Annotated in this window: 69 protein-coding genes, 1 pseudogene and 2 other annotated features; of the genes and pseudogenes, 68 read left to right on the forward strand and 2 right to left on the reverse strand. The window is 37.5% G+C overall.

The genetic code is table 11. The features are described 5' to 3' along the window. Nucleotides 1-534: 534 nt before the first annotated feature. A pseudogene (locus ACH6CY_RS10405) lies at nt 535-747 on the forward strand (transposase); the annotation flags it as partial. A gap of 149 nt (nt 748-896) precedes the next feature. Here the strand turns inward: ACH6CY_RS10405 and ACH6CY_RS10410 are convergent. Together ACH6CY_RS10410 and ACH6CY_RS10415 are read right to left on the reverse strand one after the other, a co-directional pair. Beyond that, complete coding sequence (locus ACH6CY_RS10410) at nt 897-1,211, reverse strand: DMT family transporter (protein ID WP_374067272.1); 315 nt, start codon at nt 1,209-1,211, stop codon at nt 897-899. After that, nucleotides 1,211-1,552 carry a DMT family transporter gene (locus ACH6CY_RS10415; RefSeq protein ID WP_374067273.1) on the reverse strand — a complete coding sequence of 114 codons (342 nt, stop codon included), beginning with the start codon at nt 1,550-1,552 and terminating at the stop codon, nt 1,211-1,213. Before ACH6CY_RS10415 ends, ACH6CY_RS10410 begins: the two co-directional genes overlap by 1 nt. Before the next feature lie 726 nt (nt 1,553-2,278). Here ACH6CY_RS10415 and ACH6CY_RS10420 point away from each other — a divergent pair. From ACH6CY_RS10420 to ACH6CY_RS10750, 67 genes are all read left to right on the forward strand, one after another. After that, complete coding sequence (locus ACH6CY_RS10420; RefSeq protein ID WP_374067274.1) at nt 2,279-3,121, forward strand: DegV family protein; 843 nt, start codon at nt 2,279-2,281, stop codon at nt 3,119-3,121. A 145-nt stretch (nt 3,122-3,266) separates the two neighbouring features. Next, nucleotides 3,267-3,965, forward strand: coding sequence for an MgtC/SapB family protein (locus ACH6CY_RS10425; RefSeq protein ID WP_374067275.1), 699 nt, complete (start codon nt 3,267-3,269; stop codon nt 3,963-3,965). Nucleotides 3,966-4,072: 107 nt separating this feature from the next. Continuing rightward, nucleotides 4,073-4,534, forward strand: coding sequence for a CtsR family transcriptional regulator (locus tag ACH6CY_RS10430; RefSeq protein WP_374067276.1), 462 nt, complete (start codon nt 4,073-4,075; stop codon nt 4,532-4,534). 66 nt (nt 4,535-4,600) lie between these two features. After that, complete coding sequence (mcsA, locus tag ACH6CY_RS10435; protein ID WP_374067277.1) at nt 4,601-5,146, forward strand: protein-arginine kinase activator protein McsA; 546 nt, start codon at nt 4,601-4,603, stop codon at nt 5,144-5,146. Further along, on the forward strand, nt 5,146-6,213 hold the full coding sequence (gene mcsB, locus ACH6CY_RS10440) for a protein-arginine kinase McsB (protein ID WP_374067278.1): 1,068 nt from the start codon (nt 5,146-5,148) through the stop codon (nt 6,211-6,213). Before mcsA ends, mcsB begins: the two co-directional genes overlap by 1 nt. Nucleotides 6,214-6,230: 17 nt before the next feature. Further along, nucleotides 6,231-8,663, forward strand: coding sequence for an ATP-dependent protease ATP-binding subunit ClpC (gene clpC, locus ACH6CY_RS10445; protein ID WP_374067279.1), 2,433 nt, complete (start codon nt 6,231-6,233; stop codon nt 8,661-8,663). Nucleotides 8,664-8,844: 181 nt separating this feature from the next. Next, complete coding sequence (gene radA, locus ACH6CY_RS10450; RefSeq protein WP_374067280.1) at nt 8,845-10,212, forward strand: DNA repair protein RadA; 1,368 nt, start codon at nt 8,845-8,847, stop codon at nt 10,210-10,212. 177 nt (nt 10,213-10,389) lie between these two features. Then, nucleotides 10,390-11,499 (forward strand): PIN/TRAM domain-containing protein, encoded by a 1,110-nt coding sequence (locus ACH6CY_RS10455; protein ID WP_374067281.1) that lies wholly within the window; start codon nt 10,390-10,392, stop codon nt 11,497-11,499. Between the two features lie 253 nt (nt 11,500-11,752). Beyond that, nucleotides 11,753-13,216 carry a glutamate--tRNA ligase gene (gene gltX / locus ACH6CY_RS10460; RefSeq protein ID WP_374067282.1) on the forward strand — a complete coding sequence of 488 codons (1,464 nt, stop codon included), beginning with the start codon at nt 11,753-11,755 and terminating at the stop codon, nt 13,214-13,216. A gap of 19 nt (nt 13,217-13,235) precedes the next feature. Beyond that, nucleotides 13,236-13,458 (forward strand) — a binding site (T-box leader). Nucleotides 13,459-13,675: 217 nt separating this feature from the next. After that, on the forward strand, nt 13,676-14,344 hold the full coding sequence (cysE, locus tag ACH6CY_RS10465) for a serine O-acetyltransferase (protein WP_374067283.1): 669 nt from the start codon (nt 13,676-13,678) through the stop codon (nt 14,342-14,344). Beyond that, nucleotides 14,325-15,725, forward strand: coding sequence for a cysteine--tRNA ligase (gene cysS / locus ACH6CY_RS10470; protein WP_374067284.1), 1,401 nt, complete (start codon nt 14,325-14,327; stop codon nt 15,723-15,725). The genes cysE and cysS overlap by 20 nt, the downstream gene beginning before the upstream one ends. Nucleotides 15,726-15,727: 2 nt before the next feature. Next, complete coding sequence (locus tag ACH6CY_RS10475; protein ID WP_374067285.1) at nt 15,728-16,129, forward strand: Mini-ribonuclease 3; 402 nt, start codon at nt 15,728-15,730, stop codon at nt 16,127-16,129. Nucleotide 16,130: 1 nt separating this feature from the next. Continuing rightward, complete coding sequence (rlmB, locus tag ACH6CY_RS10480) at nt 16,131-16,877, forward strand: 23S rRNA (guanosine(2251)-2'-O)-methyltransferase RlmB (protein ID WP_374067286.1); 747 nt, start codon at nt 16,131-16,133, stop codon at nt 16,875-16,877. After that, nucleotides 16,877-17,386: an NYN domain-containing protein gene (locus ACH6CY_RS10485; protein WP_374067287.1), complete on the forward strand. Its 510-nt coding sequence runs from the start codon at nt 16,877-16,879 to the stop codon at nt 17,384-17,386. The genes rlmB and ACH6CY_RS10485 overlap by 1 nt, the downstream gene beginning before the upstream one ends. A 130-nt stretch (nt 17,387-17,516) precedes the next feature. Continuing rightward, nucleotides 17,517-18,128: an RNA polymerase sporulation sigma factor SigH gene (gene sigH / locus ACH6CY_RS10490; RefSeq protein WP_374067335.1), complete on the forward strand. Its 612-nt coding sequence runs from the start codon at nt 17,517-17,519 to the stop codon at nt 18,126-18,128. Between the two features lie 106 nt (nt 18,129-18,234). Continuing rightward, nucleotides 18,235-18,381 (forward strand): 50S ribosomal protein L33, encoded by a 147-nt coding sequence (gene rpmG / locus ACH6CY_RS10495; protein WP_374067288.1) that lies wholly within the window; start codon nt 18,235-18,237, stop codon nt 18,379-18,381. 42 nt (nt 18,382-18,423) lie between these two features. Further along, on the forward strand, nt 18,424-18,603 hold the full coding sequence (gene secE, locus ACH6CY_RS10500; RefSeq protein ID WP_374067289.1) for a preprotein translocase subunit SecE: 180 nt from the start codon (nt 18,424-18,426) through the stop codon (nt 18,601-18,603). A 124-nt stretch (nt 18,604-18,727) separates the two neighbouring features. Then, entirely contained in the window at nt 18,728-19,261 is a 534-nt protein-coding gene (nusG, locus tag ACH6CY_RS10505; protein WP_374067290.1) for a transcription termination/antitermination protein NusG, read from the forward strand. Between the two features lie 175 nt (nt 19,262-19,436). Further along, complete coding sequence (rplK, locus tag ACH6CY_RS10510) at nt 19,437-19,862, forward strand: 50S ribosomal protein L11 (RefSeq protein WP_374067291.1); 426 nt, start codon at nt 19,437-19,439, stop codon at nt 19,860-19,862. 196 nt (nt 19,863-20,058) lie between these two features. Next, nucleotides 20,059-20,754, forward strand: a complete 696-nt coding sequence (gene rplA, locus ACH6CY_RS10515; protein WP_374067292.1) for a 50S ribosomal protein L1 — start codon at nt 20,059-20,061, stop codon at nt 20,752-20,754. Between the two features lie 55 nt (nt 20,755-20,809). Beyond that, nucleotides 20,810-20,968 (forward strand) — a sequence feature (ribosomal protein L10 leader region). 47 nt (nt 20,969-21,015) lie between these two features. After that, on the forward strand, nt 21,016-21,516 hold the full coding sequence (gene rplJ, locus ACH6CY_RS10520; protein ID WP_374067293.1) for a 50S ribosomal protein L10: 501 nt from the start codon (nt 21,016-21,018) through the stop codon (nt 21,514-21,516). 69 nt (nt 21,517-21,585) lie between these two features. Next, nucleotides 21,586-21,951, forward strand: coding sequence for a 50S ribosomal protein L7/L12 (rplL, locus tag ACH6CY_RS10525; protein ID WP_374067294.1), 366 nt, complete (start codon nt 21,586-21,588; stop codon nt 21,949-21,951). Nucleotides 21,952-22,021: 70 nt separating this feature from the next. Continuing rightward, nucleotides 22,022-22,624, forward strand: coding sequence for a class I SAM-dependent methyltransferase (locus ACH6CY_RS10530; protein ID WP_374067295.1), 603 nt, complete (start codon nt 22,022-22,024; stop codon nt 22,622-22,624). Between the two features lie 435 nt (nt 22,625-23,059). Further along, the gene (gene rpoB, locus ACH6CY_RS10535) at nt 23,060-26,596 is read left to right on the forward strand and encodes a DNA-directed RNA polymerase subunit beta (protein WP_374067296.1); all 3,537 of its coding nucleotides are present in this window, start codon (nt 23,060-23,062) and stop codon (nt 26,594-26,596) included. 121 nt (nt 26,597-26,717) lie between these two features. Further along, nucleotides 26,718-30,329, forward strand: a complete 3,612-nt coding sequence (gene rpoC, locus ACH6CY_RS10540; RefSeq protein WP_374067297.1) for a DNA-directed RNA polymerase subunit beta' — start codon at nt 26,718-26,720, stop codon at nt 30,327-30,329. 159 nt (nt 30,330-30,488) lie between these two features. After that, nucleotides 30,489-30,740 carry a 50S ribosomal protein L7ae-like protein gene (locus ACH6CY_RS10545; protein ID WP_374067298.1) on the forward strand — a complete coding sequence of 84 codons (252 nt, stop codon included), beginning with the start codon at nt 30,489-30,491 and terminating at the stop codon, nt 30,738-30,740. 109 nt (nt 30,741-30,849) lie between these two features. After that, complete coding sequence (gene rpsL, locus ACH6CY_RS10550) at nt 30,850-31,266, forward strand: 30S ribosomal protein S12 (RefSeq protein WP_374067299.1); 417 nt, start codon at nt 30,850-30,852, stop codon at nt 31,264-31,266. Nucleotides 31,267-31,305: 39 nt separating this feature from the next. Next, a complete protein-coding gene (gene rpsG, locus ACH6CY_RS10555; protein WP_374067300.1) occupies nt 31,306-31,776 on the forward strand; it encodes a 30S ribosomal protein S7 in 471 nt (156 codons plus the stop codon). 267 nt (nt 31,777-32,043) lie between these two features. Then, a complete protein-coding gene (fusA, locus tag ACH6CY_RS10560) occupies nt 32,044-34,122 on the forward strand; it encodes an elongation factor G (protein ID WP_374067301.1) in 2,079 nt (692 codons plus the stop codon). A 129-nt stretch (nt 34,123-34,251) separates the two neighbouring features. Beyond that, the gene (gene tuf / locus ACH6CY_RS10565) at nt 34,252-35,442 is read left to right on the forward strand and encodes an elongation factor Tu (RefSeq protein WP_374067302.1); all 1,191 of its coding nucleotides are present in this window, start codon (nt 34,252-34,254) and stop codon (nt 35,440-35,442) included. A gap of 317 nt (nt 35,443-35,759) precedes the next feature. After that, nucleotides 35,760-36,068: a 30S ribosomal protein S10 gene (gene rpsJ, locus ACH6CY_RS10570; protein ID WP_374067336.1), complete on the forward strand. Its 309-nt coding sequence runs from the start codon at nt 35,760-35,762 to the stop codon at nt 36,066-36,068. 27 nt (nt 36,069-36,095) lie between these two features. Beyond that, nucleotides 36,096-36,725, forward strand: a complete 630-nt coding sequence (gene rplC / locus ACH6CY_RS10575) for a 50S ribosomal protein L3 (RefSeq protein ID WP_374067303.1) — start codon at nt 36,096-36,098, stop codon at nt 36,723-36,725. A 25-nt stretch (nt 36,726-36,750) separates the two neighbouring features. Then, nucleotides 36,751-37,374, forward strand: a complete 624-nt coding sequence (rplD, locus tag ACH6CY_RS10580) for a 50S ribosomal protein L4 (protein ID WP_374067304.1) — start codon at nt 36,751-36,753, stop codon at nt 37,372-37,374. Beyond that, complete coding sequence (gene rplW, locus ACH6CY_RS10585; RefSeq protein ID WP_374067305.1) at nt 37,374-37,664, forward strand: 50S ribosomal protein L23; 291 nt, start codon at nt 37,374-37,376, stop codon at nt 37,662-37,664. Before rplD ends, rplW begins: the two co-directional genes overlap by 1 nt. A gap of 31 nt (nt 37,665-37,695) precedes the next feature. After that, nucleotides 37,696-38,526 (forward strand): 50S ribosomal protein L2, encoded by an 831-nt coding sequence (gene rplB, locus ACH6CY_RS10590; protein ID WP_374067306.1) that lies wholly within the window; start codon nt 37,696-37,698, stop codon nt 38,524-38,526. Nucleotides 38,527-38,583: 57 nt separating this feature from the next. After that, entirely contained in the window at nt 38,584-38,862 is a 279-nt protein-coding gene (gene rpsS / locus ACH6CY_RS10595; protein ID WP_374067307.1) for a 30S ribosomal protein S19, read from the forward strand. Between the two features lie 21 nt (nt 38,863-38,883). After that, a complete protein-coding gene (gene rplV, locus ACH6CY_RS10600; RefSeq protein ID WP_374067308.1) occupies nt 38,884-39,225 on the forward strand; it encodes a 50S ribosomal protein L22 in 342 nt (113 codons plus the stop codon). Between the two features lie 3 nt (nt 39,226-39,228). After that, entirely contained in the window at nt 39,229-39,870 is a 642-nt protein-coding gene (gene rpsC, locus ACH6CY_RS10605) for a 30S ribosomal protein S3 (protein ID WP_374067309.1), read from the forward strand. Nucleotides 39,871-39,887: 17 nt separating this feature from the next. Next, the gene (gene rplP / locus ACH6CY_RS10610) at nt 39,888-40,322 is read left to right on the forward strand and encodes a 50S ribosomal protein L16 (RefSeq protein ID WP_374067310.1); all 435 of its coding nucleotides are present in this window, start codon (nt 39,888-39,890) and stop codon (nt 40,320-40,322) included. Continuing rightward, entirely contained in the window at nt 40,312-40,512 is a 201-nt protein-coding gene (rpmC, locus tag ACH6CY_RS10615) for a 50S ribosomal protein L29 (RefSeq protein WP_374067311.1), read from the forward strand. The genes rplP and rpmC overlap by 11 nt, the downstream gene beginning before the upstream one ends. 26 nt (nt 40,513-40,538) lie before the next feature. Next, a complete protein-coding gene (gene rpsQ / locus ACH6CY_RS10620) occupies nt 40,539-40,802 on the forward strand; it encodes a 30S ribosomal protein S17 (RefSeq protein WP_374067312.1) in 264 nt (87 codons plus the stop codon). 48 nt (nt 40,803-40,850) lie between these two features. Next, on the forward strand, nt 40,851-41,219 hold the full coding sequence (gene rplN / locus ACH6CY_RS10625; RefSeq protein WP_374067313.1) for a 50S ribosomal protein L14: 369 nt from the start codon (nt 40,851-40,853) through the stop codon (nt 41,217-41,219). A gap of 121 nt (nt 41,220-41,340) precedes the next feature. Next, nucleotides 41,341-41,652, forward strand: coding sequence for a 50S ribosomal protein L24 (gene rplX, locus ACH6CY_RS10630; RefSeq protein WP_374067314.1), 312 nt, complete (start codon nt 41,341-41,343; stop codon nt 41,650-41,652). Between the two features lie 27 nt (nt 41,653-41,679). Further along, nucleotides 41,680-42,219, forward strand: a complete 540-nt coding sequence (rplE, locus tag ACH6CY_RS10635) for a 50S ribosomal protein L5 (RefSeq protein WP_374067315.1) — start codon at nt 41,680-41,682, stop codon at nt 42,217-42,219. Between the two features lie 30 nt (nt 42,220-42,249). Continuing rightward, nucleotides 42,250-42,435: a 30S ribosomal protein S14 gene (gene rpsN, locus ACH6CY_RS10640; RefSeq protein WP_090776246.1), complete on the forward strand. Its 186-nt coding sequence runs from the start codon at nt 42,250-42,252 to the stop codon at nt 42,433-42,435. 29 nt (nt 42,436-42,464) lie between these two features. Continuing rightward, a complete protein-coding gene (gene rpsH / locus ACH6CY_RS10645; protein WP_374067316.1) occupies nt 42,465-42,863 on the forward strand; it encodes a 30S ribosomal protein S8 in 399 nt (132 codons plus the stop codon). A 33-nt stretch (nt 42,864-42,896) separates the two neighbouring features. Continuing rightward, entirely contained in the window at nt 42,897-43,433 is a 537-nt protein-coding gene (gene rplF / locus ACH6CY_RS10650; protein WP_374067317.1) for a 50S ribosomal protein L6, read from the forward strand. 50 nt (nt 43,434-43,483) lie between these two features. Continuing rightward, complete coding sequence (gene rplR / locus ACH6CY_RS10655; RefSeq protein ID WP_374067318.1) at nt 43,484-43,846, forward strand: 50S ribosomal protein L18; 363 nt, start codon at nt 43,484-43,486, stop codon at nt 43,844-43,846. A 21-nt stretch (nt 43,847-43,867) separates the two neighbouring features. Then, nucleotides 43,868-44,371, forward strand: a complete 504-nt coding sequence (rpsE, locus tag ACH6CY_RS10660) for a 30S ribosomal protein S5 (protein ID WP_182201173.1) — start codon at nt 43,868-43,870, stop codon at nt 44,369-44,371. A gap of 13 nt (nt 44,372-44,384) precedes the next feature. Next, nucleotides 44,385-44,567: a 50S ribosomal protein L30 gene (rpmD, locus tag ACH6CY_RS10665; protein ID WP_374067319.1), complete on the forward strand. Its 183-nt coding sequence runs from the start codon at nt 44,385-44,387 to the stop codon at nt 44,565-44,567. A 28-nt stretch (nt 44,568-44,595) separates the two neighbouring features. Then, complete coding sequence (rplO, locus tag ACH6CY_RS10670) at nt 44,596-45,033, forward strand: 50S ribosomal protein L15 (RefSeq protein WP_374067320.1); 438 nt, start codon at nt 44,596-44,598, stop codon at nt 45,031-45,033. Then, nucleotides 45,033-46,328, forward strand: a complete 1,296-nt coding sequence (secY, locus tag ACH6CY_RS10675; RefSeq protein WP_374067321.1) for a preprotein translocase subunit SecY — start codon at nt 45,033-45,035, stop codon at nt 46,326-46,328. The genes rplO and secY overlap by 1 nt, the downstream gene beginning before the upstream one ends. Nucleotides 46,329-46,378: 50 nt before the next feature. Beyond that, the gene (locus ACH6CY_RS10680; RefSeq protein ID WP_374067322.1) at nt 46,379-47,029 is read left to right on the forward strand and encodes an adenylate kinase; all 651 of its coding nucleotides are present in this window, start codon (nt 46,379-46,381) and stop codon (nt 47,027-47,029) included. A 460-nt stretch (nt 47,030-47,489) separates the two neighbouring features. Further along, nucleotides 47,490-47,825: an RNA-binding protein gene (locus ACH6CY_RS10685; protein WP_374067323.1), complete on the forward strand. Its 336-nt coding sequence runs from the start codon at nt 47,490-47,492 to the stop codon at nt 47,823-47,825. After that, nucleotides 47,803-48,021, forward strand: a complete 219-nt coding sequence (gene infA, locus ACH6CY_RS10690) for a translation initiation factor IF-1 (protein WP_182201167.1) — start codon at nt 47,803-47,805, stop codon at nt 48,019-48,021. The genes ACH6CY_RS10685 and infA overlap by 23 nt, the downstream gene beginning before the upstream one ends. 33 nt (nt 48,022-48,054) lie before the next feature. Next, nucleotides 48,055-48,168, forward strand: coding sequence for a 50S ribosomal protein L36 (gene rpmJ / locus ACH6CY_RS10695; RefSeq protein WP_058000145.1), 114 nt, complete (start codon nt 48,055-48,057; stop codon nt 48,166-48,168). Nucleotides 48,169-48,192: 24 nt separating this feature from the next. Further along, nucleotides 48,193-48,558, forward strand: coding sequence for a 30S ribosomal protein S13 (gene rpsM, locus ACH6CY_RS10700; RefSeq protein WP_374067324.1), 366 nt, complete (start codon nt 48,193-48,195; stop codon nt 48,556-48,558). A gap of 25 nt (nt 48,559-48,583) precedes the next feature. Further along, nucleotides 48,584-48,973 (forward strand): 30S ribosomal protein S11, encoded by a 390-nt coding sequence (rpsK, locus tag ACH6CY_RS10705; protein ID WP_374067325.1) that lies wholly within the window; start codon nt 48,584-48,586, stop codon nt 48,971-48,973. Between the two features lie 236 nt (nt 48,974-49,209). Beyond that, nucleotides 49,210-50,154: a DNA-directed RNA polymerase subunit alpha gene (locus tag ACH6CY_RS10710; RefSeq protein WP_374067326.1), complete on the forward strand. Its 945-nt coding sequence runs from the start codon at nt 49,210-49,212 to the stop codon at nt 50,152-50,154. A 46-nt stretch (nt 50,155-50,200) separates the two neighbouring features. Continuing rightward, on the forward strand, nt 50,201-50,554 hold the full coding sequence (gene rplQ, locus ACH6CY_RS10715; RefSeq protein ID WP_374067327.1) for a 50S ribosomal protein L17: 354 nt from the start codon (nt 50,201-50,203) through the stop codon (nt 50,552-50,554). A 349-nt stretch (nt 50,555-50,903) separates the two neighbouring features. Continuing rightward, entirely contained in the window at nt 50,904-51,743 is an 840-nt protein-coding gene (locus ACH6CY_RS10720; protein ID WP_374067328.1) for an energy-coupling factor ABC transporter ATP-binding protein, read from the forward strand. Further along, entirely contained in the window at nt 51,719-52,591 is an 873-nt protein-coding gene (locus tag ACH6CY_RS10725) for an energy-coupling factor ABC transporter ATP-binding protein (RefSeq protein ID WP_374067329.1), read from the forward strand. The genes ACH6CY_RS10720 and ACH6CY_RS10725 overlap by 25 nt, the downstream gene beginning before the upstream one ends. Beyond that, a complete protein-coding gene (locus ACH6CY_RS10730; protein WP_374067330.1) occupies nt 52,584-53,381 on the forward strand; it encodes an energy-coupling factor transporter transmembrane component T family protein in 798 nt (265 codons plus the stop codon). The genes ACH6CY_RS10725 and ACH6CY_RS10730 overlap by 8 nt, the downstream gene beginning before the upstream one ends. A gap of 15 nt (nt 53,382-53,396) precedes the next feature. Beyond that, nucleotides 53,397-54,137: a tRNA pseudouridine(38-40) synthase TruA gene (gene truA, locus ACH6CY_RS10735; protein WP_374067331.1), complete on the forward strand. Its 741-nt coding sequence runs from the start codon at nt 53,397-53,399 to the stop codon at nt 54,135-54,137. 226 nt (nt 54,138-54,363) lie between these two features. Next, on the forward strand, nt 54,364-54,801 hold the full coding sequence (gene rplM / locus ACH6CY_RS10740; RefSeq protein WP_374067332.1) for a 50S ribosomal protein L13: 438 nt from the start codon (nt 54,364-54,366) through the stop codon (nt 54,799-54,801). Nucleotides 54,802-54,822: 21 nt separating this feature from the next. Then, entirely contained in the window at nt 54,823-55,215 is a 393-nt protein-coding gene (gene rpsI / locus ACH6CY_RS10745; RefSeq protein WP_374067333.1) for a 30S ribosomal protein S9, read from the forward strand. A gap of 434 nt (nt 55,216-55,649) precedes the next feature. Continuing rightward, a complete protein-coding gene (locus ACH6CY_RS10750) occupies nt 55,650-55,814 on the forward strand; it encodes a hypothetical protein (protein WP_374067334.1) in 165 nt (54 codons plus the stop codon). The last annotated feature ends 886 nt before the right edge of the window (nt 55,815-56,700 follow it).

A 56,700-nucleotide genomic window follows, 5' to 3' on the forward strand; every position in this document is an offset into this window, starting at 1 on the left:
TAGTTAAGCTCTTCAGCGCCGATGGTAGTTGGGGCCTTGCCCCTGCAAGAGTAGGACGTCGCTAGGCAACCTAAAAAGAGGCTAGGACATAACTAGCCAAAAATAGCGAAAAAAGGTTCCGATCATCAAAGAACGATGATTGGAACCTTTTTTCGCTGGATTGTTTTCATATTCTGGACTCTATACTAAATGTGGTGGTTCCCCTTGATCTATGAAGACTGCAAATGTACATTTTTGATTTTGTTCTCTTAATGACTATGATTAATAAATTATTACAACTTGACATGGAGCCTCTGTGGGCATGATTATCTAGTGAAAAATTCAACTAATTCAAGGGATGGCTACCATGCCAAGGCTATCATACCCACCCTCCATGTAAAGTTGTAATAGGGAGAGGTAACAAAAATGTACATTATTAAACAATCATTTTTGCACATCATTAAACAGTCATTTATACTCAGGTGCATTGGATATTGAGGTGCCAAGAGATAGTGATGATTCTTTTGGCCGAGAATCCTATATCCAAATGTAAAGCAGATTTTTGATAAAATAAAGGCAAGAGATGTTGAAGCTGTTTTCTTTATATTCATGGACGGTGTCAGTGGTTTAGAAAAAGATGAACAAGCTATTTTACCGGATATCATCGCCCAGCGCTGTATCGTTCATTTGATATGTGATTCCATCAAATATGTACCTAGTAAAGAATATAAAGCATTTACCAAAGCTTTAAAGAAAGTCTATGGTGCGCGATTGATGTTTGGACAAGAAACTTCTAACACGTCGAACAACTTTAGGATTAAAGTTGGGTATTAAAGTACCTTGAGTAAATTAGAACTTACACACTTTATTTGACAAACCCTAACTATTGAACTTTTAAGGAGATAGTGTTTTATTCATTATGAAACCAGTTTAAGACCTATCGCCGCACTTAAAACCATTGCTATAAAAATCAATCTTTTAACATCTCTTGATTCTCCGAATAAAATCATTCCTAATATTGCTCCTCCAGATGCACCAATTCCCGTCCATATTGCATAAGCTGTTCCCATAGAAATAGTCTTCATGGCATAGGATAATAATATAAAGCTAGCTCCAAATCCAAAAAATAATAGAAGGAACGACTTCCAATTACGGTCTTTATGAAGCTTATTTATCATTGTAACACCAAACATCTCAAACACACCTGCTAATATTAAAGAAATCCATGCCATTAGGAGTTATCCCCTTCCTGAACATTGTCCTTAGTAACTAATTTTAAACCAATTATTCCTGTTAATAATAGTAAAATTAAAAGCATTTTACTGATTTTGAATGGCTCTCCAAAGAAAATTATTTCAGAAACAACAGTACCTGCTGTACCCAATCCTACAAAAACCGCATATACAGTTCCTACAGGAAGTTTTCGCCCTGCCATAATCATTAAATAGAAGCTGATGATAATCGATATAATTGTTCCTGTCCAAGTCCAAAAATCATTTGCATGCTTTAATCCAATCACCCAAAACACCTCAAATATAGCAGCGATAAATACATTAATCCAAGTGGTATTCATCTAAATGACACCTCCAATTTCTCTTTATAAAATCAAAAAAGCTTGGGTAAACTGTTTAACAGTAATCTCCCAGGCTTTCATCCTTCTATGAAACAGTAACGTAGCAAGTTTTTTCTCTTATTAGATTAACTTTAACATAATCAAATCTTAAAAAACATTCAATTATGCAGTTGGTGTATATTTTACATGCATTTTAAATTTATTCAATACCTACTGTATGAAAAAGTTATTTTGTAATGTGTTTCTACCACAGTTAAAACGAAAGATAAGGGTATTTCAACTGCTTTGATAAATGACATATGACATAATGAGGTTTATCATCGTTATATTATAGAAGTTGTGGATACAAATGAGGTTGCTTGTCGATTATATAAAAATTGCGGTTTTACAGCGATCAAGGAAAAGTTTTAATTATAGAATTTATATGTAACTGGTTACAACTAACACCATATAAGGTGGTTATTCACTAATCGCTCTCATTTGCAGCGTAATAGTTAGATAATAGCAATAGCGAATTGCGCACTAATTTCCGAATACCCTTAAAATTATTCGCTTTTTAATTTTAAGCGGAATATTTACTAAGATAACCAATGTAGTTTATTACACATGCTAAGGATAGATAAGTGAAAAACAAATATGTTAGCTCTTGTTTAACTGTTTTTTATAATGTTTTCATGGTATCTTAATTATAGTAAAAACAATACGACTACACTAAAGGAGATCAGGATGAAAAAAATAGCTTGGATAACAGATAGTACGTGCGGATTATCTCAAGAATTTATTAAACAGCATAATATCCATGTATTGCCGATGATAGTGAATATAAATAATATTTCTTATAAAGAAGACGTAGATATTACAAAAGAAGAAGTTTATGATTTACTCAAATTACATGGAGAAGGTGCTAAAACCAGTCAACCTAGTTTTGGTGAATTTGTTACCTTATACGAAAAATTAAAAAGAGAATATGACTGTGGTATTGCTATTCATGCATCTAGTGCTTTAACGGGAACATATCAAAGCTCTATAAGTGCGAGTGAAATGGCTGAGTTTCCGGTAGAAGTGATAGACTCCAAAATAGGTTCATATGCTTTAGGGAAAATGATAACAAATGGAGTTGAGCTGCAAGGACAGGGTAGATCCTATGATGAAATGGTCGGAATACTACGAACTTACCCATATCAAACCGAAATGTATTTGCTACCTGAGAGTTTAGAGCAATTAAAAAAGAGTGGACGGGTTAGTACAACGCAAGCAGCTTTTGCAAATTTACTCTCAATAAATTTGTTATTAACATTTGAAGATGGAAAAGTTATTGTTCACGAAAAAATACGAAGTAAAAAGAGGGCAACTCGTAAAATTTTTCAAATTGTAGAACGAGCAATTTTAGAACACAAAGTGAAAGAAATTTGTATTTTACATGCTGGTGTTAAAGAAAAAGCAGAAAGTTGGAAAAAAGAATTAGAAAAAATACACCAATCTATTCAATTTAAAGTTCAAACGCTAGTGCCAGTTGCAGGTGTGCATACGGGTTTTGGTACGATGTCTGTTTCGTGGCTGAAACCATAATAAATAAACGAAAATAGATCATCTATTAGGGTGATCTATTTTTTATAGAAAAAAGACGTTGTGAAGAGAACATTTCAGGGTAAAGGAAAGCATATATTTAAACATTGCAGTTAAAGGAGGGAACAGGCTTTTATAGCTAAAGAATATGGTTGGTATAGAGAACTGGTTTGATCCGGAATTTATAACGATGAGTACTAGAATAATTATTGCTTTACTATTATCAGGATTAATTGGTTTTGAACGTGAAGTAAATCAACATGCTGCAGGCTTTAGAACACATATATTAGTAGGAGTTAGTGCATGTTTAATGATGCTTTTATCCATCTATGGATTTACGACATATCTTTATGAATACGAGGATGCGGTTCGGTTTGATCCAGCCCGTATACCTTCCTATGTAATCAGTGGAATAGGTTTTTTAGGAGCAGGGACAATTATTGTAAATGGAATGACAGTTAAAGGATTAACAACAGCTGCATCGATATGGGCAGTGGCTGGCTTAGGATTAGTTGTTGGTGTAGGGATGTATAAAGAAGCTGTACTTACGACGATAATAATTTTATTAAGCTTAATATTTCTAAATAAATTTGAAAAGAAACTATCTAAAAATAGCTCATTTGCTTCTTTTCAAATTGTATTAGATGGTGACATGCAATTACGAGAATTGTTTTTTAAACTTGAAAAATTTCATACTGTTATCCGTAGATTAGAAATTGATCGTGATCAGGGAGATGATCAAGTTATATTGATTGAATTGGAAAAGGAGAAGGAATTAGACAAAATAGATTTTTATCAGGCTTTGTTATCCATTGACTTTGTGAAGCGAGTGAATGAAATCCAGTAAAATAAAGATAAATGTTGTGAATAATATTTGCATGAAAAAACAGGCATAGTATAATATAGATATAGTAAAAGTCAAAGTTAGTCAAAGTCAATTGAAGGAGGAGGCAAATGCGAAATATCTCTGATGTTATTGAGGCATATTTAAAACAAATTATACAAGGGAATCACCAAAAAATCGTTGAAATAAAACGAAGCGAAATAGCGAGTCAATTTGAATGCGTTCCTTCTCAAATTAATTATGTCATCAACACACGTTTTACAGTTGAACGGGGTTATCTCGTAGAAAGTAAACGTGGGGGTGGGGGATATATACGTATCACGCGAATCACAAATGATGATAAAGCTAAGCTAATCGATGAAATTATTGAAATGGTTCAGCCAAAAGTAACGCAGCAAGCATGTGTTGATATTTTAGATCGAATGTTGGAAGAAAACTTAATTACAAAGCGAGAAGAAAAAATAATGATCAGTGCATTAACCCGTGATACACTTGCATTTCCACTGCCGATTCGTGACGAAATTAGAGCCCGTATAATGGGCGCCATGCTAACAGTGTTAAAGTATGAATGAATTACTACAGTAGGAATTTATTAATGCATATTTCCAAATAAAATGTTGTTAAAGGGAGGCTGTCTGATGGAATGTGAAGAATGCCATGAACGCCCTGCAACTTTGCACTTAACAAAAGTAGTAAATGGCGAAAAAAATGAAATTCATGTTTGCGAACATTGCGCAAAAGAAAAAGGATATATAGATTATGATGAAGAAGCATACTCCATCCATAATCTATTAGCTGGATTGTTTAATTACGAAGCAACTGTTTCTAAAAGTAAGCCAGTTAACGATCAACATCAAAAAGGAATGTGTTGTCCGAAATGTGGCATGACGTATAGGCAATTCACTCAAATTGGAAAGTTTGGTTGTGCTTCATGCTATGAGACATTTGCAGATTACTTAAATCCAATATTTAGACGTGTCCATAGTGGAAATATTACCCATGATGGAAAGATTCCCAATCGACAAGGAAAGTATTTGAGAAAAAAGCAATTAATGCAAGAGTATAAATCTAAATTAAAAGACTTAATTGAGAATGAACAATTTGAAGAAGCAGCTGTTATGCGTGACAAAATTAAAGCGTTAGAGAAAAGTGCATCTAATAGTGATGAGGGTGGTGATGCGTAATGGGTTTGCAACCATTCATAAATGAAGCAATTAGCCCTTGGATGAAAGAAGAAGGACCAGATAATGATATTGTATTAAGCACAAGAATAAGGTTAGCAAGGAACTTTGAACAGTTTACTTTTCCTATCATTGCGAGGGAAGAAGAGCTAACCCCTGTCGTGAAGATAATACAAGCGCACTGTCATCACCAATCATTTGCAGACTATCAGAATTTAGAATATATCTCAATGGAAGAATTAAAGCCAATTCAAAAACGAGTATTAGTTGAAAAGCATTTAATTAGTCCAAATTTGGCGGAGAAATCTAAAAACAGTGGTGTGTTAATTTCTGATAATGAACAAGTTTCTGTGATGATCAATGAAGAAGATCATATTCGTATGCAACTGTATTTTCCTGGTTTGCAATTAGAAAAAGCATTAGAGAGTGCTTTTGCATTTGATGATTGGCTAGAAGAAAAAGTTGATTATGCATACGATGAACATAGAGGTTATTTGACAAGCTGTCCGACGAATGTAGGAACTGGTATGAGGGCTTCCGTCATGATGCACCTTCCTGCATTAACATTAACGCAAAAGCTGAGTAAGATGCTTCCGGCAATTAATCAATTAGGATTAGTAGTAAGAGGGATTTATGGAGAAGGAAGTGAAGCGGTCGGTAATATCTTTCAGATTTCCAATCAAGTAACTCTTGGTCGATCTGAAGCGGACATTATCGATAACCTCTTAAGTGTTGTGAAGAAATTAATTGAACAAGAACAATTTGCAAGACAGTTACTTGTTGAAAAATCTGAATTGCGGTTAGAAAATCGTATTTTTCGATCGTATGGCACGTTAAAATATAGTCGAATTATTGAGTCGACAGAGGCGGCAACCTGTCTATCTGATTTGCGGTTAGGGATCGATGTTGGTTATATTAATCATTTGTCTAAATCGATCTTAAATGAATTAATGATTTTAACTCAACCGGGTTTTTTACAACACTATGCGAAAGAGGCATTATCGGCAAATCAGAGAGACATTAGAAGAGCTTCAATAATAAGAGAACGTTTAAGACTAGAGAACGAATGAATTAGGAGGGATTTCCAATGATGTTTGGTCGATTTACAGAAAGAGCTCAGAAAGTATTGGCATTGTCGCAGGAGGAAGCGGTTCGCTTAGGACATAATAACATTGGAACAGAACATATATTGTTAGGATTAGTAAACGAAGGCGAAGGGATTGCGGCAAAAGCATTAACAAGTCTCGGATTAGAAACGGAGAAAATTCAAAAAGAAGTTGAAAATTTAATTGGTAAGGGACAGAAGGTCTCGCAAACGATTCATTATACACCAAGGGCAAAAAAAGTAATTGAACTATCAATGGATGAAGCTAGGAAACTAGGACATTCATATGTAGGAACAGAGCATATTTTGTTAGGGCTTATTCGGGAAGGCGAAGGTGTCGCAGCTCGAGTTTTAAACAATCTCAGTGTCAGTTTAAACAAAGCTCGCCAGCAAGTGTTACAATTGTTAGGAAGCAATGAGACAACAAGAAAAAGTCAAAGCAGAAATGGACAAGCGACAACAGCAAACACACCTACATTGGATTCATTAGCACGTGATTTAACTGCAATTGCTAAAGAGGGGAATGTGGATCCTGTTATTGGTCGTGAGAAAGAAATTGAGCGTGTCATTCAAGTGCTTAGCCGTCGCACGAAAAACAACCCTGTCTTAATTGGTGAACCTGGTGTAGGTAAAACGGCTGTGGCAGAAGGACTAGCTCAGCAAATTGTAAATAATGAGATTCCGGAAATGTTACGTGATAAACGAGTGATGACCTTGGATATGGGCACAGTCGTAGCAGGTACAAAATATCGTGGTGAATTTGAAGATCGCTTAAAGAAGGTGATGGAAGAAATTCGCCAAGCGGGAAATGTCATTCTGTTTATTGATGAATTACACACTTTAATAGGAGCAGGTGGTGCGGAAGGAGCAATTGACGCTTCCAATATTCTGAAGCCATCACTAGCCCGAGGTGAATTGCAATGTATAGGTGCAACAACTTTAGATGAATATCGCAAATATATTGAGAAAGATGCGGCGCTAGAACGTCGTTTTCAACCGATTCAAGTGGATGAGCCAACTCTCGAAGAGTCTATTTTGATTTTAAAAGGACTACGCGATCGTTATGAAGCACATCACCGTGTAACGATTACTGATGAAGCCATTGATGCATCAGCTCATTTATCCAATCGCTATATTACCGATCGTTTTCTCCCGGATAAAGCAATTGACTTAATTGATGAAGCTGCTTCACGCGTGCGATTACGTTCATATACTGCGCCGCCAAACCTTAAGGAATTAGAACAAAGCTTAGAAGAGGTAAGAAAAGAAAAAGATGCAGCTGTTCAAAGTCAAGAGTTTGAAAAGGCGGCGTCATTGCGTGATAATGAACAACGCTTGCGTAAAGAACTAGAAACTACAAAAGAAAAGTGGAAAGAAGAACAAGGGCAACAAAGTTCAGAAGTTACAGTGGAAGACATCGCGGCAATCGTTTCTACATGGACGGGTGTGCCAGTTTCTGCTTTGACAAAAGATGAAAGTGAGCGTTTATTAAATCTTGAATCTGTTTTACATGATCGTATAATTGGACAGGAGGAAGCGGTTGACGCAGTATCAAAAGCAATTCGCCGTGCAAGAGCAGGATTAAAAGATCCAAAACGTCCAATCGGTTCCTTTATTTTCCTAGGCCCTACTGGTGTAGGTAAAACAGAATTAGCAAGAGCTTTAGCAGAATCGATGTTTGGTGATGAGGATGCAATGATTCGAATCGATATGTCTGAATATATGGAAAAGCACACTACTTCTCGCTTGGTCGGATCCCCTCCAGGTTATGTTGGCTATGAAGAGGGTGGTCAGCTGACGGAGAAAGTAAGAAGAAAACCTTATTCCGTTGTTTTATTAGATGAAGTCGAAAAAGCGCATCCTGAAGTGTTTAATATTTTATTACAAGTATTAGAAGATGGACGATTAACAGATTCTAAAGGTCGGCTAGTTGATTTCCGAAATACTGTCCTTATTATGACCTCCAATGTCGGTGCAAGCGAACTACAACAAAATAAGTTTGTTGGCTTTACATTAGATGATGAAGTAGCTGATTACAAAGATATGAAGTCAAAAGTAACAGAAGAAATGAAAAAAGCATTTCGTCCAGAATTCTTAAATCGAATTGATGAAATTATTGTTTTCCATTCCTTGGAGAGAAAGCATATGAAAGATATTGTTACATTAATGGTGGAGCAATTACAAAAACGCTTAGTAGATCAGGAAATTGATTTTGAACTATCTGACGAAGCAATTGAAAAAATTGCAGAAGAAGGCTTTGATCCAGAATATGGGGCGAGACCATTAAGACGATCGATTCAAAAGAATGTAGAAGATTTATTATCTGAAGCGCTATTAAAAGAAGAAATTAAAAAAGGTCAAAAAATTAATGTTGGGCTAAATGATAAAGGTGAATTTGCAGTATTAAGTAAGTGAACGATAGAAGGTGTAAACCATTCATAAAAATCGGAAGGTAATCTCCTTCCGATTTTTATGTTTTACAGTATAATGCCAAGTTATTAAGTCTTTCATTCTTTTTACACAAATTATTAATCTATATGTAACTTTCTAACGAGTTATTTCGTATATAATAAGAAGTAGGAAAAGGTGGTTGTATATGGCTAAAACAAAAACAAAATTTGTCTGCCAAGAATGTGGATATGAAACACCAAAGTGGATGGGGAAGTGTCCGAGTTGTAATAATTGGAATACGTTAGTGGAAGAAGTTTTTACAAAATCATCGTTTAAGCATAGTGGGATTGGACAAGCAACTTTAACAAAACCAGAAAGTATTACAATGGTTGAATCAAAAGAAGAGGCGAGAGTTACGACCGACATGCCAGAATTAAATCGCGTATTAGGTGGTGGGGTTGTAGCTGGTTCCCTTGTATTAATTGGTGGTGATCCTGGTATCGGTAAGTCAACCCTTTTATTACAAGTGTCTGATCAATTGGCAAGAAAAGAGATACGAGTATTATATATTTCTGGGGAGGAGTCTACTAGGCAGACGAAGTTACGAGCCGATCGATTGAATATAACATCTGACAATCTTTATGTTTTATCAGAGACAAATCTACATCATATTTCTACTCAAATAGATCAATTAAATCCAAATTTTATTGTAATAGATTCCATTCAAACTATTTTCAAAGAGGAAGTAACAAGTGCTCCTGGAAGTGTATCACAAGTGAGAGAGTGCACAAGTGAATTAATGCGAATTGCTAAAACGAACCATATTCCGATTTTTATTGTTGGACATGTGACAAAAGAGGGTGCTATTGCAGGACCGAGGCTGCTTGAACATATGGTTGATGCAGTTTTATATTTTGAAGGAGAGCGTCATCACACCTTTCGAATCTTACGCAGTGTAAAGAATCGATTTGGTAGTACGCATGAGATGGGTATCTTTGAAATGAAGGAAGAAGGCTTAAGAGAAGTACTTAATCCATCAGAAATATTTTTGGAAGAACGTTCACAAGGTGTAGCTGGCTCTACCGTTGTTGCTTCAATGGAAGGGACAAGGCCTGTCTTAGTAGAAATTCAATCGTTAATTTCACCAACTAGCTTCGGTCAAGCTCGAAGAATGGCAACGGGAATTGACCACAATCGTGTACCGTTGTTGATGGCTGTGTTAGAAAAGCGGGTTGGGTTACTTATGCAAAATCAAGATGCATATGTTAAAGTTGCTGGCGGTGTAAAATTAGACGAACCAGCTATTGATTTAGCAGTTACGGTAAGTATTGCATCTAGCTTTAAAAATCAAGCATCTAAACCCGATGATGTTTTAATTGGAGAGGTAGGATTAACTGGGGAAATACGAAGAGTATCACGTATTGATCAGCGAGTGCAAGAAGCGGCTAAACTAGGGTTTAAACGAGCGATTATTCCTGCCAAAAATTTAGAAGGTTGGACAGTTCCCGATACAATAGAAGTCATAGGAGTAAATTCGGTACAAGAAGCATTACAGGTGACGTTAAATCATTAATTCGACAAAATAAAATATTATTCAACATTAATTGACTTTTATGTTTTAATATGTTAAAATTAAATGTTTTCTATTTGACTTTATATGTAAATTGTGTTAAGTTATAAAAAACTTTTGACGTTCAGTTGATTATTTTTATCATGAGCTGGAGATACTATGTGTTAGGAGGTGGCTGTGGTGCTTAAAAAAGTTGTGCAATTATTTATTATTATTGCCGGTGGTACCGCTGGATATTTATATATACCATATATAATTGAGTTAATGAGTTTTGCAAGAAACAGTTGGTTAGGTTCGGTGTATGTTGCGCCATATATAGGTTTAGTTTTGGGAGCTATCATATTATATTTATTAACTTTCTGGTTAGTTGATTATATCGTTCATTTTGTTAAATGGCTTGAAGATACACTATTAAAAGCCCCAGTAACAGATTTGTTTTTCGGTAGCTTAGGCTTAATTATTGGTTTAGTGATTGCTTACATTATTAATCAACCAATTCAAGATATTCAAATTGTTTTCGTATCACAAGTTGTTCCATTGTTTGTTATGATTTTATCAGGTTATTTAGGCTTTCAGGTTGGTTTCAAACGTAGAGATGAATTTCTAAGTGTGCTTGCTATTGCTAGAAAAGATAAGGACAGGAAGGTTGATCGAACCGAAACGAATGAACAATCAAAGTTTCCTAAATCGAAAATCTTAGATACTAGTGTGATTATCGATGGGCGTATTGCTGATATATGCCAAACAAGTTTCTTAGAAGGAACGGTGCTAATCCCTCAATTCGTATTAGAAGAATTACAACACATCGCTGATTCATCTGATGCGCTAAAGCGTAACAGAGGGAGGCGCGGCTTAGACATATTAAATCGAATGCAAAAGGATTTGCCGGTTGATGTGGAAATATATGATGGTGATTTTGAAGAAATTCAAGAAGTAGATAGTAAATTAGTTAAGTTAGCCAAAGTAATTGATGGTGTTGTAGTGACTAATGATTTCAATCTGAATAAAGTTTGTGAGTTTCAAAATGTTCCAGTATTGAATATTAATGATCTTGCTAATGCTGTTAAACCGGTCGTGATCCCTGGAGAAGAATTAACAGTGCAAGTGATTAAAGATGGAAAAGAACAGAATCAAGGCGTGGCTTACCTGGATGATGGAACAATGATCGTTGTGGAAGAAGGAAAAGATTACATTGGCAAGACCATTGAAGTGTTAATTACTAGTGTTTTGCAAACATCTGCTGGGCGAATGATATTTGCTAAACCAAAATTACTTGAAAAAGCGTTGTAAAAAGAGTATAACAGATAAAGAAGAAGTGATAACAAAGTTATCACTTCTTCTTATTGCTAGAAGTAAAAACTGCTAGTATAGGTTGTATAATGTAAGCAAGTGTTCCATTTTAGAAAATGGAATGGGTAAGATTTAAAGGGTGCGAGGTTATTTTAACTAGCGTTTGGTTAAAAAAAGTGAAAAAAGCGCATAATAGTGAAAAAAATGATAGAATATAGAGAAAGAGTGGATCGAAAGGAAAGGGGAACAAAAGATGACACATGCTGTACGTGTGCGATATGCACCAAGTCCAACTGGCCATTTACATATTGGAAATGCTAGAACAGCACTTTTTAATTATTTATATGCGAAACACTTAGGTGGTAAATTCATTATTCGTACGGAGGATACGGATGAAAAACGTAACGTAGAGGGCGGAGAAGAGAGTCAACTACGCTACTTAAAATGGTTAGGATTAGAATGGGATGAAGGTGCAGACATTGGTGGGGATTATGGTCCTTATCGTCAAATGGAACGTTTAGATATATATAAAAAGTACGTAGATGAATTATTAGAGCGAGGCTTAGCTTATAAATGTTATATGACGGAAGAAGAACTGGATGCAGAGCGTGAACAACAACGTGCTAATGGCCAAGTGCCAAAATATTCTGGAGCGCATCGTGATTTAACAGCTGAGCAAATGAAACAGTTTGAATTAGAGGGGCGCCAAGCTAGTATTCGTTTTCGTGTCCCAGAAGGAAAGACCTATACATTTAATGATATCGTAAGAGGGAATATTACTTTTGAATCGAGTGACTTTGGTGACTGGGTAATGATTAAGAAAAACGGTATTCCAACCTATAACTTTGCTGTTGCAATAGATGATCATCTTATGCGTATTTCTCATGTCTTACGTGGCGAGGAACATATCTCCAATACACCAAAGCAAATGATGATTTATGATGCATTTGGATGGGAACCACCTAAATATGGTCATATGACACTTATTTTAAATGAGGATCGCAAAAAATTAAGTAAGCGTGATGAACATATTTTACAGTTTATTGAGCAATACAAAAATCTTGGGTATTTACCTGAAGCGTTATTTAATTTTATTGCATTATTAGGATGGTCTCCAGTGGGTGAAGAAGAGATATTTACGCAACAACAATTTATTGAAATATTCGATCCAGAACGTTTATCTACATCTGCGGCAATTTTTGACCCGCAAAAGCTAAAATGGATGAATAACCAGTATATTAAGGCAGCAGATTTCGAACGTGTGACAACATTGACTTTACCTTACTTGATTGCGGAAGGAAAGCTACCAGAAGATATGGATCAGCAAACGAAAGACTGGGCGCTTGAATTAATTGCTTTATACAAAGAGCAACTGAGCTATGGACAAGAAATTGTTGGATTAACTTCTCTGTTTTTTCAAACAGGAATAACATATACGGATGATGCGAAGGAAGTGTTGCGTGGAGAACAGGTGCCGGAAGTGTTGCGCGTATTTAAAGACAAACTACAAGCACTTGATCAATTAAATCCGGCAGCAATTAAAGCTGAGATAAAAGCCACACAAAAAGAAACAAAACAAAAAGGGAAAAATCTATTTATGCCAATTCGTGTTGCAACTACTGGACAAGTACATGGACCAGAACTGCCTAATGCTATTGATTTGTTAGGTAAAGATGTTGTTATTACAAGACTGACAAATGTTTTGGAACAGATTTAAGGGTGTAAATTTTAAAAAATAAAGAATGAGGAAGAGGAAAAAGTATAAACAATTGTTACTTACTCAGAGAGGATCACCTAGGCTGGAAGTGATTCAAGTATGTGTTTAGAAATTGCGCCTCGGAGTCCTTTGTTGAATTATAGTAGACAGAGGCGGTACGCTAACCGTTATTATAGCCAAAAGTAGAGAGAATCAAGATGATTGTCTAAGCAGAGTGGGACCGCGCAAAAAGCGTCTCTGTGTTGTAAAACATAGAGACGCTTTTTTTATTATGGAAGATTATTTTTCTGTGTTGTGATACGTTCTATTGCCTCCTTGCCAGTGCTAAGTGTATTTTCATAGCTGGTCGAGTCAGAATTGGTGTTATTTGCATATACTGCACTTATAATAATAGTAATTTTCGAGTAATGAATGTATAAAGTGGCAAGTGTTTTTTATGTATTATATGGAGGTGAAGTAATGCGATTTTGGAAGCAATTAAAAGAAGATATGGATGCTGTTTTTAAACAAGATCCTGCAGCGCGAACGCGTGTAGAGGTTTTTCTAACCTATTCAGGCTTGCACGCTATATGGTCTCATCGCATTGCACATACGTTGTATCGAAAGAAGTTTTTTTTCATTGCTAGAGTTATTTCGCAAATAAGTCGTTTTTTAACGGGAATAGAAATTCATCCAGGGGCTCAAATTGGAAATCGTTTTTTCATTGACCACGGAATGGGTGTGGTGATTGGAGAAACGTGTGAAATAGGCGATGACGTAACTATATTTCAAGGTGTAACATTGGGAGGGACAGGAAAAGAAAAGGGGAAAAGACACCCTACTATACAAGATAATGTGTTAATTGCTACAGGGGCTAAAGTACTGGGGTCTATAACTGTTGGGAAGTGTGCAAAGATAGGTGCTGGATCGGTTGTGTTAAAGGATGTCCCTGATCATTCAACTGTTGTCGGTATCCCAGGGAGAGTGGTTGTTCAAAACGGTGAGCGAACAATCCAAGATTTAGACCACCATAAACTCCCGGACCCCGTGTCAGAAGTGATGAAAGAATTAACAGAAGAAATAGATGAATTAAGACATGAAATAGAGGCATTAAAAGGAGTGAAGCCAAATGACAATTCGACTATATAATACATTGACAAGAAAAAAAGAAGTATTTAAACCAATTGAAGCAGGGAAGGTTCGCATGTATGTTTGTGGGCCAACCGTTTATAATTATATTCATATTGGTAATGCTAGACCAGCAATTGTATTTGATACTATACGTCGATACTTAGAATACAAAGGTTATCATGTAGACTATGTGCTTAATTTTACTGATGTAGACGATAAGCTAATAAACGTTGCGCGTGATTTAGGAGAAGAAGTAGAGGAAGTTGCAGAACGTTTTATTGATGCATACAAATCTGATGTTAAGGCGTTAGGTGTGAAAGAAGCGACACACCACCCGAGAGTGACTGATTCAATGGATGAAATCATTCAATTTATTGACACGCTAATTACGAAAGGATTTGCCTATTCATCTGCTGGTGATGTTTATTTTAAAACGCGTACTTTTAATGAATATGGTAAGTTATCTCATCAATCTATTGATGATTTGCGTTCCGGTGCAAGGATACAAATAGGAGAGAAAAAACAAGATCCTTTAGATTTTACGCTGTGGAAAGCGGCAAAGCCAGGAGAAGTTGCTTGGGATTCTCCTTGGGGTAAAGGGAGACCCGGATGGCATATTGAATGTTCTGCTATGGCAAAGCAGTATTTAGGTAAAACAATTGATATTCATGCTGGTGGTCAAGACCTTGCTTTTCCACACCATGAAAACGAGATAGCTCAGTCGGAAGCATGTAATGATCAAAACTTTGCTAACTATTGGATGCATAACGGTTATATAACGATTGATAACGAAAAAATGTCAAAATCACTTGGTAACTTCATTCTCGCTCATGATTTAATTGAAAAATTTGATCCGCAGTTGATTCGTTTCTTTATTTTAAGTGTACATTACCGTAATCCAATTAATTTTAGTGAAGAATTGTTAGAAAATGCCAAAAACGGATTAAATCGCATTAAAAATACGTATCAAAATTTAATGCATCGAAAAAAGGCAAGTCTGAATTTAACCGAGGATACGAAAGAATGGTTAAATAAAATCAAACAATTTAAACAAACTTTTTTGACTGAAATGGATGATGATTTCAATACGGCAAATGCAATTGCAGTTATTTTTGATCTAACAAAGGAAGCGAACCTATATATTCAGCGAAAGCAAACATCAACAGAAGTGATTGAGGCATTTCAATTGCTTTTAACAAACTTATTGCAACTATTAGGGCTACAAATGGAAGGATCGCAAGAATTAGTTGATAAAGAGATAGATCAATTAATCGACCAACGTGAGCAAGCTAGAAAAGATAGAGATTTTCAACTTGCTGATCAAATTCGTGATCAATTAAAAGATAAAGGTATTATTTTAGAAGATACACCACAAGGGCCGAGATGGAAAAGAGGTTGATTATGGAGGAGCAAAAAGTAAAGCAAATGAAGAGTCTTGCGCTTGCTTATATGGGAGATGTGATATATGAGCTATATGTTCGCGAGCACTTAGTAAAATCGGGGTCGAAAAAACTAAATACGTTGCATCATGCTGCGGTGGAATTTGTCTCTGCTAAAGCGCAAGCTAAAGTTATACGCCATTGGTTGGAGCAAGCAATGTTAACAGAAGAAGAGCAGGCTGTGGTTCGGCGTGGACGGAACGCTAAATCTGGCTCTATTCCAAAAAACACAGACGTACAAACCTATCGATATAGTACAGCATTTGAAGCGCTGCTAGGTTTTCATTATTTGGCAGATAATGAAGAACGTTTGGAAGTATTAATTAACGAGGCGATTACGTTTGTTGAGAAGGGAGAAGATTAATTTGTCGGAAGAATGGATCATAGGGAAAAATCCAGTTATAGAAGCATTGAAATCTGGTCGTTCTATTAATAAATTGCTTATTTCTGAACAATTAAATAGAACAACTGCACAACATTTGGAACGATTAGCAAAACAACAAGGGACAGTGGTAACCCGTGTTCCTAAACAAAAGTTGGACAAGCAAATAGATGGCAACCATCAAGGTGTTGCAGCGGCAGTGGCGGCATATGAATATGCGTCAATAGATGATTTATTTAATCGAGCCGAACGGAAAGGGGAAGAACCTTTCTTTATCATTTTAGATGAAATTGAAGATCCGCATAACTTAGGTTCCATTCTACGAACTGCTGATGCAGTAGGGGCGCATGGAGTAATTATTCCAAAGCGTAGAGCAGTTGGCTTGACTGCCACAGTTGCAAAAACTTCAGCAGGAGCCATTGAATATATTCCGGTAGCAAGAGTGACCAATATTGCGCAAACCATTGATGAGCTAAAAGATCGCCACATGTGGGTTGTTGGTACGGAAGCCGAAAGTGAAAAAGATTATCGTTCACTGGATGGCTCCATAGCATTAGCGTTAGTAATTGGTAATGAAGGAAAGGGAATGAGTCGATTAGTGCGAAAAAAATGTGACTGGACAGTCCGTTTAGCAATGACCGGTAATGTATCATCTTTAAACGCTTCTGTTGCCGCAAGTATTCTAATGTATGAAATCTACAGAAAGCGCCATCCGCTTGGTGGTTTGTAATGGATATTCTGCTTGTTGATGGCTATAATATGATCGGAGATTGGCAAGAATTAAAAAAAATAAAAGATATTGATTTAGAACAAGCTCGAAATTTGTTGATTGAAAAAATGGCAGAATATCAAGCTTATAGAGGTTATCGTGTTATTATCGTTTTTGATGCATATGAAGTAAAGGGAGCGGAGACGAAGTATAACAATTATCAAGTGGAAGTGATTTATACGAAAGAACAGGAAACTGCTGATGAATGTATAGAACGCTTAATTAAAGAGTTGAAAAATGTAAAAACAAAGGTCTACGTCGCTACATCTGATTATGAAGAACAACGAACCATATTTGCTCAAGGAGCTTATCGGAAATCTGCAAGAGAGTTGTATTTAGAGATTGATAATATTCAACAAGAAATAGAAGATGACCTTAAATCATACAAATCAAGACAAATTTCTACTAAAATTCCTATAAAGCAAGATATATTACAGATTTTCGAGCAATGGAGAAGGGGACAAAAGTAGAAAAGGTGCTGTTGACGCAATTGAAGCGCTTCCTGTATAATATTTCTATATCTTCACTTTCAACAGCTAGGGGGAGACTAGGTTGAGTGTTACTTATGCGTATACAAGAAGTCAGGTGCTAGAGCTAGAAATGCTAGAAGATGATGAGCTCATCGTACTCGCTCATCATGAGAATAGTCATGCGTTGGATTTTTTGATTAGTAAATACCGTGGATTCGTACATGCTAAAGCTAAAACGTATTTTTTAATAGGGGCAGATCACGATGATATCGTGCAAGAAGGAATGATCGGATTATATAAAGCGATACGAGATTACAGACAGGACAAGCTGTCTTCCTTTAAAGTATTTGCAGAGCTATGTATTACTCGCCAAATTATTACTGCTATAAAAACGGCGACTAGACAAAAGCATATGCCATTAAACTCGTATGTATCCTTAGATAAACCTGTCTATGATGAAGAATCAGAACGAACTTTGTTAGATGTATTAGTGAACGCAACAGTAACGGATGATCCTCAAGAGCTACTTGTTAATCAAGAAAGGTATGGAATACTAGAAGGGAAATTGGCGGAAGTATTGAGTGAGTTGGAGCGGGAAGTACTTGCTTTATACTTAGACGGACAGACATATCAAGAGATTTCCGGTGAATTGAAGCGTCACGTCAAATCAATTGATAATGCCCTGCAACGTGTGAAAAGGAAGCTAGAACGATGCTTGAATCTTAACGAAATAGGTTCGTGAGTTAAATGTGAATAGCTAGATAGAGCGTTGACAGTCGTTGACAACCGTGATAAGTTATTAAGAGTATGAAACTAGAAACCCTTAACTGATATGAGGGGTGAAATAAATGCAAAAAAAGATAGTTTTGGCATGCGTTGCATGTCTTAGCAGAAATTATAATTCAAATAAAAATAGCGCAATTAGTGAACGCTTAGAAATAAATAAATTTTGCAAAAGATGTAATAAGCATACATTGCATCGCGAAACAAAGTAATTAACTTTTTTAAAATCGGTATAAGTTTGGGGGTTACCACCTATGAATCTTGTTGCATTTTTAAAAAATGTGTCTAGTGAAATGAAGAAAGTATCATGGCCTGGTGGGCAAGAATTATTTCGTTATACAATTACTGTTGTAGTTACAGTAGCTTTTGTTGCTATATTTTTTGCGTTAGTAGACTTAGGTATTACACAAATTCTTAATGTATTTTTTGAATAGATTGCTGCTTTATATGCTATAATGATAATAAATCAAACGTTTCTTAGATAAAAACCCGTATTAGCGGGTTTTTTAAATTGGAAAAAAACAAAAGGGGGGAAGGACACTAAAGTTGTCCTATGATATGGAAAAACAATGGTTTGTAGTCCATACGTATTCTGGATATGAAAATAAGGTGAAAACGAATTTAGAAAAAAGATTAGAATCAATGGGTATGGAGGATAAGATTTTCCGTGTGCTTGTTCCAGAAGATGAAGAAACAGAAATCAAAAATGGGAAAAGAAAAACAGCTAAGAAGAAAGTCTTTCCTGGGTATGTCCTAGCTGAAATGGTTATGACAGATGACTCATGGTACGTTGTCCGCAATACGCCAGGAGTAACGGGATTTGTAGGTTCGGCAGGATCAGGAACCAAACCAACACCGCTTTTAGAAGAAGAAGTAGAAGTGATTTTGAAGCGGATGGGAATGAACGATGCGGTAATGGAAGTTGATTTTGAAATTAAAGAAAGTGTTCGTGTAATTGATGGGCCGTTTAAAGATTTCACGGGTGCTATTGAACATATTGATCCAGATAGACAAAAAGTGAAAGTTCATGTAAATATGTTTGGACGCGAAACGCCGGTTGAACTGGATTTTACGCAAATTACGAAATTATAATTGATTTAACTAGAATTGCGAAATAGTTGTCAACATACACTTGCAATTTTTGTTGTCACGTGCTAAAATTTTAATGTTCTTTATACTTATAGTGTAAAGTTTTAATTTTGTATATGAAATGAGTGGGAGGGTATTGCCCCTATTACCACATCACGGACTTAAGGAGGTGTGTCTCGTGGCTAAAAAAGTAATTAAAGTTGTTAAACTTCAAATCCCAGCAGGGAAAGCAAATCCAGCACCACCAGTTGGGCCGGCTTTAGGTCAAGCAGGTGTTAATATCATGGGATTTTGTAAGGAATTTAATGCCCGTACGCAAGAGCAAACAGGTATGATTATACCGGTAGAAATTTCGGTTTTTGAAGACCGTTCCTTTACATTTATTACAAAAACTCCGCCAGCTGCGGTGTTGCTTAAGAAAGCGGCAGGAATTGAAAGTGCATCAGGCGAACCAAATCGTAATAAAGTTGCGACGTTAAAGCGTGATAAAGTAAAAGAAATTGCGGAAACAAAAATGCCTGATTTAAACGCTGCTGATGTAGAAGCTGCTATGCGTATGGTTGAAGGTACTGCGCGTAGTATGGGTATTGTTATTGAAGACTAATCCCGTATCGTAGACGGATGATGTAAAGGTTGCGGTGGTGGAAATCATAGCCATTTCGCAGCCTTTTTGTAAGATGGTAAGCGCCATCCATCAACTAGATACAAATCTATTTTCTGTTATCTTGATTAGATAGCAGCAGCCGCTTTTAAAAGTGGGAGGTATAACCGCTAAAACCACATTCAAGGAGGAAATGATAATGGCTAAGAAAACAAAGAAGCAACAAGAAGTTTCAAAGCTTGTTGACCGTACAAAAGCATATGATGTTAAAGAAGCTTTAGACTTAGTGAAGCAAACAGCTAAAGCGAACTTTGACGAGACAGTGGAAGCTGCTTTTCGTTTAGGAGTTGACCCTAAAAAAGCAGACCAACAAATTCGTGGGGCGATGGTATTGCCGCACGGTACCGGAAAGACACAAACTGTTTTAGTTTTTGCTAAAGGTGATAAAGCGAAAGAGGCAGAAGCAGCTGGAGCTGATTACGTAGGTGAACAAGATCTTATTACCAAAATTAATCAAGGTTGGTTTGACTTTGATGTAATTGTGGCAACTCCAGACATGATGGCTGAAGTTGGTAAATTAGGTCGTGTGCTTGGTCCAAAAGGCTTGATGCCAAACCCTAAGACAGGTACTGTTACATTTGAAGTAGAAAAAGCGGTAAAAGAAATTAAAGCTGGTAAAGTGGAATATCGTGTAGATCGTCAATCAAACATTCACGTTCCGATTGGGAAAGCTTCTTTTGAGCTAAATCAATTAGTCGAAAACTTCCAAGCACTAGCTGACACACTTATTAAAGCAAAACCGCAAGCTTCAAAAGGCATTTACATGAAAAATGCTTCTGTAACGTCTACGATGGGGCCTGGTGTAAAAGTAGACCCATCAACTTTTTCGAAATAAGTAATTGGCTATTGACTTCATTGTAGTCCTTGACTATAATGAACAGTGTTGAAAATAAATTAATTACATTGTACCGTAGACAGTAGGTGCCTAAAGGCTTAATAATTCCTACCGAGGTGTCTGAATAAAGATGATATTGCTTGGCAATGTATGTCTAACCATTCAAACAAACCTTCATGTCTACTTTTAGATATGAAGGTTTTTTAGGTGTAGATTAGCCGGGTGTTTCGGTATAGTGATTAGTCAATAGGAGGTGGAACAATGTCAACCATTATTGAACATAAAAAACAAGTTGTATCTGAAATTGCAAATAAGTTCCGCGATAGTAAAACAACTATACTTGTAGATTACCGTGGTCTTGATGTTGCTGAAGTTACAGAACTTCGTAGCCAACTACGTCAAGCGGGTGTAGATTTTAAAGTGTATAAAAATACAATGACTCGCCGTGCTACGGAGGAAGTTGAACTTACTGATTTAAACGACTCACTTGCAGGCCCAACTGCTATTGCATTTAGTAATGAGGATGTAATAGCTCCAGCGAAAATTTTAAATAATTTCGCTAAAGAGCATGAAGCGCTAGAAATTAAAGCTGGCGTAATCGAAGGGAACGTTGCAACGCTTGATCAAATTAAAGAGCTTGCAGACCTACCGAATTACGAAGGTCTACTTTCCATGCTTCTCAGCGTATTGCAGGCTCCGGTTCGCAATTTCGCATATGCAACAAAAGCAATTGCCGAGCAAAAGGAAGAGCAAGGTGCTTAACAGCATCGTAAGCTAGTAGAAAATTAAACGTTATAACAATTGAAAAAAGTATATTAGGAGGAAAACATAATGTCTAAAGAGCAAATTATCGAAGCGATTAAAGAAATGTCTGTTCTTGAATTAAATGATTTAGTAAAAGCAATTGAAGAAGAATTTGGTGTAACTGCAGCTGCACCTGTAGCAGTAGCTGGTGGCGCTGCTGGTGGCGAAGCTGCTGAAGAAAAAACTGAATTTGATGTTGTTCTAGAAAGTGCTGGAGCTTCTAAAATTAAAGTTGTTAAAGCGGTTCGTGAAATTACAGGTCTTGGACTTAAAGATGCAAAAGATCTTGTAGACAATGCTCCAAAAGCAATTAAAGAAGGCGCTTCTAAAGAAGAAGCAGAAGAAATGAAAGCTAAACTTGAAGAAGTTGGTGCTTCAGTAGAATTGAAGTAAAGTAACTAAACATAAAGCTCGTCTACTAGTAGGCGGGCTTTATGTTATATCGTATAAAGTAGGTGCTAATATGTCGGAGCAATACTTTGTAAACAAACCTCAATCTAAAAGCAACCCCAAAACGTGGTCATATAAGCTGCGTGGACAAACCTTTCAGTTCGTAAGTGATGTTGGTGTTTTTTCGAAGAATGAAGTTGATTTTGGCTCTAGAACATTAATTGATACTTTTCAACTACCTAGTGTACCAGGAGACATAATTGATCTTGGTTGTGGTTATGGGCCGATAGGACTCACTATTGCCAAAACATTCCCTGATAGACAAGTTATACTCAGTGATATTAACGAAAGGGCACTTGAATTAGCGAAAGGGAATGCTGAGAAAAACCAGATCAAAAACGTTTCTTTTTATCTTGGTGATCGATTAGAGGCTGTCCCCCGGCGAGATTATGCAGCAATCGTAATTAATCCGCCAATACGAGCTGGTAAACAAACGGTGTATCAAATGTTTGAAGATAGTTATGAAGCGTTGAGCGTTAATGGTGAGTTATGGATTGTCATTCAAAAAAAACAAGGTGCTCCTTCCGCGATAAAAAAATTGAATGAACAATTCCGAAGTGTGGAGATTGTGAAGAAAAACAAAGGTTACTTCATTATAAAGGCAAAAAAAGAATAACTAGTAAAAAACTTGACCAAGAGTCCTATTCGTGGTAGTATTAAAAAATGCCAATAGGCATGTTTGCTTGTCAAGTGACTTTTTTTACCGTATTGAAAAGGTATATTACTATAATATAAGGATAGAATGGTAAAACGTGGGCTTGAATAGGAGTAGCGATATGCTTAGGAGAAGATTAATTAATATGTACTACCATTTACAAAATAATGAATAAATGGTTTATTATAACTTGTGAGTTGCTTATGCATTCGCAAGTTTGTTCGGTATATATGCCGAACAATTTTTATTCTGATTAAATTATACCTTTTCCGCTGTATAAGTCAATACCAGTAAATACATTTTGTATCGGAAAGAGGTATACAAGCTTAATGCAAAAACATTTTAACATATTAAGCTTTCTATGTTTTTTTATTCTTGATTTGAGGGGTGAAGCAGTTGACAGGTCAACTAGTTCAGTATGGACGGCACCGCCAGCGCAGAAGTTACGCGCGTATTAGTGAAGTTTTAGAATTACCGAATCTTATTGAGATTCAAACCGCTTCCTATGATTGGTTTCTAAAGGAAGGTTTGCGAGAGATGTTTAAAGATATTTCTCCAATTGAAGATTTTGCGGGTAACCTATCGTTAGAATTTGTCGATTATAGTTTAGCAGAACCGAAATATCCCGTAGATGAATCAAAAGAAAGAGACGTTACCTATAACGCTCCACTTCGTGTGAAAGTTCGTTTATTAAACAATGAAACTGGAGAAGTGAAAGAACAGGAAGTGTTTATGGGAGACTTCCCGTTAATGACCGATACAGGTACATTTATTATTAACGGGGCTGAACGAGTGATTGTATCGCAGCTAGTTCGTTCACCAAGTGTTTATTACAGTGGGAAGATTGATAAAAATGGTAAACGTGGCTATACAGCTACGGTAATTCCTAATCGTGGAGCTTGGTTAGAATTTGAAACAGATGCAAAAGATGTTGTACATGTTCGTATTGATCGTACAAGAAAAATGCCTATCACTGTCCTATTACGTGCATTAGGTTTCGGTAGCGATCAAGATATCATTGATTTAATTGGTGAAAACGAATATTTGAAAAATACATTAGAAAAAGATAATACAGAAACAAGCGAGAAAGCTTTACTGGAGATATATGAGCGTTTACGTCCTGGTGAACCACCGACGGTTGAAAATGCAAAAAGCTTACTTGTATCTCGCTTTTTTGATCCGAAAAGATACGATTTAGCTAACGTTGGTCGTTACAAAATCAACAAAAAATTACACATAAAAAACCGTTTATTTAATCAAACATTGGCTGAAACATTGGTGGACCAAGAAACGGGTGAAGTAATAGCTGAAAAAGGCGCGAAAATAGATCGACGTTTGTTGGATAAGATATTACCTTATTTAGACGCTGAGACAGATTGTTTTGGCGAACAGTACTTACAACCAAACGAGGGTGTTCTTGAGGATGAGATTAAGGTTCAGACAATTAAAATAGTAGACCCGACTGATCCAGAAGGAGAAAGAACATTAAACGTGATAGGTAATGGTGCGGTTGACGATTCTATTAAAAATATTGCACCAGCCGATATCTTGGCTGCTATAAGTTATTTCTTTAATATATTACATCAAGTTGGCGATACAGATGATATCGATCACTTAGGAAACCGTCGTCTTCGTTCCGTTGGTGAGTTATTACAAAATCAATTTCGTATTGGCCTATCTAGAATGGAGCGCGTGGTGCGTGAACGTATGTCTATTCAAGATACATCAGCGATTACGCCACAACAACTGATTAACATTCGACCGGTCATTGCTTCCATTAAAGAATTTTTTGGTAGCTCACAGTTATCTCAGTTTATGGATCAGACGAATCCATTAGCAGAATTAACGCATAAACGTCGTTTATCTGCTTTAGGACCTGGTGGTTTAACACGTGAAAGAGCGGGCTTTGAAGTTCGTGACGTACACTACTCACACTATGGTCGTATGTGTCCGATTGAGACGCCTGAAGGGCCGAATATAGGCTTGATTAACTCATTATCTTCTTATGCGAAAGTAAATAAATTTGGGTTTATCGAAACGCCATATCGTCGAGTTGATCCAAACACTGGAAAGGTAACGGACCAGTATGATTATTTAACTGCAGATGAAGAGGATAACTATGTAGTCGCGCAAGCGAATGCTCGTTTGACCGAAGAAGGATCTTTTGCTGATGAAGAAGTTATTGTTCGTTTCCGTAGTGAAAACACGATTGTACCTCGGAATCGTATTGATTACATGGACGTTTCACCAAAGCAAGTGGTTTCGGCTGCGACAGCATGTATTCCGTTCTTGGAGAACGATGATTCAAACCGTGCATTGATGGGTGCGAACATGCAACGTCAAGCAGTGCCGCTTATGCAACCTCGCTCACCAATTGTAGGGACAGGGATGGAATATGTATCTGGTAAAGATTCCGGTGCTGCAGTTATTAATCGCTATGAAGGAATCGTAGAACGCGTAGAAGCGAAAGAAGTTCATGTGCGACGTGTTTCGGAAGTAGATGGTAAAGAAGTTCAAGGCGATTTAGATCGTTATCGTTTACAAAAATTTATTCGTTCAAACCAGGGCTCTTGCTATAACCAACGTCCGATTGTTCGTGTGGGAGACCGAGTTGCAAAAGGTGAAATATTAGCAGATGGTCCGTCTATGGAAGATGGTGAATTAGCATTAGGGCAAAACGTGCTAGTTGGTTTTATGACATGGGAAGGTTATAACTATGAAGATGCTATTATAATGAGTGAGCGTCTTGTAAAAGATGATGTGTATACATCGATTCATATTGAAGAATATGAATCAGAAGCTCGTGATACAAAACTTGGACCAGAAGAAATTACGAGAGATATTCCTAATGTTGGTGAAGACGCCTTGCGTGATCTTGATGAACGAGGAATTATCCGTGTTGGTGCTGAAGTGGAAGATGGCGATTTATTAGTAGGAAAAGTAACGCCTAAGGGAGTAACAGAACTCTCTGCGGAAGAACGATTATTACATGCTATCTTCGGGGAGAAAGCTCGTGAAGTACGTGATACATCGCTTCGTGTACCACATGGTGCGGGTGGAATTGTTCTTGATGTTAAAATCTTCAACCGAGAAGATGGAGACGAATTACCGCCTGGTGTGAACCAGCTTGTTCGTGTGTATATCGTTCAGAAACGTAAAATTCACGAGGGAGATAAAATGGCAGGAAGACACGGGAACAAAGGTGTTATATCGAAAATACTTCCGGAAGAAGATATGCCATTTTTACCGGATGGTACACCAATTGATATCATGTTAAATCCGTTAGGCGTTCCCTCTCGTATGAATATCGGTCAAGTACTAGAATTACATTTAGGTATGGCCGCTAGAAAGCTAGGTATTCATGTGGCTTCACCTGTTTTTGATGGAGCTAGTGAAGAAGACGTATGGGAAACCATTGAAGAAGCTGGTATGGCTAGAGATGCTAAAACAGTTCTTTATGATGGTCGAACTGGTGAACCATTTGACAACCGTGTATCTGTAGGTGTGATGTATATGATTAAATTGGCACACATGGTTGATGATAAATTACATGCGCGTTCTACAGGGCCTTATTCACTTGTAACACAGCAACCGCTTGGTGGTAAAGCGCAGTTTGGTGGACAACGTTTCGGTGAAATGGAAGTGTGGGCACTAGAAGCATATGGTGCTGCTTATACATTACAAGAAATCTTAACAGTTAAGTCTGATGACGTAGTAGGTCGTGTGAAAACGTATGAAGCAATTGTTAAAGGTGAAAGTGTTCCAGAACCAGGTATTCCAGAGTCATTTAAAGTATTAATTAAGGAATTGCAAAGTCTTGGAATGGACGTTAAAATGCTGTCAGCTGATGAGGAAGAAATTGAACTACGTGATATTGAAGAAGAAGATAATCAATCTGCCGATCAATTTAATTTAGAGCTAGAAGAGAGATAAGTAAAGCATTGTTAATTCATGTTTAGTCGATCATTTTTAAAAAACAGTCGCCAAATGAAAGGTGAATAGCATCTTTCATTTGGCTGCTATTGGAACACATACTAAAAGGGAGGTAGGCCCCTTGCTAGATGTAAATAATTTTGAATATATGAAAATTGGGCTAGCATCACCAGACAAAATTCGTTCTTGGTCATATGGAGAGGTTAAAAAGCCAGAAACCATTAACTATCGAACACTTAAGCCAGAAAAAGACGGCTTATTTTGCGAAAGAATTTTCGGCCCACAAAAAGATTGGGAATGTCATTGTGGTAAATACAAACGTGTACGCTATAAAGGTGTTGTATGTGATCGCTGTGGTGTAGAAGTAACAAAATCAAAAGTACGCCGCGAACGTATGGGCCATATAGAATTAGCGGCACCAGTTTCACACATTTGGTATTTCAAAGGAATTCCGAGTCGAATGGGATTAGTGTTAGATATGTCTCCAAGAGCATTGGAAGAAGTAATTTATTTTGCTGCTTATATTGTTATCGATTCAGGTGAGACAGCACTTGAGAAAAAACAACTGTTATCAGAGAAAGAGTATCGTGCATACCGTGATAAATACGGTAAAGGTTTTCAAGCAGACATGGGCGCGGAAGCAATTAAGCGAATTTTAGAAGATGTGGACCTAGACAAAGAAGTAGAGATCTTACGTGAAGAACTAAAAACTGCACAAGGTCAGCGTAGAACAAGAGCAATTAAGCGTCTAGAGGTTTTGGAGGCATTTCGTAATTCAGGAAATCACCCGGCGTGGATGATTTTGGATGTGTTACCAATTATCCCTCCAGAGTTACGACCGATGGTTCAATTAGATGGAGGTCGTTTTGCAACTTCTGATTTGAACGATTTATATCGTCGTGTGATTAATCGTAATAACCGTTTGAAGCGTTTATTAGATCTTGGTGCTCCAAGCATTATTGTTCAAAACGAGAAACGTATGCTTCAAGAAGCAGTCGATGCATTAATTGATAACGGTCGACGAGGTCGACCAGTAACTGGTCCGGGAAACCGTCCGCTAAAATCTCTTTCTCATATGTTGAAAGGAAAGCAAGGTCGTTTCCGTCAGAACTTGTTAGGTAAACGTGTAGATTACTCTGGTCGTTCTGTAATTGTCGTTGGTCCTAACTTGAAAATGTATCAATGTGGTCTACCAAAAGAAATGGCTGTTGAATTATTTAAGCCTTTTATTATGAAAGAGTTGGTAGAAAGAGGCTTGGCGCATAACATTAAATCTGCTAAAAGAAAAATTGAAAGATTACATCCAGAGGTTTGGGATGTGCTAGAAGATGTGATCAAAGAGCATCCTGTCTTATTGAACCGTGCGCCAACTTTACACCGTTTGGGAATTCAAGCATTTGAGCCTACACTAGTAGAAGGACGTGCAATTCGCTTGCATCCACTAGTTTGTACAGCTTATAACGCTGACTTTGACGGTGACCAAATGGCTGTTCACGTACCTTTGTCTGCTGAGGCGCAAGCTGAAGCTAGAATTTTGATGTTAGCTGCGCAAAACATCTTGAATCCAAAAGATGGTAAGCCGGTAGTTACGCCTTCTCAAGATATGGTATTAGGTAACTACTACTTAACAATGGAACGTGCTGGTGCAATTGGAGAAGGGATGATTTTCAAAGACCTTTCTGAAGCATTGATTGCTTACCAGGATGGGCATGTTCATTTGCACACGCGAATTGCCGTGCAAGCATCTTCACTAAAAAAAGAAAACCTAACAGACGAGCAAAGAAATCAACTGTTAGTAACAACGGTTGGTAAGCTTATTTTTAATGATATGCTACCTAAATCATTCCCGTATATGAATGAGCCAACGCAAAAAAATCTTGAAATTCGTACACCTGAGAAATATTTCATAGAAAAAGGTGTGAATGTAAAAGAATTTATTGCTGATCGTGATATTATTCTGCCGTTCAAAAAAGGTATTTTAGGGGATATTATTGCAGAAGTGTTTAAGGAATTTAAAATCAGTGAAACGTCTAAAATGCTTGATCGCATGAAGGATCTTGGTTTTAAGTATTCTACAAAAGCAGGTATAACAGTTGGTGTAGCTGATATTGTTGTATTAGCAGAAAAAGAGCAAATACTTGAAGAAGCACAGTCTAAAGTAGATAAAGTATTAAAACAATTCCGACGTGGCTTAATTACTGACGAAGAACGTTATGATCGTGTCATTTCGATTTGGTCACAGGCGAAAGATTTAATTCAAGACAAACTAATGAAAACATTAAACCCACGAAACCCTATTTTCATGATGAGTGATTCTGGTGCGCGTGGTAACGCATCTAACTTTACTCAGTTAGCAGGTATGCGTGGCTTGATGGCTAACCCGGCTGGTAGAATTATTGAACTACCAATCAAATCCAGTTTCCGTGAAGGCTTAACCGTACTAGAGTACTTTATCTCCACTCACGGTGCGCGTAAAGGTCTAGCTGATACAGCATTGAAAACAGCTGACTCAGGATACTTAACTCGTCGTTTAGTTGATGTAGCGCAAGATGTAATTATTCGTGAAGAAGATTGTGGAACAGATAAAGGCTTAACTGTAAGTGCGATAACAGAGGGTACGGAAATGATTGAACCATTATTAGATCGTTTAATTGGTAGAACAGCATTTCAGACCGTACGTCATCCAGAAACAACAGACATACTAGTAGAAAAGAACGAAGTAATTACAGAAGATATCGCGAAGCAAATTGTTGAAGCAGGAATTGAAGAAGTAATTATACGAACTGTTTTTACGTGTAATACAAAACACGGAGCCTGCAAAAAGTGTTATGGGCGTAACTTAGCAACTGGGGAAGAGGTTGAAGTAGGCGAAGCGGTAGGTATCATCGCTGCTCAATCAATCGGTGAGCCTGGTACACAGCTAACGATGCGTACGTTCCATACTGGTGGGGTTGCTGGTAGCGATATTACCCAAGGGTTACCTCGTATACAAGAAATATTTGAAGCGAGAAATCCAAAGGGGCAAGCGGTCATTTCCGAAATTACTGGTATTGTTGAAGATATAACAGAAGTGAAAGATAAAAAAGAAATTATTATACAAGGCGCGGTTGAAAAACGTCCTTATACAGCACCATATGGCGCGCGTATGAAAGTTAGCATTGGTGATGAAGTTGAAGCAGGTCAAGCGTTAACAGAAGGTTCTGTTGATCCGAAAGAGTTGCTGAAAATTCAAGGTGTAGATGGTGTACAATCATATTTGCTAAAAGAAGTGCAAAAAGTATACCGGATGCAAGGTGTTGAAATTGGAGATAAGCACGTCGAGGTAATGGTAAGACAAATGCTTCGAAAAGTACGGATTGGTGACGCTGGAGATACAGATGTATTACCAGGCTCATTGCTAGAAATCCATCAATTCAGAGATGCGAACAAAAAGGTGCTTTTAGAAGGAAATCAACCTGCAGTCGGCAGACCGGTTTTACTTGGTATTACTAAAGCATCACTTGAGACCGATTCGTTCTTATCTGCTGCATCATTCCAAGAAACAACTCGAGTATTAACTGATGCAGCGATCAAAGGTAAAAGAGATGAATTACTAGGGCTTAAAGAAAATGTCATCATTGGTAAATTAGTTCCTGCTGGTACAGGGATGCAGAGGTATCGCAAAATAACAGCAGAAACAGAAGAGCCAATGGATCAAATTACAGAAGAAATAGAAGAAGAAGTAACACCTTAACAATTACAGCTTGTAGTAAAGATAACAAGGGAAAAAATGAAGCACCCTGTTTATAGAATCTAACAATAAATAATGATATTTTTTGTTGACATCAAGATTCTAGAATGGTACTATATTCAAGGTGCTTCTGTTATCCTTGTTGCTTTGGAGGATATGTAAATGTCTTATGAAAAAGTAGCACAGGTGAAAGAACAGTTAGTTATAGGCACGAAACAAACACTTAAAGCCATCAGGGATGGTGAAGTGGCTCAAGTTGTTATAGCTGCTGATGCAGATCAGCAAATAACAAAAAAGGTGTCGCAACTTGCAAAGGAAATGAATGTACCATGTGTACGAGTTGATTCAAAAAAGAAACTTGGTAAGGCATGTGGTATTGATGTAGGAACAGCGACGGTAGCAATAAAGCAATAAGGTTTTGATGTATGGGTTAACTTATACATGAAGACTTTGTTTTTTGCTTATAAATGAACCACCTGGGTGTGTGGGATTACAACTGTATAGAAGAAAGGAGGAAAAATTCATGCCAACTATTAACCAATTAGTACGTAAAGGTCGTGTGAGTAAAGGAAAAAATTCAGACTCACCAGCTTTAAATAAAGGGTATAATAGCTTTAAAAAATCATTAACAAATCAATCTTCACCTCAAAAACGTGGTGTATGTACTCGTGTAGGTACATTAACTCCAAAGAAACCGAACTCTGCATTACGTAAGTATGCACGTGTTCGTTTAACAAATGGGATTGAGGTAACTGCGTATATTCCTGGAATTGGCCATAACCTTCAAGAACACAGTGTTGTACTTATTCGTGGAGGACGTGTAAAAGACTTACCTGGTGTTCGTTATCACATTGTACGTGGAGCGTTAGATACAGCGGGAGTGGAAGGTCGTGCACAAGGCCGTTCTAAATACGGTACAAAAAAGCCAAAAAGTAAGTAAATGAAACTAAGATAGTAATTTAAGAAAGGAGGTTAGACAATGCCACGTAAAGGTCCAGTAGCAAAACGTGATGTCTTACCAGATCCGTTATACAACTCAAAGCTTGTGACCCGCTTGATCAACCAAATCATGGTTGACGGTAAAAGAGGTAAAGCACAAAAAATTCTTTATAAAGCATTTGAACTTGTTCAAGAACGTAGTGGTCAACAATCCATGGATGTATTTGAACAAGCGATGAAAAATGTAATGCCAGTTCTTGAGGTGCGTGCTCGCCGTGTTGGTGGTTCGAACTACCAAGTACCTATGGAGGTTCGCCCAGAACGTCGTCAAGCATTAGGACTTCGTTACATTGTTAATTATTCTCGCTTGCGCGGTGAAAAAACAATGGAAGAACGTCTTGCAAATGAAATTTTAGACGCTTCTAACAATACAGGTGCATCTGTTAAGAAACGAGAAGATTTGCACAAAATGGCAGAAGCAAACAAAATGTTTGCTCACTATCGCTGGTAATATAAAAGCGAAAACGGCTGCTTAACGACGAGTGGATTGGACTGAACCGAAGGAGATAAAGGAAACACGATGAGCTCCGCGAATCGATGTTAACTTATCGGACAGAGGTGAGGGAAATCTCATTAGTCGTTAGACGTTAGAGCTAGTAGTATAAAAGCGAAAACGACTGCTTAAAAAGTAAAAGTTTTAGTTTTATACCAATGCATAATTATATGCTACAAATGATATAGTGAAAATGGAATTTACAAACAGGAAGGAGAAAGAAATATGCCAAGAGAATTCTCCTTAGAAAAGACACGTAATATTGGGATTATGGCCCATATTGATGCAGGTAAAACAACTTGTACTGAACGTATTCTTTTCTACACAGGACGTATCCATAAAATTGGTGAAACGCACGAAGGTGCTGCCCAAATGGACTGGATGGAGCAGGAGCAAGAGCGTGGTATTACAATTACATCTGCTGCAACAACTGCTCAATGGAAAGGTCATCGTATTAACATCATTGATACTCCCGGACACGTAGACTTCACAGTTGAGGTTGAACGTTCTTTACGAGTGCTTGATGGATCAGTAGCTGTACTTGATGCACAATCAGGTGTTGAGCCGCAAACAGAAACAGTTTGGCGTCAAGCGACTACTTACGGTGTACCAAGAATTGTTTATGTTAACAAAATGGATAAAACCGGTGCTGATTTCTTATATTCAGTAGGAACACTTAAAGATCGTCTAGGTGCGAATGCACATCCAGTGCAGCTTCCAATTGGTGCAGAAGATAATTTTGATGGAATTATTGACTTGATTGAAATGGAAGCACACTATTACTTAGATGACTTGGGGACGCGTGATGAAGCACGTTCAATACCTGAAGAATATAAAGAACAAGCAGAAGAATATCGCACAAATCTAATTGAAGCTGTGGCTGAATCAGATGAAGACTTAATGATGAAATATCTAGAAGGGGAAGAAATTTCTAATGAAGAGCTTAAAAAAGCTATTCGTAAAGCTACTTTAAGCGTTGAATTCTACCCTGTATTCTGTGGATCAGCTTTTAAAAACAAAGGTGTTCAGCTGTTAATTGATGGTGTTATTGACTATTTGCCAGCTCCAACAGATGTACCGCCGATTGAAGGTCATGTACCACAAACAAATGAGGAAGTTGTTCGTAAAGCTGGTGATGATCAACCGTTCGCAGCTTTGGCATTTAAAGTAGCAACAGACCCATTTGTTGGTAAATTAACTTTCTTCCGTGTGTATTCTGGTAAATTAGATGCTGGTTCATATGTAAAAAACTCTACAAAAGACAAGCGTGAACGTGTAGGTCGTATTCTGCAAATGCATGCTAATTCTAGAGAAGAAATTTCAACTGTTTATGCTGGTGATATCGCTGGTGCGGTAGGTTTGAAAGATACATCTACAGGGGATACACTATGTGACGAGAAAAACCTAGTTATTCTTGAATCGATGGAATTCCCAGAACCAGTTATCTCTGTAGCAATTGAACCTAAATCTAAAGCAGATCAAGATAAAATGTCTATAGCATTGGGCAAACTTGCTGAAGAAGATCCGACATTTAAAACAGAAACAAATGTTGAAACTGGACAAACGATTATTTCTGGTATGGGTGAGCTTCACCTAGATATCATTGTTGATCGCTTGAGACGTGAATTCAAAGTAGAAGCAAATGTAGGTGCTCCACAAGTATCTTACCGCGAAACATTCCGTGCGGAAGCGGAAGTTGAAGGTAAATTTGTGCGTCAATCTGGTGGTCGTGGACAATATGGTCACGTATGGGTTAAATTTGAACCTAACGAAGAAGGCGCTGGCTTTGAATTTGTTAATAAAATTGTCGGTGGTTCTGTACCACGTGAATACATTGCTCCTGTAGAAGCAGGGATTAAAGAAGCGATGGAAAACGGTGTTGTTGCAGGCTATCCATTAATTGACGTTAAAGCAACGTTGTTTGACGGAAGCTATCATGATGTTGACTCGAACGAAACTGCATTTAAGGTTGCGGCTTCCATGGCATTGAAAGCTGCTAAAAACAAATGTAATCCTGCGTTACTCGAACCGATGATGAAAGTAGAAGTTGTTATTCCTGAAGAATACATGGGTGACATTATGGGTGATGTTACTTCTCGTCGTGGTCGTGTAGAGGGGATGGAAGCAAGAGGGTCCGCTCAAGTTGTTAAAGCATTTGTTCCGCTTGCGGAAATGTTCGGTTATGCAACAGCATTACGCTCGAACACTCAAGGACGTGGTGTTTACACCATGCACTTTGACCACTATGAAGAAGTACCAAAGAGTATTTCAGAAGAAATTATTAAGAAAAATACTGGAGAATAATTGATTTTTTTCTCGTTCTAAAGTATAACTTGTATTGTAAGCTTAGAAATAGAGTGATACATTTTGTTTCTAAGCAAGCTTACATGTCATATAAACACATTTTTTTTAAAATTAAAGGAGGAACTATAAATGGGTAAAGAAAAATTTGACCGCTCCAAAGACCACGTTAATATTGGTACTATTGGACACGTTGACCATGGTAAAACTACACTAACTGCTGCTATTTCAACAGTACTTCACAATCGTTCTGGTTCAGGTACTGCAATGGCTTATGATCAAATTGATGGTGCGCCAGAAGAAAAAGAGCGTGGAATCACGATTTCTACTTCTCACGTAGAATATGAAACAGAAAGTCGTCACTATGCACACGTTGACTGCCCAGGACACGCAGACTACGTTAAAAATATGATCACAGGTGCAGCACAAATGGACGGAGCTATCTTAGTAGTATCTGCAGCTGACGGCCCGATGCCACAAACTCGTGAACACATTTTACTTTCTCGTCAAGTAGGTGTACCAGCGATTGTTGTATTCTTAAACAAATGTGATATGGTAGACGATGAAGAGCTTCTTGAACTAGTAGAAATGGAAGTTCGTGACCTTCTATCTGAGTACGATTTCCCTGGAGATGATGTACCAGTAATTAAAGGTTCTGCTCTTAAAGCACTTGAAGGCGAAGAAAACTATGTTAATGCTATCTATGAATTAATGGATGCTGTTGACGAATACATTCCTCGTCCTGACCGTGACACTGAAAAAGATTTCATGATGCCAGTTGAGGATGTATTCTCAATCACTGGTCGTGGTACAGTTGCTACTGGACGTGTTGAGCGTGGAGTAGTTAAAGTAGGAGACGAAATTGAAATCATCGGTTTAGCTGAAGAGCCATCAAAAACTACTGTAACTGGTGTTGAAATGTTCCGTAAGCTTCTTGATTATGCAGAAGCAGGAGATAACATTGGTGCGCTTCTTCGTGGGGTTTCTCGTGAAGATATTAACCGTGGACAAGTACTTGCAAAACCGGGTTCTATTACTCCACACACAAACTTCAAAGCAGAAGTTTACGTACTATCTAAAGAAGAAGGTGGACGTCATACACCATTCTTCAATAACTACCGCCCACAGTTCTACTTCCGTACAACGGATGTAACTGGAATCATTCAACTTCCAGAAGGTGTAGAAATGGTTATGCCTGGAGATAACGTTGAAATGACAGTTGAGCTTATCTCTCCAATCGCGATTGAAGATGGAACTAAGTTCTCTATTCGTGAAGGTGGCCGTACAGTAGGCGCTGGCGTTGTAGCAACGATCCAAAAATAATTTATTAAAATAAAAGAGCAGATGGCTTAGCTATCTGTTCTTTTTATTATGGGCAACACAAGTATAGATTTTAGGCGCGATATGCAGGTTTAAAATAACGACTAAGAAATGAGAAAGAATGGAATGAAAAAAATGAAAATAAATAGGATTTAACCTTGCATTTGGCTGCACTTTTCTATATAATGAACAATGTTGGTCATAAAAGGCGATGATGCGGAAGGTTGTTGGCACACCCGGCCCCTTTGCCATGGCGGGGTGCGAAGGAATTTTCGCGGAGAATGTCTATTACAAAAATGGGCGAAAAAGGAGGGAAAGTAATGGCAAAAGAAAAAATTAGAATTCGTTTAAAAGCATACGATCACCGTATTCTTGATCAATCTGCTGAAAAAATTGTAGGTACTGCAAAACGTTCTGGCGCAGGGGTATCGGGACCTATCCCATTACCTACTGAGAAATCAGTTTATACAGTCCTACGTGCAGTACACAAGTACAAAGATTCTCGTGAGCAATTCGAAATGCGCACACACAAACGTCTGATTGATATTGTTAGTCCTACACCACAAACAGTTGATGCATTGATGCGTTTAGACTTACCATCAGGTGTAGATATTGAAATCAAACTTTAATAGATAAAAATTTAGGAGGTGTAACGGATGACGAAAGGAATCTTAGGTCGCAAAATCGGCATGACACAGCTTTTCTCTGAAAATGGGGAACTAACGCCGGTAACAGTAGTTCAAGCAGAACCAAACGTTGTTTTGCAAAAAAGAACTGAAGATAATGATGGCTATGAAGCTGTTCAATTAGGTTTTGCTGACAAGAAAGAATCTCGTTCTAACAAACCAGCCAAAGGACATGCTGCAAAAGCGAGCACGAACCCTAAGCGCTTCATTCGTGAATTCCGTAACGTTAATCTTGATAACTATGAAGTTGGTCAAGAAATTAGCGTAGAGGTTTTCCAAGCTGGAGATATAATTGATGTAACAGGAACTTCTAAAGGGAAAGGTTTCCAAGGTTCTATCAAACGCCATAACCAATCACGTGGCCCAATGAGTCATGGTTCTCACTATCACAGAGGTCCTGGTACTATGGGTGCGGTAGATCCAATGCGTGTATTTAAAGGTAAAAAATTGCCTGGACAAATGGGTGGAGAACAAATTACCATTCAAAATTTAGAAGTGGTTAAAGTTGATGTGGAACGTAATCTTTTATTAATTAAAGGAAATGTTCCTGGAGCGAAAAAATCATTCGTGAAAATAACGAGTGCAATAAAGGCTAACTAATTATATATTGAAGGGAGGATATGTCATGCCTAAAGTAGCACTATATAACCAAAGCGGTTCGCAAGTAGGTGATGTGGAATTAAATGACGCGGTGTTCGGTATTGAACCAAACGAACATGTATTGCATGATGCAGTTGTTATGCAACAAGCATCTCGTCGTCAAGGTACACACGCTGTTAAAAATCGTTCAGCAGTACGCGGTGGAGGACGTAAACCATGGCGCCAGAAAGGCACAGGCCGTGCACGTCAAGGTTCTATTCGTTCACCTCAATGGGTTGGTGGTGGAGTAGTATTTGGACCGACGCCACGTAGTTATAGCTATAAATTACCTAAAAAAGTACGTCGTTTAGCACTTCTTTCAGCACTATCAACTAAGGTGAAAGAAGACAACGTGATTGCTTTAGAAACATTAGGTTTTGATGCACCAAAGACTAAAGAAGTGGTTAAATTATTTGATGCGCTACATGTTGACACAAAAGCATTAATTGTTACTGCGGAAAAAGATGAAGTAGTAGCACGTTCTGCTAATAACTTGCCAAACGCAAAAGTATTACCAGTAAGTGAAGTTAACGTTATTGACTTGCTTACGCATGACAAGCTGATTATTACAAAAGAAGCAGCTGAAAAAGCAGGGGAGGTGCTTGCATAATGAAAGACACACGTGATATTATTAAGCGCCCGATTATTACGGAACACTCTGCAGACCTAATGATTGATAAAAAATATACATTTGAGGTAGATCCGAGAGCGAATAAAACAGAGATTAAACAAGCTGTTGAATCAATTTTTGGAGTAAAAGTAGTCAAAGTAAACACCTTAAACCTTAAAGGTAAATTCAAGCGTATGGGTCGTTACGGAGGTTTTCGTCCGGATCGTAAAAAAGCTGTTGTTCAACTTTCTGAAGACAGCAAAGAACTAGAATTTTTCGAAAGTGTATAATATAACGTTATAAAAGAAGGAGGGAAATAAGATGGCGATTAAGAAGTATAAACCAACTTCAAATGGTAGACGTGGTATGTCAGGATCTGATTTTGCTGAAATCACAACTACACAACCAGAAAAATCATTGCTTGCCCCATTGCACAATCGTGGAGGGCGCAACAACCAAGGGAGATTAACTGTTCGTCATCAAGGCGGTGGACATAAGCGTCAATATCGTGTCATTGACTTTAAACGTGACAAAGATGGAATACCAGGACGCGTTGCTACAATTGAATATGATCCGAACCGTTCTGCTAATATTGCGTTAATTCACTATGTAGATGGTGAAAAACGTTATATCTTAGCTCCGAAAGGAATCGAAGTAGGTCAAGAGATTTTATCAGGTGAAAGTGCAGATATCAAATTAGGTAATGCATTACCACTTGCAAGTATTCCAGTAGGTACAGTTATTCATAATGTTGAACTTAAACCAGGCCGTGGCGGACAACTTGCTCGCTCTGCAGGTTCTCAAGCTCAAATTCTAGGCCGTGAAGATAAATATGTGTTAGTCCGTTTAACTTCAGGCGAAGTTCGTTTAGTACTAGGAACTTGCCGTGCAACAATTGGTCAAGTAGGTAACATTGAACATGAATTAATTACTGTAGGTAAAGCAGGACGCTCTCGTTGGAAAGGTGTTCGCCCTACTGTTCGTGGTTCTGTAATGAACCCTAATGATCACCCTCACGGTGGTGGTGAAGGACGTGCGCCAATCGGACGAAAATCACCAATGTCTCCATGGGGCAAACCAACACTTGGTTACAAAACGCGTCAACGTAATAAACCATCAGATAAATATATTGTACGTAAACGTAAAAAATAACGGGGTTGTAAGGCGGACCATTACGTTCGTCCAACAATCACGAAGGGAGGTTTATGCATGGGTCGTAGTTTAAAAAAGGGACCTTTCGTAGATGACCATTTGATGAGAAAGATTGAGAAAGTGAACGAAAGTGATAAGAAGCAAGTAGTAAAAACTTGGTCTCGTCGTTCTACTATTTTCCCTAATTTTGTAGGTCAAACAATCGCTGTATATGATGGACGTAAGCATGTACCTGTATATATTACAGAAGATATGGTTGGACATAAATTAGGTGAATTCGCGCCAACACGCTCATTTAGAGGGCATGCGGGTGATGACAAGAAAACAAAACGCTAATTATGAGAGGAGGCACTCTTGATGCAAGCAAAAGCTGTTGCAAAAACTGTTCGAATTGCTCCTCGTAAAGTTCGTTTGGTAATTGATTTAATTCGAGGAAAAGACGTTGGAGAAGCAATTGCAATTTTAAAACATACACAACGCGGTGCATCACCAGTTGTTGAGAAAGTTTTAAACTCTGCAATCGCAAATGCAGAACATAACTATGAAATGAACTCAGATGAGTTGTTTATATCTGAAGCATATGTGAACGAAGGCGTAACGTTGAAACGTTTCCGTCCGCGCGCACAAGGTCGTGCTAGTCAAATCAATAAAAGAACAAGCCACATTACAGTGGTTGTATCAGAAAAGAAGGAGGGATAATCTGTGGGTCAAAAAGTTAATCCAATAGGATTTCGTGTCGGTGTTATCCGTGATTGGGAGTCCAAGTGGTACGCTGGCAAAGATTATGCAGACTTGTTACATGAAGATATTAAAATTCGTGAATATGTTGAACAACGTCTGAAAGATGCTGCTGTTTCTAAGATTGAAATTGAACGTGCAGCTAATCGTGTGAATATTTCCATATCTACTGCTAAGCCTGGAATGGTTATTGGTAAAGGCGGTTCAGAAGTTGAAGCACTTCGTAAATCATTGAATGCCCTAACTGGTAAAAAAGTTCACATCAACATTGTTGAAGTGAAAAAAGCAGATATTGATGCAAAATTAGTAGCTGAAAATATTGCACGTCAATTAGAGAATCGTATTTCTTTCCGTCGTGCACAAAAGCAAGTAATACAACGTGCTATGCGAGCAGGTGCAAAAGGTATCCGTACACAAGTATCTGGTCGTCTAGGTGGAGCAGATATTGCTCGTGCAGAAAGTTATAGCGAAGGGACTGTACCACTGCACACTTTACGTGCTGATATCGATTATGGTACTGCTGAGGCAGATACAACATACGGTAAACTAGGTGTTAAAGTGTGGATCTATCGTGGAGAAGTCCTTCCAACTAAAAACAATAAGTAAGGAAGGGGGCGCGCATTATGTTAATGCCTAAACGTGTAAAACATCGTAAGCAACATCGTGGTAAAATGAGAGGAAAAGCAAAAGGCGGTACGTCTGTTACTTTTGGTGAATATGGATTACAAGCTGTTGAAGCTTCTTGGATCACAAGTCGTCAAATAGAGTCAGCACGTATTGCTATGACTCGTTATATGAAGCGTGGCGGTAAAGTATGGATTAAAATTTTCCCAGACAAACCTTACACTGCAAAGCCTCTAGAAGTTCGAATGGGTTCTGGTAAAGGAGCACCTGAAGGTTGGGTGGCAGTTGTAAAACCTGGTAAAATCATGTTTGAAGTTGCAGGAGTATCTGAAGAAGTAGCACGTGAAGCACTTCGTCTTGCTTCTCATAAACTACCTATAAAAACTAAGTTTGTAAAACGTGAAGAAATTGGTGGTGAAATCAATGAAGGCTAAAGAAATCAGAGAACTAACCACTGCCGAAATTGAACAAAAAATCAAGTCTTTAAAAGAAGAGCTTTTTAACTTGCGTTTTCAGTTAGCTACGGGTCAATTGGAAAACACTGCACGTCTTCGTGAAGTTCGTAAATCCATTGCACGCATGAAAACTGTTGTACGTCAAAGAGAGCTTAGCGTAAATAACTAGTTAAACCGAGAGGAGGTTAACCTCAAATGACTGAGCGTAATGATCGTAAAGTTTACACAGGTCGTGTTGTTTCAGATAAAATGGACAAAACGATTACTGTACTAGTAGAAACTTATAAGTTCCATAAACTTTATGGAAAGCGTGTTAAATATTCTAAAAAGTTCAAAACGCATGATGAAAACAATCAAGCTAAAGTTGGTGACATTGTTTCAATTATGGAAACTCGCCCACTATCAGCAACAAAGCGTTTTCGTCTTGTTGAAGTAGTAGAAGAAGCAGTAATTATCTAATTTAAGTAAAGTTCGCTCGGATTGATTCCGAAGGGAGGTAACGACAGTATGATTCAGCAAGAGACTCGTTTGAAAGTTGCAGACAACTCTGGTGCACGCGAAGTACAAGCAATTAAAGTACTAGGTGGCTCTGGAAGAAAAACTGCTAATATTGGTGATGTAATTGTATGTTCGGTGAAACAAGCAACACCTGGAGGCGTTGTCAAAAAAGGTGAAGTAGTAAGAGCTGTTATCGTACGCTCAAAAAGTGGTGCTCGCCGTAAAGATGGCTCATATATCCGCTTTGACGAAAACGCAGCAGTAATTATACGTGAAGATAAAAGCCCAAGAGGTACTCGTATCTTTGGTCCGGTTGCGCGTGAATTACGTGATGCAAAATTCATGAAAATTGTATCTCTGGCTCCAGAGGTACTATAATAAAGCATTGAAAATAGAGTGTGTTGGTCTGTTATTGAATTAGTAGATAATAAATCAACCTATCTGATTTTAATGTTGAAAAAGATCGTAATGATAAGCCTTGTAAGGAGGTGCGTTTAGCATGCATGTAAAAAAAGGTGATAAAGTACAGGTAATCTCTGGTAAAGATAAAGGTAAGCAAGGTACGATTTTAGTTGCTTTTCCTAAAAAAGATCGAGTGCTTGTAGAAGGTGTTAATATGGTGAAAAAACACGCAAAACCTTCTCAAGACAATCCGCAAGGCGGAATTATTGAACAAGAAGCACCAATTCATGTTTCTAATGTATTACCGATTGATCCGAAATCCGGTGAGCCAACTCGTGTAGGATATGAAGAACGTGGTGGAAATAAAGTTCGTATCGCTAAAAAATCCGGTGAAGCGTTAGATAAATAATTTGTGCTGTGAAAGGAGGGCTACTCGATGAACGAACTAAAGGAAAGATATCAAAACAACATCGTTTCATCATTGGTTGAAAAATTCAACTATGATTCAGTAATGCAAGTACCAAAAGTTGAAAAAATCGTAATTAACATGGGTGTTGGTGATGCAGTGCAAAATTCAAAAGCATTGGATAGTGCAGTAGAAGAATTAGCGCTTATCTCAGGTCAACAACCTTTAATAACAAAAGCTAAAAAATCAATTGCTGGCTTTCGTTTACGTGAGGGAATGCCAATAGGGGCAAAAGTAACCCTTCGCGGTGAACGAATGTATGAATTCTTGCAAAAGCTTATTGATGTATCACTTCCACGTGTACGTGATTTTCGTGGTATCTCAAAGAAAGCTTTTGATGGAAGAGGAAATTACACACTAGGTGTGAAAGAACAATTGATTTTCCCAGAAATAAATTATGATCAAGTAAATAAAGTTCGCGGTATGGATATTGTTATTGTTACAACTGCTAACAGTGATGAAGAAGCTCGTGAATTATTATCCAAACTTGGCATGCCTTTCCAAAAATAAGCTATAAAGCTAATACAAGGAGGGAAAATAGTGGCTAAAAAATCAATGATTGCGAAACAAAAACGCACACCAAAGTATAAAGTACAAGAATATACACGTTGTGAGCGTTGTGGACGTCCACACTCTGTAATTCGTAAATTCAAACTTTGCCGTATTTGTTTCCGTGAACTTGCCTATAAAGGTCAAATTCCTGGTGTCAAAAAAGCAAGCTGGTAAACCCCGATCAGGGAAGGAGGTAATATTTAATGGTTATGACAGATCCAATTGCAGATATGTTAACACGTATTCGTAACGCAAACATGGTTCGCCATGAGAAGTTAGAGCTTCCTGCATCAAAGCTAAAGGCAGATGTTGCAGATATTCTTAAACGTGAGGGCTTTGTTCGTGATTATGAATACATTGAAGATAATAAACAAGGTGTACTTCGTATTTTCTTAAAATATGGTACAAACGAAGAACGTGTTATTTCTGGACTAAAGCGTATTAGTAAACCAGGATTGCGTGTTTACGCTAAAGCGGATGAAATTCCTAAAGTATTAAATGGATTAGGAATTGCAATCGTTTCTACTTCAAAAGGTGTACTATCAGATAAAGAAGCGCGTGAGCAAGCTATTGGCGGCGAAGTGCTAGCATACGTTTGGTAATAAACATTTAACAAGATAGGAGGTGCACAATAGATGTCTCGTATAGGTTTAAAGATTATTGAAATCCCTGAAGGTGTTGAAATCAAAAATGATAACAACAAAATCACTGTAAAAGGACCTAAGGGTGAATTAACTCGTCAACTTCATGAAGATATGACAATTACGATCGAAAATAATACAGTAACAGTTGCAAGACCAAGCGATCATAAAGAACATCGTGCATTGCATGGCACAACACGTAGCCTAATCAACAACATGGTTGAAGGAGTGCATAAAGGTTTTGAAAAAGCTCTTGAAATCCAAGGTGTAGGTTACCGTGCTCAAAAACAAGGTAAGAAAGTCGTAGTTAATGCTGGATATTCTCACCCGGTAGAGATCGACGAAGAAGATGGTATCGAAATTGAAGTACCTTCAAACACTCGTATCGTTGTAAAAGGTATCGACAAAGAATTAGTTGGAGCAATTTCTGCAAACATTCGTGCTATTCGTCCGCCTGAACCATATAAAGGTAAAGGTATTCGTTATGAAGATGAATATGTACGTCGTAAAGAAGGTAAAACAGCTAAGTAAGGTTAAGTAACCGAGATAGGTTAGTTAGGTAACAGAAAGGAGTGACCTAGATGATCACAAAGCCAGACAAAAATGTCGTACGTAAAAAAAGACATCGTCGTGTGCGTAGAACGCTTTTCGGAACGGCAGAACGCCCTCGTTTAAACGTATATCGTTCTAACAAGCATATTTATGCACAATTAATTGATGATGTTGCTAGTGTAACACTAGTAAGTGCGTCAACTGTAGATAAAGATTTTAGTCTAGATGCAACTGGAAACGTTGAAGCAGCGGAAAAGGTTGGAGAACTTATCGCTTCTCGCGCAATAGAGAAAGGCCACAAAAACGTGGTGTTCGACCGTGGAGGATATCTATATCACGGACGTGTGAAAGCTTTAGCAGATGCTGCCCGTGAGGCAGGTCTTGAATTTTAATTGTAAAAGGAGGGACATAGATTGCGTACTAATATTGATCCAAACAAATTAGATTTAGAAGAACGCGTAGTAACAATTAATCGTGTAGCAAAAGTAGTAAAAGGTGGACGTCGTTTTCGCTTTGCAGCATTAGTTGTTGTTGGTGATAAAAATGGTCACGTTGGTTTTGGTACAGGTAAAGCACAAGAAGTACCTGAAGCGATTAAAAAAGCCATTGATGATGCGAAGAAAAACTTGGTTACTGTACCAATTGTAGGTACAACTATTCCACACGAAACGATTGGAGAATTTGGTGCAGGAAGCATTCTAATGAAGCCAGCAGCAGAAGGTACTGGAGTTATCTCAGGTGGACCAGTTCGTGCGGTACTAGAACTTGCAGGTGTAGGAGATATTTTATCTAAATCATTAGGCTCAAACACACCAATCAACATGGTTCGTGCAACAATCAGTGGTCTTGCGGGTTTAAAACGTGCAGAAGATGTAGCGAAATTACGTGGCAAATCAGTAGAAGAACTGTTAGGATAAGGAGGGAAATCACATGGCTAAAAAGTTAGAAATTACCCTCACGCGCAGTGTCATCGGCAGATCTGAAGTGCAAAAAGCAACGGTTCAAACATTAGGGTTAAAGAAAATCCATCAATCTGTAGTCCGTGAAGATACGCCTGCGGTTAGAGGCATGTTAAATAAAGTATCACATTTAGTAGCGGTTAAAGAAGTATAAAACATTAGCGCAAAGAGGAGGTGCTCGCATGAAACTTCATGAATTGGAGCCATCACAAGCTCGTAAAAAGCGAAATCGTGTAGGTCGTGGAATGTCCTCCGGTAACGGAAAAACATCAGGACGTGGTCATAAAGGACAAAATTCTCGTTCAGGTGGAGGCGTTCGTCCAGGGTTTGAAGGTGGACAAATGCCATTATTCCAACGATTACCAAAACGTGGATTTACGAATATTCACCGCAAGGAATTTGCGATCGTTAATCTAGACACGTTAAATAAATTTGAAGAAGGTACAGAAATAACACCTGAGCTTTTACTTGAAACAGGATTAGTTAGCAAGTTAAAAGCCGGCATTAAAGTTCTTGGAAATGGTAATATTGAAAAGAAATTTACTGTAAAAGCTCACAAGTTCTCTGCTTCAGCTAAAGAAGCAATAGAAGCAGCGGGCGGTAAAATAGAGGTGATTTAATGTTCCGTACAATCTCCAATTTTGTGCGTGTAAAGGATATCAGAAGCAAAATTGTTTTCACATTATTAATGCTGATTGTTTTTCGGTTAGGGACGTTTATTCCTGTTCCCTTTTCTAACCGAGACGTGATCAGTTTTATGGACGATCAACAAAGCGTTTTTGGTTTCTTAAACACTTTTGGAGGCGGGGCATTACAGAATTTTTCCATTTTTGCAATGGGGATCATGCCATACATTACCGCTTCTATCATTATGCAATTATTGCAAATGGACGTTGTGCCAAAATTTACCGAATGGAAGAAGCAAGGGGAAGTTGGTCGACGTAAACTAGCGCAGTTCACTAGATACGCAACCATTGTTCTTGCCTTTATTCAAGCAATTGCTATGTCAATTGGTTTTAATGCTATGGCAGGAGGTCAATTAATTTCTAGTCCTGGTATTGGAAAGTATATTGTCATTGCAATTGTATTAACAAGTGGAACAGCTTTTCTAATGTGGCTTGGAGAACAAATTACCGCACATGGAGTTGGTAATGGTATATCTATTATCATTTTTGCTGGTATCGTTGCTGCGATACCAAATGGCGTTAATCAATTACTTGAGCAATATTTCGGTGGAAATACCGGCGATGATTTATTCATTAATATTGTTATTGTTTCTCTAATTGTCTTGGTAGTACTTGCAGTTGTCGTTGGTGTTATATATATCCAACAAGCTCTACGTAAAATACCAATTCAATATGCCAAGCGTTTAGTCAATCGCTCTCCAGTAGGTGGTCACTCCACTCACCTTCCACTAAAAGTGAATGCAGCCGGTGTTATACCAGTCATTTTCGCTGTATCATTTATTATGGCACCAAGAACAATTGCTAGCTTTTTCGATGGAAAAGTTGCAAGCACCATTGAAGCAATTTTTGATTACACACAGCCAATTGGCATGGTCATATACGTAGCGTTAATTATTGCATTTACCTATTTTTACACATTTGTCCAGGTTAATCCTGAGCAAATGGCTGAAAATCTTAAGAAGCAAGGTGGCTATATTCCTGGGATACGTCCTGGACAAAAAACAGAAACGTATCTTACACGTGTGATGTATCGCTTAACTTTTGTGGGCTCTATTTTTCTAGCAGCAGTAGCTGTTCTACCATTGGTTCTAGGAAGTATAGCTAATTTACCACAATCAATACAAATTGGCGGTACTAGCTTGTTAATTGTAGTCGGTGTTGCATTGCAAACGATGAAACAATTGGAAAGCCAACTAGTGAAACGACACTATAAAGGATTTATTAAATAGTTCGTGCTTAATCATTATATTAAACACGGATGAGAGCGAGGGGAATTGAAGTGAATTTAATTCTAATGGGTCTTCCTGGTGCAGGAAAAGGCACACAGGCTGAAAAGATAGTAGAAAAATATCAGATCCCTCATATTTCAACTGGAGATATGTTTCGATTAGCAATTAAAGAAGGAACAGATCTCGGTAAACAAGCAAAGGCATTTATGGATCAGGGAGAATTAGTTCCTGATGAAGTAACCATTGGAATTGTACGTGAACGTTTGAGTAAGAATGATTGCAAGAATGGATTTTTACTAGACGGTTTTCCAAGAACGATAGCACAAGCTGAGTCTTTAGAAAACCTACTTCAGGATATGCAACGTTCATTAGATTTCGTCTTACATGTTGATGTTCCGCAAGAACAATTAATGGAGCGTTTGACAGGTCGTCGTATTTGTCCAGTATGTGGTGCAACCTATCATGTCATATTCAACCCACCAAAAGAAGCAGGTGTTTGTGATAATGATGGTACACAGCTAATACAACGAGAAGATGATTCTGAGCAAACAGTTGCAAGACGTCTAGAAGTAAATGTGACACAAACTAAACCAATGTTAGACTTTTATCATGACAAAGGATACCTTGTCTCCATTAATGGCTCACAAGATATTAACAAGGTTTTTGAAGATATTGATCAAAAGCTTCAAACGTTAGTGTAGGTAATTTGTGCAAATACGATAGAAAGATTAATGACATGACGCCACTTCTGTGTGTTTGCACATGAATACCAATTAATGTATAAATAACTTATTAACTGTTATAAAAGCACGTTACGATTTAATTCACACGTGAAATGCATATACTAATAGTGAATAATGTTATTTCATTTTCAAATCAAGCAAAACCAGGTGCCCGCCTTTCCAATATATCGCATCTAATGATTACAAGCTGTGTAAATAGAAATAAACATATGTTTACTTTTAAATTACACATAGTAATTTAATCATGGATAAATACTTATTTTCATGGTTACAAGCGGGATATGTCAGATAACAGCTTTTGCGGATAATTGGACGGTAGTCACAAAACATGGTAGAATATATGTTTGTTTTCAATATATTTTAGAACAATAATAGGATTTGTTATTATTAGCAAATCGGTAAGTGAAGGTGATCATGTTTGAATGATGCGGATTCGTATCCCCAGATAGGTCAAGTTGTTCAAATTTTACAAGGGCGAGAAGCTGGTCAATATGCTATTGTAATTGGTATAGTTGATGATCGCTTTGCTTTACTTGCTGACGGAGAGAAACGAAAGTATGATCGACCGAAAAAGAAGAATTTAAATCATGTTCTGCCGATAAACTTTATTTCTCCCGAGGTTCAAAAAAGCCTTCTAGAAACTGGTCGCGTTACAAATGGTAAGCTGCGTTTTGCTATATCAAAATTTGTCAATGAAGTAGTGACTGATTTGAAGAAGGGAGATCAACTCGATGGCGAAAGACGATGCAATTGAAGTAGAAGGTACTGTTACTGACACATTACCGAATGCAATGTTTAAAGTTGAATTAGAGAATGGTCACACCGTTTTAGCTCATGTTTCTGGTAAGATTCGTATGCACTATATTCGAATTCTACCAGGAGATAAGGTAACGGTTGAACTTTCTCCATATGATTTAACAAGAGGACGTATTACGTACCGTTATAAATAATGATAAACTCCGATACAAGAGGAGGTATGGATGATGAAGGTAAGACCATCTGTAAAACCAATATGCGAAAAATGTAAGGTTATTCGTCGTAAAGGTAAAGTTATGATAATCTGCGAAAACCCTAAGCATAAACAAAAACAAGGTTAATCAATAAGGAGGTGCACAACACGTATGGCACGTATTGCAGGTATTGATATTCCACGTGAAAAACGTATAGTAATTTCTTTAACTTATATCTACGGCATTGGTAAGTCTGCTGCAAAAGAAGTTTTAGCAGAAGCTGGTGTTTCAGAAGATACTCGTGTTCGTGACTTGACTGAAGATGAATTAGCAAAAATTCGTACTGCAGTTGACAATCGTACAGTAGAAGGAGATCTTCGTCGTGAAGTTTCTCTAAACATTAAACGTCTAATTGAAATTGGATCATATAGAGGTCTTCGTCACCGTAGAGGTCTACCAGTTCGTGGACAAAAAACAAAGAATAACTCTCGTACTCGTAAAGGCCCACGTAAAACAATGGCTAATAAAAAGAAATAAGTACTAAAGGAGGTTCGTAAAGCTAATGGCTCGTAAAACAAATACGCGTAAAAAACGTGTCAAAAAGAATATAGACACTGGCATAGCACATATTCGTTCTACTTTTAACAACACAATCGTTACGATTACAGATGTTCAAGGTAACGCGATCAGCTGGAGCAGTGCTGGTGCACTAGGCTTTAAAGGTTCACGTAAATCAACTCCATTTGCTGCACAAATGGCTGCTGAAGCGGCTGCAAAAGCTGCGCAAGAACATGGAATAAAAACGTTAGAAGTAACAGTTAAAGGACCAGGCGCTGGACGTGAAGCGGCAATCCGTTCACTACAAGCAGTTGGTATTGATGTTACTGCCATTGTTGATGTAACACCAGTTCCTCACAATGGTTGTCGCCCACCGAAACGTCGTCGTGTATAATTAACTTATCCGTATAGAATTTGTCAGACTGTCTATAATGATTGATGATGCCGTAAACTTATAATGAACGATTTAAACTGATGATGTAATATCATACTGAAAAATCACCATTGCTTGAGACAGATTTGAAGTATACGAATGAACTTAGTGCAGAAGCGGGAACTGCCTACATGAGGAATTTCGGTTAGGCGACATAGTCTAGCCGAGGTTTCGACGTTTGAAGGAGGGTTTTGTTAATGATCGAAATTGAAAAGCCAAAGATTGAAACGGTAGAAATCAGTGATGATGCTACATTTGGAAAATTCGTCGTAGAACCACTAGAACGTGGATATGGAACTACACTAGGAAACTCCTTACGTCGTATTCTATTATCCTCACTTCCTGGTGCTGCTGTAACATCCGTGCAAATTGATGGCGCATTACATGAATTTTCGACAATTGATGGCGTTATAGAAGACGTGACAACAATTATTCTTAACCTAAAGAAACTAGCTCTGAAAATTTACTCTGAAGAAGAGAAAACTTTAGAAATAGACGTACAGGGTGAAGGAGTTGTCACTGCTGCGGATATTACGTATGATAGTGATGTGGAAATTCTAAATCCGGATCTTCATATTGCTACATTAGGAAATAATGCAGCACTGCATATTAAAATGACTGCTGAACGTGGACGTGGATATCGTCCAGCCGATGCTAACAATCATGATGATCAACCAATCGGTGTTATTCCTGTTGATTCGATCTTCACCCCAGTATCACGTGTTACGTATCAAGTGGAAAACACTCGTGTAGGACAAATCACAAATTTTGATAAGCTAACGTTGGATGTTTGGACTGATGGAAGCATACGTCCAGAGGAAGCAGTATCATTAGGTGCTAAAATCTATACTGAACACTTGAACATTTTTGTTAGTTTAACAGATGAGGCACAAAATGCAGAAATCATGATTGAAAAAGAAGAAGATCAAAAAGAAAAAGTACTTGAAATGACAATCGAAGAGCTTGATTTATCCGTACGTTCTTATAACTGTTTAAAACGGGCAGGGATTAACACGGTACAAGAGCTTGCAAATAAATCTGAAGAAGATATGATGAAGGTTCGTAATCTAGGACGTAAATCACTAGAAGAAGTGAAACATAAACTAGAGGATTTAGGCTTAGGCTTACGAAAAGAAGACTAATCATACGAAACATCTTGAGATATTCCGGAAAAGGGAGGGATAATCGATGGCTAGAAAACTAGGTCGTACGACAGATGCGCGTTTAGCACTACTTCGAAACCTTGCTACTGACTTGATTATTCATGAACGTTTAGAAACAACTGAAGCAAAGGCCAAGGATCTTCGTTCTGTTGTGGATAAAATGATCACGTTAGGCAAACGTGGTGACATTCATGCACGTCGTCAAGCAGCAGCGTATTTATACAATGTAGAGACTGCAGAAAATGAAGATGCAGTACAAAAGCTATTCTCAGATATAGCTAGTCGTTATGAAGAGCGCCAAGGCGGTTATACACGTGTGTTGAAATTAGGACCACGTCGCGGTGACGGTGCAAAAATGGCAGTTATTGAGTTAGTATAAAAGTTTAATATATGAAGATCGGGGCTTAGACAGAATCTCTTTAAGGGGTGAATCGAAGCCCTTTTTGTTTTATGTTTAAATAAGGCTACTTGTACTCAAAAGTCGTTCACATTATCTTTCTGAGCCAAACGATTCATTAGAAAAATATTTCAATATAAAATAAAACCATTAACTTTACCTAAAAACATTAAATGAGCTATTTAAACAAGTTGAAACTATGATAAAATAATCAATTAGAAGTAGGGCTGTATTTAAGGATAAATGGTACTGTGAAATAGATATATTACATGTCCCGACAATATATAATTATTTCCGGGGAAATATATTGTTGTTTTGGAGGAATATATAGATGAAAGACGCATACATAGAATTTCGAAATGTTTCATTTCGTTATAGCGAAGACCAGCCATGGGTGTTGAACAACGTAAGCTTTCGTATACGTGCTAATCAATGGGTGGCCATTATCGGACATAACGGATCTGGAAAATCAACCATAGCAAAGCTGATGAACGGACTATTATTCCCTGTAAAAGGAGAAATCATTGTTAATGGACTAACTGTAACAGAAGAGACGATTTGGGACGTAAGGAAATCAATTGGCATGGTTTTTCAAAATCCTGATAATCAATTTGTTGGGACGACGGTTCGAGATGACGTTGCTTTCGGACTGGAAAATAGAGGGATAGAGCGACAAGAAATGATTGCTAGAATAAAGGATAGCTTGCAGGCTGTGTCTATGTGGGACTATCAACTTCACGAACCACATCGATTATCTGGAGGGCAGAAACAGCGTGTGGCAATTGCTGGGGTGTTAGCTGTTTCTCCACAAGTAATTATACTTGATGAGGCCACAGCAATGCTAGATCCAAAAGGTAGAAAAGAAATTATGCAAACCGTTAACAAAGTCAGACACCAACAAGGGATTTCACTTATATCAATTACTCATGACTTGAATGAAATAACACAAGCAGATCAAGTAATTGTTATGAATAAAGGAGAAGTATGGCTAGAAGCTAATCCAAGAGAGGTATTTCAAAAAGAGGAACTACTACAAGAGATTGGCTTGGACATACCTTTTGTTGCTAAATTAGCAAATGAATTATACAAGAACCAAGTGACTTTACAAAAACAGCCATTAAACCAGGAGGAGTTAATAAAAGGATTATGGACATATCATTCAAGAATGTAAACTATACGTATCAACCAAATACACCTTTTGAACATCGTGCATTAATTGACCTTTCATTTAATATTCCTTCAGGTTCTTTTGTTGCGGTTGTTGGACATACTGGTTCAGGGAAATCAACTTTAATTCAGCATTTAAATGGTTTGCTACGCCCCACGTCTGGAGAAGTGCAAATAGGTGAGTATAAACTGACAGCTAATGAGAAGCCAAAAGACATGAAAGCATTACGAAAGCATGTTGGGGTAGTATTTCAGTATCCAGAACATCAATTATTTGATGAAACAGTAGAAAAAGATATTCGCTTTGGTCCAAGTAATTTTGGTGTTCCTGCCCATGAAATTGACAAGAGAATACCAGAAGTAATGGATGCTGTTCGATTATCGACAGATATGCTAGAGCGATCCCCGTTTGATTTGAGTGGTGGACAAATGCGTCGAGTTGCAATTGCTGGTGTACTAGCTATGGACCCTTCTGTATTAGTACTTGATGAACCTACAGCAGGTTTAGATCCAAAGGGACAAAAACAGATCATGGATATGTTCCATCAGCTTCATCAAAAGAAAGGGTTAACAACGGTTTTAGTAACCCATAGCATGGAAGATGCGCTTCATTATGCAGACCATGTCATTATTATGGATCACGGTACGAAATACATGGAAGGTGTGCCAACGAAAGTTTTTACACAAAAAGAAAGGTTACAAGCGGTCCAATTAGATTTACCAGAAATCATTCAATTTTTACGTAGAATAGAAGAGACCTTTCATATCTCGCTTCCTTATAAAGGACAAACGATTTCCGAATTAGCTGCTGAATTGAATATGTTATTGAAAGGTGCTGGTGAACATGAGTAACTCTATTTTGATTGGCCAATATATACCGAGTAATTCGTTGATTCATCGGCTAGATCCACGCACCAAAATAATGGTCATACTCTTTTTTGTTATTTTTGTTTTTTTTGCTAATTCAGCTCCTAGCTATGCGTGGCTTACTATATTTGCAATTGGTACCGCTCTATCTACAAGGATTAAATTAACTTTTATTTTAAAAGGTTTAACACCTGTATGGTTTTTAATTATTTTTACATTTCTTCTCCATTTAATTGTAACAAAAGAAGGGCAAGTGTTAGTTGAGTTTTTTTCATTTTCCATATACTCTGGTGCAATTAAACAAGGAGTCGCTATTTCCTTTCGATTCTTTTTATTAATATTAGTGACATCTTTATTGACATTGACAACTACCCCGATTGAAATTACGGATGCAATTGAAAGCTTGTTGCAACCATTGAAGAAAATTAAGTTTCCAGTTCATGAACTAGCATTAATGATGTCTATTTCTTTGCGTTTTATTCCGACGTTAATGCAAGAAACAGAAAAGATATCAAAAGCGCAAGCATCACGTGGTGTCGATTTCAAAACTGGACCTTTGAAAGAAAGGATTAAAGCGATTGTTCCATTGCTCGTTCCGTTATTTGTTAGTGCTTTTAAACGAGCAGAAGAGTTAGCGATGGCGATGGAAGCAAGAGGTTATCAAGGTGGAGAAGGTCGTACTAAGTTAAGGGAATTAAAGATCGCAAAAATAGATGTTTTTTCATTTATTGTATTCGCCCTAGTAATTATTATATTATTCTTCTTACGATCATAAAGGAGATAAAAGATTATGCGCATGTGTGCGATAGTAAGTTATGATGGCACAGCTTATGCTGGGTATCAAATCCAACCAAACGCCATGACAATTCAAGAAAAGGTTGAACAGGCATTATCAAAGATTCATAAAGGACAGAAAATACAAATTACAGCCTCTGGACGGACAGATTCGGGTGTTCATGCGAACGGTCAGACGTTTCACTTTGATACGAATCTTGCCATTCCTGAGGCCAATTGGAAAAAAGCATTGAATGCTGTCCTGCCAAATGATATTCGGATCAAGTCTGTTCACCACGTGTCTGATGATTTTCACGCTCGGTTTGATGCAAAAGCAAAAACATATCAATATTATGTATCAAACAAGGAAGACAATCACGTTTTTCAACGGAACTATAGTTATCTAGTTAGAGAATCGCTTGATCTGAATGCGATGCAACAAGCATGTACGATGATTGAAGGAGAGCATGACTTTACAGCATTTTGTGCAGCTAATAATGGAGTGAAAGGTACAAAAGTAAGAACGATTTACCGAGCTACTTGCGAACAGATGAAAGACCAATATATCTTTACGTTTGAAGGTAGTGGTTTTCTTTATAATATGGTTCGCATTTTGGTTGGTACCTTAATAGAAATAGGAAAAGGCAATCGAAAACCGGCAGAAATGAAAGAAATAATAAATAGCAAAGATCGGGCAACGGCAGGTAAAACTGCCCCACCACAAGGACTATTTTTAGTAGCCGTTACTTATAATTAATGATAAGGTGAAAACATGCTTTTTTTCAAGAAAAACAACGCATCCAGGTGAATCGCTATTGACATTAGACGTGACTTGATGTATGATGATCTATGGCATTTTATTTATATACCACGATTGGCCCCGGAAAGTTAATTGTGTAGAATATAAAAGCAAATGAAGCTAGAAATAGCGAATGAAACGTAAGATATTAGGTGAATTTTCATATACAGGAGGTTAAAGAATCATGCGCACAACTTTCATGGCGAATGAAGCAAACATTGAACGTAAATGGCTTGTAGTTGATGCAGAAGGCCAAACGCTAGGTCGTTTATCTAGTGAAGTAGCTGCTATTCTTCGTGGCAAGCATAAACCAACGTACACACCGCATGTGGATACTGGTGATCATGTGATCATTATCAATGCGGAAAAAATCGAGTTAACTGGTAACAAGTTAAATGACAAACTATACTACCGTCACTCTAACCACCCAGGTGGATTAAAATCTCGTACAGCAGATGAAATGCGTACAAAATACCCTGAGCAAATGCTTGAATTAACTGTTAAAGGTATGCTTCCAAAAGGTAGCCTTGGCCGTAAAATGGGTAAAAAATTACATGTATTTAGAGGACCTGAACACAATCATCAAGCACAAAAACCAGAAGCATACGAACTTCGTGGCTAATTTAAAAGGAGGTAACGAATAGTGGCACAAGTACAATACTACGGTACCGGACGCCGTAAAAAATCAACTGCTCGTGTACGTTTAGTTCCTGGAACTGGACGTATCATTGTAAATAAACGTGATGCGGAAGATTACTTCCCATATGAAACACTTCGTACAATTATTAAGCAACCTTTAGTAGCAACAGAAACAGAAGGTAGTTATGATGTATTAGTAAACGTTGATGGTGGAGGATTCACTGGACAAGCTGGTGCAATTCGTCACGGCGTTGCTCGTGCATTATTAGAAGCTGATCCAGAATACCGCACAGTGCTTAAGCGTGCAGGATTCTTGACTCGTGACGCTCGTGCTAAAGAACGTAAAAAATACGGTCTTAAAGGCGCGCGTAGAGCTCCTCAGTTCTCAAAACGTTAATAAACCTTATATATCAAGTGTTTGCCCTCTTTGTTTTATAAAGCAGAGAGGGCTTTTTTGTGTAAAAATGAGAATTGAATGTCCTTTGAATACCCTGAGGTAAAATTCATGTATCTCTGAAACATTTCAACTGTCTTCTCTTCGCCTCCTCAGTAACTTGATTAGATTCCTATATTACTTTTGTAATATAGTTTGTCATAAACAGAATAGGGTAGGCAATGACAGCCTACAAGTAAAATGGTAACTAAATACTTGTTACCAAAATTTAAAATATTTTACCAAAATTTAATTGACTTATTCTGTTCTTATTCTTATACTTAATTTATATTAATTTCCATGTAAAAATATAGAGAGATGATATTCTTGTAAATAATATTTGATTAGAAAATTGTATATATAATTTTAAGAATGTTTTAAATGAACAAAAAATTTTTGTGTTAATTTTTGGTTTTGTCTTTATACCTATACATTCAAATGCTGAGGCTAATAGTGATATGACCTTAATAGAAGCTTCTAAAGATTTAGACTCTGAGGATGAAGAATTATATAATTCTATGTCTTATGAAGAAAAGAATGAAATAAAAATTTCTGTATTTTAAAAATATAGTGAAGGAGATATTTTATCTGAAGAAGATACTGTATTTTTATTAAATCAAGCTAAAAATTCTAATAATAGTTCAGGTATTCAACCACGTGCTGATAGTAGTTCTAAGTATGTTTCAGTAACCAGAAGTAAATATGGAACTAAAGTAAAATTGATTGGTAGAATGTATCAATATATAGCATTTTTTGCTGGAACATCTACCTTTAGAGGTAATTTAACTTTAACTAGACTATCCAGCTTCTTCAAAAAAAGCTTCATTAGCAACACATCGCTCTGCTTATGGAATTGTAGGTTGGAGTGGTAAATATCCAACTGTAGGGTAGGGCGTGTGTATAAAGGTAGTGTTAGTATGTCAAAAACAAGCAATTTAAATAAAACTAGAATCGATAGAACAAAAAAATATTCATCTATTTTACCTTCTTATACTACTATGTATAGTCAAGCGACTGTAACTACATATTGAGGAGATGTATATGCAGTGACATCACCTTCTTGGAGTAGGGTGCAATGATGAATTTGATTGTAAGCTTGATAGTAACATCTATTGTATTGGTGATTTTTGTATATTTAATTTTTTTATCTATAAAAGCACTTAAAATATATATAAGTAAAAACAATAGAAAACAATATGGTTTACCCATTTAATGGAGAAGTAAGCGCAGTAAAGTTGGAAAATTTCTAATCAAGTACCGCATTACTTTAATTATGAATAATAACTTATTGTTTTTACAGCTGTGTAGTTGGTATTTATTAAAAGGTGACGCTATAATTTTATAGATGACAACTTTGGTTCTCACCCAAAAATCACATAAATGCTTTATAGTACTATTCACTCTGTTGGAGATTCACCCGTTTAAGGAAGGAGTAGTTTGTGAAATATT

This window comes from Paraliobacillus sp. JSM ZJ581 (assembly GCF_044383835.1).
GTDB lineage: Bacteria > Bacillota > Bacilli > Bacillales > Amphibacillaceae > Paraliobacillus.

Bases quoted from the DNA above. Each gene is read 5' to 3' on its own strand.
- clpC (WP_374067279.1), top strand. From the start codon at position 6,231: ATGATGTTTGGTCGATTTACAGAAAGAGCTCAGAAAGTATTGGCATTG.
- ACH6CY_RS10545 (WP_374067298.1), top strand. From the start codon at position 30,489: ATGTCTTATGAAAAAGTAGCACAGGTGAAAGAACAGTTAGTTATAGGC.
- ACH6CY_RS10420 (WP_374067274.1), top strand. From the start codon at position 2,279: ATGAAAAAAATAGCTTGGATAACAGATAGTACGTGCGGATTATCTCAA.
- rplO (WP_374067320.1), top strand. From the start codon at position 44,596: ATGAAACTTCATGAATTGGAGCCATCACAAGCTCGTAAAAAGCGAAAT.
- rpsH (WP_374067316.1), top strand. From the start codon at position 42,465: ATGGTTATGACAGATCCAATTGCAGATATGTTAACACGTATTCGTAAC.
- rpsM (WP_374067324.1), top strand. From the start codon at position 48,193: ATGGCACGTATTGCAGGTATTGATATTCCACGTGAAAAACGTATAGTA.
- infA (WP_182201167.1), top strand. From the start codon at position 47,803: ATGGCGAAAGACGATGCAATTGAAGTAGAAGGTACTGTTACTGACACA.
- secY (WP_374067321.1), top strand. From the start codon at position 45,033: ATGTTCCGTACAATCTCCAATTTTGTGCGTGTAAAGGATATCAGAAGC.
- rplD (WP_374067304.1), top strand. From the start codon at position 36,751: ATGCCTAAAGTAGCACTATATAACCAAAGCGGTTCGCAAGTAGGTGAT.
- ACH6CY_RS10415 (WP_374067273.1), bottom strand. From the start codon at position 1,552: ATGAATACCACTTGGATTAATGTATTTATCGCTGCTATATTTGAGGTG.
- ACH6CY_RS10410 (WP_374067272.1), bottom strand. From the start codon at position 1,211: ATGGCATGGATTTCTTTAATATTAGCAGGTGTGTTTGAGATGTTTGGT.
- rpmD (WP_374067319.1), top strand. From the start codon at position 44,385: ATGGCTAAAAAGTTAGAAATTACCCTCACGCGCAGTGTCATCGGCAGA.
- rplR (WP_374067318.1), top strand. From the start codon at position 43,484: ATGATCACAAAGCCAGACAAAAATGTCGTACGTAAAAAAAGACATCGT.
- rpmC (WP_374067311.1), top strand. From the start codon at position 40,312: ATGAAGGCTAAAGAAATCAGAGAACTAACCACTGCCGAAATTGAACAA.
- rpsQ (WP_374067312.1), top strand. From the start codon at position 40,539: ATGACTGAGCGTAATGATCGTAAAGTTTACACAGGTCGTGTTGTTTCA.
- rplV (WP_374067308.1), top strand. From the start codon at position 38,884: ATGCAAGCAAAAGCTGTTGCAAAAACTGTTCGAATTGCTCCTCGTAAA.
- rplM (WP_374067332.1), top strand. From the start codon at position 54,364: ATGCGCACAACTTTCATGGCGAATGAAGCAAACATTGAACGTAAATGG.
- ACH6CY_RS10425 (WP_374067275.1), top strand. From the start codon at position 3,267: ATGGTTGGTATAGAGAACTGGTTTGATCCGGAATTTATAACGATGAGT.
- gltX (WP_374067282.1), top strand. From the start codon at position 11,753: ATGACACATGCTGTACGTGTGCGATATGCACCAAGTCCAACTGGCCAT.
- ACH6CY_RS10710 (WP_374067326.1), top strand. From the start codon at position 49,210: ATGATCGAAATTGAAAAGCCAAAGATTGAAACGGTAGAAATCAGTGAT.
- rpsJ (WP_374067336.1), top strand. From the start codon at position 35,760: ATGGCAAAAGAAAAAATTAGAATTCGTTTAAAAGCATACGATCACCGT.
- ACH6CY_RS10430 (WP_374067276.1), top strand. From the start codon at position 4,073: ATGCGAAATATCTCTGATGTTATTGAGGCATATTTAAAACAAATTATA.
- ACH6CY_RS10730 (WP_374067330.1), top strand. From the start codon at position 52,584: ATGAGTAACTCTATTTTGATTGGCCAATATATACCGAGTAATTCGTTG.
- ACH6CY_RS10475 (WP_374067285.1), top strand. From the start codon at position 15,728: ATGGAGGAGCAAAAAGTAAAGCAAATGAAGAGTCTTGCGCTTGCTTAT.
- ACH6CY_RS10725 (WP_374067329.1), top strand. From the start codon at position 51,719: ATGGACATATCATTCAAGAATGTAAACTATACGTATCAACCAAATACA.
- rpsG (WP_374067300.1), top strand. From the start codon at position 31,306: ATGCCACGTAAAGGTCCAGTAGCAAAACGTGATGTCTTACCAGATCCG.
- rplP (WP_374067310.1), top strand. From the start codon at position 39,888: ATGTTAATGCCTAAACGTGTAAAACATCGTAAGCAACATCGTGGTAAA.
- tuf (WP_374067302.1), top strand. From the start codon at position 34,252: ATGGGTAAAGAAAAATTTGACCGCTCCAAAGACCACGTTAATATTGGT.
- cysS (WP_374067284.1), top strand. From the start codon at position 14,325: ATGACAATTCGACTATATAATACATTGACAAGAAAAAAAGAAGTATTT.
- cysE (WP_374067283.1), top strand. From the start codon at position 13,676: ATGCGATTTTGGAAGCAATTAAAAGAAGATATGGATGCTGTTTTTAAA.
- radA (WP_374067280.1), top strand. From the start codon at position 8,845: ATGGCTAAAACAAAAACAAAATTTGTCTGCCAAGAATGTGGATATGAA.
- rplW (WP_374067305.1), top strand. From the start codon at position 37,374: ATGAAAGACACACGTGATATTATTAAGCGCCCGATTATTACGGAACAC.
- mcsA (WP_374067277.1), top strand. From the start codon at position 4,601: ATGGAATGTGAAGAATGCCATGAACGCCCTGCAACTTTGCACTTAACA.
- nusG (WP_374067290.1), top strand. From the start codon at position 18,728: ATGGAAAAACAATGGTTTGTAGTCCATACGTATTCTGGATATGAAAAT.
- ACH6CY_RS10485 (WP_374067287.1), top strand. From the start codon at position 16,877: ATGGATATTCTGCTTGTTGATGGCTATAATATGATCGGAGATTGGCAA.
- rplE (WP_374067315.1), top strand. From the start codon at position 41,680: ATGAACGAACTAAAGGAAAGATATCAAAACAACATCGTTTCATCATTG.
- fusA (WP_374067301.1), top strand. From the start codon at position 32,044: ATGCCAAGAGAATTCTCCTTAGAAAAGACACGTAATATTGGGATTATG.
- truA (WP_374067331.1), top strand. From the start codon at position 53,397: ATGCGCATGTGTGCGATAGTAAGTTATGATGGCACAGCTTATGCTGGG.
- mcsB (WP_374067278.1), top strand. From the start codon at position 5,146: ATGGGTTTGCAACCATTCATAAATGAAGCAATTAGCCCTTGGATGAAA.
- rplJ (WP_374067293.1), top strand. From the start codon at position 21,016: ATGTCAACCATTATTGAACATAAAAAACAAGTTGTATCTGAAATTGCA.
- rpsL (WP_374067299.1), top strand. From the start codon at position 30,850: ATGCCAACTATTAACCAATTAGTACGTAAAGGTCGTGTGAGTAAAGGA.
- rplA (WP_374067292.1), top strand. From the start codon at position 20,059: ATGGCTAAGAAAACAAAGAAGCAACAAGAAGTTTCAAAGCTTGTTGAC.
- rplB (WP_374067306.1), top strand. From the start codon at position 37,696: ATGGCGATTAAGAAGTATAAACCAACTTCAAATGGTAGACGTGGTATG.
- rplC (WP_374067303.1), top strand. From the start codon at position 36,096: ATGACGAAAGGAATCTTAGGTCGCAAAATCGGCATGACACAGCTTTTC.
- ACH6CY_RS10720 (WP_374067328.1), top strand. From the start codon at position 50,904: ATGAAAGACGCATACATAGAATTTCGAAATGTTTCATTTCGTTATAGC.
- rplL (WP_374067294.1), top strand. From the start codon at position 21,586: ATGTCTAAAGAGCAAATTATCGAAGCGATTAAAGAAATGTCTGTTCTT.
- rplF (WP_374067317.1), top strand. From the start codon at position 42,897: ATGTCTCGTATAGGTTTAAAGATTATTGAAATCCCTGAAGGTGTTGAA.
- rplN (WP_374067313.1), top strand. From the start codon at position 40,851: ATGATTCAGCAAGAGACTCGTTTGAAAGTTGCAGACAACTCTGGTGCA.
- rpmJ (WP_058000145.1), top strand. From the start codon at position 48,055: ATGAAGGTAAGACCATCTGTAAAACCAATATGCGAAAAATGTAAGGTT.
- ACH6CY_RS10530 (WP_374067295.1), top strand. From the start codon at position 22,022: ATGTCGGAGCAATACTTTGTAAACAAACCTCAATCTAAAAGCAACCCC.
- rpsS (WP_374067307.1), top strand. From the start codon at position 38,584: ATGGGTCGTAGTTTAAAAAAGGGACCTTTCGTAGATGACCATTTGATG.
- secE (WP_374067289.1), top strand. From the start codon at position 18,424: ATGAATCTTGTTGCATTTTTAAAAAATGTGTCTAGTGAAATGAAGAAA.
- rpsK (WP_374067325.1), top strand. From the start codon at position 48,584: ATGGCTCGTAAAACAAATACGCGTAAAAAACGTGTCAAAAAGAATATA.
- rplQ (WP_374067327.1), top strand. From the start codon at position 50,201: ATGGCTAGAAAACTAGGTCGTACGACAGATGCGCGTTTAGCACTACTT.
- rpmG (WP_374067288.1), top strand. From the start codon at position 18,235: ATGCAAAAAAAGATAGTTTTGGCATGCGTTGCATGTCTTAGCAGAAAT.
- rplX (WP_374067314.1), top strand. From the start codon at position 41,341: ATGCATGTAAAAAAAGGTGATAAAGTACAGGTAATCTCTGGTAAAGAT.
- sigH (WP_374067335.1), top strand. From the start codon at position 17,517: ATGCTAGAAGATGATGAGCTCATCGTACTCGCTCATCATGAGAATAGT.